This is a genomic window from Actibacterium sp. MT2.3-13A (assembly GCF_018139985.1).
GTDB lineage: Bacteria > Pseudomonadota > Alphaproteobacteria > Rhodobacterales > Rhodobacteraceae > JAGSOU01.
The window spans coordinates 1-54,450 of sequence record NZ_JAGSOU010000017.1; the positions used below are offsets into that span (position 1 = coordinate 1).

57 protein-coding genes (1 of these 57 only partly in view) are annotated in these 54,450 nt (G+C 68.8%); 42 read left to right on the plus strand and 15 right to left on the minus strand.

Annotated features, from left to right (window positions below; translation table 11 throughout):
* Positions 1-91: 91 nt before the first annotated feature.
* Entirely contained in the window at positions 92-346 is a 255-nt protein-coding gene (locus KCI33_RS14225) for a cupin domain-containing protein (RefSeq protein ID WP_212525465.1), read from the minus strand.
* Positions 347-457: 111 nt separating this feature from the next.
* Here KCI33_RS14225 and KCI33_RS17930 point away from each other — a divergent pair, with 111 nt between their 5' ends.
* The 5 genes from KCI33_RS17930 (at position 458) to KCI33_RS14240 (ending at position 4,646) form a co-directional block, all read left to right on the plus strand.
* Positions 458-667, plus strand: coding sequence for a LysR family transcriptional regulator (locus tag KCI33_RS17930; RefSeq protein WP_249139075.1), 210 nt, complete (start codon positions 458-460; stop codon positions 665-667).
* A gap of 6 nt (positions 668-673) precedes the next feature.
* Positions 674-1,132 carry a LysR substrate-binding domain-containing protein gene (locus tag KCI33_RS17935; RefSeq protein WP_249139076.1) on the plus strand — a complete coding sequence of 153 codons (459 nt, stop codon included), beginning with the start codon at positions 674-676 and terminating at the stop codon, positions 1,130-1,132.
* Between the two features lie 10 nt (positions 1,133-1,142).
* Positions 1,143-1,391: a hypothetical protein gene (locus tag KCI33_RS17940; RefSeq protein WP_249139077.1), complete on the plus strand. Its 249-nt coding sequence runs from the start codon at positions 1,143-1,145 to the stop codon at positions 1,389-1,391.
* Positions 1,392-1,948: 557 nt separating this feature from the next.
* The gene (locus tag KCI33_RS14235; protein WP_212525466.1) at positions 1,949-2,989 is read left to right on the plus strand and encodes a glycosyltransferase family 2 protein; all 1,041 of its coding nucleotides are present in this window, start codon (positions 1,949-1,951) and stop codon (positions 2,987-2,989) included.
* Positions 2,976-4,646, plus strand: a complete 1,671-nt coding sequence (locus tag KCI33_RS14240) for a glycosyltransferase family 39 protein (RefSeq protein WP_212525467.1) — start codon at positions 2,976-2,978, stop codon at positions 4,644-4,646. Before KCI33_RS14235 ends, KCI33_RS14240 begins: the two co-directional genes overlap by 14 nt.
* Here KCI33_RS14240 and KCI33_RS14245 read toward each other — a convergent pair.
* From KCI33_RS14245 to KCI33_RS14255, 3 genes are all read right to left on the minus strand, one after another.
* Complete coding sequence (locus KCI33_RS14245; protein ID WP_212525468.1) at positions 4,571-4,897, minus strand: lipid-A-disaccharide synthase N-terminal domain-containing protein; 327 nt, start codon at positions 4,895-4,897, stop codon at positions 4,571-4,573. The two genes, KCI33_RS14240 and KCI33_RS14245, sit on opposite strands and share 76 nt — an antisense overlap.
* 118 nt (positions 4,898-5,015) lie before the next feature.
* Positions 5,016-6,347: an ATP-binding protein gene (locus KCI33_RS14250; RefSeq protein ID WP_212525469.1), complete on the minus strand. Its 1,332-nt coding sequence runs from the start codon at positions 6,345-6,347 to the stop codon at positions 5,016-5,018.
* Positions 6,344-7,003, minus strand: a complete 660-nt coding sequence (locus KCI33_RS14255; protein ID WP_212525470.1) for a response regulator transcription factor — start codon at positions 7,001-7,003, stop codon at positions 6,344-6,346. Before KCI33_RS14255 ends, KCI33_RS14250 begins: the two co-directional genes overlap by 4 nt.
* Before the next feature lie 139 nt (positions 7,004-7,142).
* Between KCI33_RS14255 and KCI33_RS14260 the strand changes: the two genes are divergently transcribed.
* The 23 genes from KCI33_RS14260 to KCI33_RS14370 all read left to right on the plus strand — a co-directional run bounded on the left by KCI33_RS14260 (position 7,143) and on the right by KCI33_RS14370 (position 29,607).
* Positions 7,143-7,499: a PepSY domain-containing protein gene (locus tag KCI33_RS14260; protein WP_212525471.1), complete on the plus strand. Its 357-nt coding sequence runs from the start codon at positions 7,143-7,145 to the stop codon at positions 7,497-7,499.
* Positions 7,500-7,502: 3 nt separating this feature from the next.
* On the plus strand, positions 7,503-8,132 hold the full coding sequence (locus tag KCI33_RS14265) for a cytochrome b/b6 domain-containing protein (protein ID WP_212525472.1): 630 nt from the start codon (positions 7,503-7,505) through the stop codon (positions 8,130-8,132).
* 176 nt (positions 8,133-8,308) lie between these two features.
* On the plus strand, positions 8,309-8,686 hold the full coding sequence (locus KCI33_RS14270; protein ID WP_212525473.1) for a hypothetical protein: 378 nt from the start codon (positions 8,309-8,311) through the stop codon (positions 8,684-8,686).
* A gap of 175 nt (positions 8,687-8,861) precedes the next feature.
* Complete coding sequence (locus tag KCI33_RS14275) at positions 8,862-9,332, plus strand: DUF2271 domain-containing protein (RefSeq protein WP_212525474.1); 471 nt, start codon at positions 8,862-8,864, stop codon at positions 9,330-9,332.
* 15 nt (positions 9,333-9,347) lie between these two features.
* A complete protein-coding gene (locus tag KCI33_RS14280) occupies positions 9,348-11,558 on the plus strand; it encodes a PepSY domain-containing protein (protein WP_212525475.1) in 2,211 nt (736 codons plus the stop codon).
* Positions 11,539-12,492, plus strand: coding sequence for an FAD:protein FMN transferase (locus KCI33_RS14285; RefSeq protein WP_212525476.1), 954 nt, complete (start codon positions 11,539-11,541; stop codon positions 12,490-12,492). The genes KCI33_RS14280 and KCI33_RS14285 overlap by 20 nt, the downstream gene beginning before the upstream one ends.
* 118 nt (positions 12,493-12,610) lie before the next feature.
* Entirely contained in the window at positions 12,611-13,519 is a 909-nt protein-coding gene (locus KCI33_RS14290; protein WP_212525477.1) for a LysR family transcriptional regulator, read from the plus strand.
* Positions 13,520-13,656: 137 nt separating this feature from the next.
* Positions 13,657-14,817, plus strand: a complete 1,161-nt coding sequence (locus KCI33_RS14295; protein ID WP_212525478.1) for an ABC transporter substrate-binding protein — start codon at positions 13,657-13,659, stop codon at positions 14,815-14,817.
* A 57-nt stretch (positions 14,818-14,874) separates the two neighbouring features.
* Entirely contained in the window at positions 14,875-15,861 is a 987-nt protein-coding gene (locus KCI33_RS14300; protein ID WP_212525479.1) for an ABC transporter ATP-binding protein, read from the plus strand.
* Positions 15,858-16,802 carry an ABC transporter permease gene (locus tag KCI33_RS14305; protein WP_212525480.1) on the plus strand — a complete coding sequence of 315 codons (945 nt, stop codon included), beginning with the start codon at positions 15,858-15,860 and terminating at the stop codon, positions 16,800-16,802. The genes KCI33_RS14300 and KCI33_RS14305 overlap by 4 nt, the downstream gene beginning before the upstream one ends.
* On the plus strand, positions 16,792-17,598 hold the full coding sequence (locus KCI33_RS14310; RefSeq protein WP_212525481.1) for an ABC transporter permease: 807 nt from the start codon (positions 16,792-16,794) through the stop codon (positions 17,596-17,598). The genes KCI33_RS14305 and KCI33_RS14310 overlap by 11 nt, the downstream gene beginning before the upstream one ends.
* A gap of 17 nt (positions 17,599-17,615) precedes the next feature.
* Positions 17,616-19,040, plus strand: coding sequence for a gamma-aminobutyraldehyde dehydrogenase (locus KCI33_RS14315; RefSeq protein WP_212525482.1), 1,425 nt, complete (start codon positions 17,616-17,618; stop codon positions 19,038-19,040).
* Positions 19,041-19,280: 240 nt separating this feature from the next.
* Positions 19,281-20,477 (plus strand): kynureninase, encoded by a 1,197-nt coding sequence (gene kynU, locus KCI33_RS14320; RefSeq protein WP_212525483.1) that lies wholly within the window; start codon positions 19,281-19,283, stop codon positions 20,475-20,477.
* A 26-nt stretch (positions 20,478-20,503) separates the two neighbouring features.
* Positions 20,504-20,740 (plus strand): Lrp/AsnC ligand binding domain-containing protein, encoded by a 237-nt coding sequence (locus KCI33_RS14325; protein ID WP_212525484.1) that lies wholly within the window; start codon positions 20,504-20,506, stop codon positions 20,738-20,740.
* 116 nt (positions 20,741-20,856) lie between these two features.
* Entirely contained in the window at positions 20,857-22,005 is a 1,149-nt protein-coding gene (locus tag KCI33_RS14330; protein WP_212525485.1) for an ABC transporter substrate-binding protein, read from the plus strand.
* Positions 22,006-22,058: 53 nt separating this feature from the next.
* On the plus strand, positions 22,059-22,976 hold the full coding sequence (locus KCI33_RS14335) for a branched-chain amino acid ABC transporter permease (RefSeq protein WP_212525486.1): 918 nt from the start codon (positions 22,059-22,061) through the stop codon (positions 22,974-22,976).
* Entirely contained in the window at positions 22,977-23,957 is a 981-nt protein-coding gene (locus tag KCI33_RS14340) for a branched-chain amino acid ABC transporter permease (RefSeq protein WP_212525487.1), read from the plus strand.
* The gene (locus KCI33_RS14345; RefSeq protein ID WP_212525488.1) at positions 23,950-24,702 is read left to right on the plus strand and encodes an ABC transporter ATP-binding protein; all 753 of its coding nucleotides are present in this window, start codon (positions 23,950-23,952) and stop codon (positions 24,700-24,702) included. Before KCI33_RS14340 ends, KCI33_RS14345 begins: the two co-directional genes overlap by 8 nt.
* Positions 24,699-25,388 (plus strand): ABC transporter ATP-binding protein, encoded by a 690-nt coding sequence (locus KCI33_RS14350; RefSeq protein ID WP_212525489.1) that lies wholly within the window; start codon positions 24,699-24,701, stop codon positions 25,386-25,388. Before KCI33_RS14345 ends, KCI33_RS14350 begins: the two co-directional genes overlap by 4 nt.
* A 270-nt stretch (positions 25,389-25,658) precedes the next feature.
* Positions 25,659-26,717: an extracellular solute-binding protein gene (locus KCI33_RS14355; protein ID WP_212525541.1), complete on the plus strand. Its 1,059-nt coding sequence runs from the start codon at positions 25,659-25,661 to the stop codon at positions 26,715-26,717.
* Between the two features lie 71 nt (positions 26,718-26,788).
* Positions 26,789-27,889, plus strand: coding sequence for an ABC transporter ATP-binding protein (locus tag KCI33_RS14360; protein ID WP_212525490.1), 1,101 nt, complete (start codon positions 26,789-26,791; stop codon positions 27,887-27,889).
* 1 nt (position 27,890) lies between these two features.
* Positions 27,891-28,748 (plus strand): ABC transporter permease, encoded by an 858-nt coding sequence (locus KCI33_RS14365; RefSeq protein WP_212525491.1) that lies wholly within the window; start codon positions 27,891-27,893, stop codon positions 28,746-28,748.
* 7 nt (positions 28,749-28,755) lie between these two features.
* Positions 28,756-29,607 (plus strand): ABC transporter permease, encoded by an 852-nt coding sequence (locus KCI33_RS14370; RefSeq protein WP_212525492.1) that lies wholly within the window; start codon positions 28,756-28,758, stop codon positions 29,605-29,607.
* A 73-nt stretch (positions 29,608-29,680) separates the two neighbouring features.
* Here KCI33_RS14370 and fdhF read toward each other — a convergent pair whose 3' ends face one another.
* Both fdhF and KCI33_RS14380 read right to left on the minus strand, forming a co-directional pair.
* Complete coding sequence (gene fdhF, locus KCI33_RS14375; protein ID WP_212525493.1) at positions 29,681-32,437, minus strand: formate dehydrogenase subunit alpha; 2,757 nt, start codon at positions 32,435-32,437, stop codon at positions 29,681-29,683.
* A gap of 3 nt (positions 32,438-32,440) precedes the next feature.
* Entirely contained in the window at positions 32,441-34,132 is a 1,692-nt protein-coding gene (locus tag KCI33_RS14380) for an NAD(P)H-dependent oxidoreductase subunit E (protein ID WP_212525494.1), read from the minus strand.
* A 157-nt stretch (positions 34,133-34,289) separates the two neighbouring features.
* Here KCI33_RS14380 and KCI33_RS14385 point away from each other — a divergent pair, with 157 nt between their 5' ends.
* On the plus strand, positions 34,290-34,517 hold the full coding sequence (locus KCI33_RS14385) for a sulfurtransferase TusA family protein (protein ID WP_212525495.1): 228 nt from the start codon (positions 34,290-34,292) through the stop codon (positions 34,515-34,517).
* A 4-nt stretch (positions 34,518-34,521) separates the two neighbouring features.
* Here KCI33_RS14385 and glp read toward each other — a convergent pair whose 3' ends face one another.
* From glp to KCI33_RS14405, 4 genes are read right to left on the minus strand one after another with little or no spacing between them, the layout of a single operon-like run.
* Entirely contained in the window at positions 34,522-36,663 is a 2,142-nt protein-coding gene (glp, locus tag KCI33_RS14390; protein WP_212525496.1) for a gephyrin-like molybdotransferase Glp, read from the minus strand.
* Complete coding sequence (mobB, locus tag KCI33_RS14395; protein WP_212525497.1) at positions 36,660-37,154, minus strand: molybdopterin-guanine dinucleotide biosynthesis protein B; 495 nt, start codon at positions 37,152-37,154, stop codon at positions 36,660-36,662. Before mobB ends, glp begins: the two co-directional genes overlap by 4 nt.
* Positions 37,151-37,762, minus strand: coding sequence for a molybdenum cofactor guanylyltransferase MobA (mobA, locus tag KCI33_RS14400; RefSeq protein WP_212525498.1), 612 nt, complete (start codon positions 37,760-37,762; stop codon positions 37,151-37,153). The genes mobB and mobA overlap by 4 nt, the downstream gene beginning before the upstream one ends.
* Complete coding sequence (locus KCI33_RS14405; protein ID WP_349252213.1) at positions 37,759-38,631, minus strand: formate dehydrogenase accessory sulfurtransferase FdhD; 873 nt, start codon at positions 38,629-38,631, stop codon at positions 37,759-37,761. The genes mobA and KCI33_RS14405 overlap by 4 nt, the downstream gene beginning before the upstream one ends.
* An 86-nt stretch (positions 38,632-38,717) precedes the next feature.
* On the opposite strand from KCI33_RS14405, the gene KCI33_RS14410 reads away from it, so the two are divergent.
* From KCI33_RS14410 to KCI33_RS14425, 4 genes are all read left to right on the plus strand, one after another.
* A complete protein-coding gene (locus tag KCI33_RS14410; protein ID WP_212525500.1) occupies positions 38,718-39,230 on the plus strand; it encodes a DUF2478 domain-containing protein in 513 nt (170 codons plus the stop codon).
* Between the two features lie 116 nt (positions 39,231-39,346).
* Entirely contained in the window at positions 39,347-40,051 is a 705-nt protein-coding gene (locus tag KCI33_RS14415) for an ABC transporter permease (RefSeq protein ID WP_212525501.1), read from the plus strand.
* A complete protein-coding gene (locus KCI33_RS14420) occupies positions 40,045-40,755 on the plus strand; it encodes an ATP-binding cassette domain-containing protein (RefSeq protein WP_212525502.1) in 711 nt (236 codons plus the stop codon). The genes KCI33_RS14415 and KCI33_RS14420 overlap by 7 nt, the downstream gene beginning before the upstream one ends.
* A gap of 47 nt (positions 40,756-40,802) precedes the next feature.
* A complete protein-coding gene (locus tag KCI33_RS14425) occupies positions 40,803-41,555 on the plus strand; it encodes a substrate-binding domain-containing protein (protein WP_212525542.1) in 753 nt (250 codons plus the stop codon).
* Positions 41,556-41,610: 55 nt separating this feature from the next.
* On the opposite strand, the gene KCI33_RS14430 is transcribed toward KCI33_RS14425, so the two are convergent.
* From KCI33_RS14430 to KCI33_RS14445, 4 genes are read right to left on the minus strand one after another with little or no spacing between them, the layout of a single operon-like run.
* Positions 41,611-42,090: a DUF6505 family protein gene (locus KCI33_RS14430; protein ID WP_212525503.1), complete on the minus strand. Its 480-nt coding sequence runs from the start codon at positions 42,088-42,090 to the stop codon at positions 41,611-41,613.
* Between the two features lie 4 nt (positions 42,091-42,094).
* Positions 42,095-42,829 carry a biotin/lipoate--protein ligase family protein gene (locus KCI33_RS14435; RefSeq protein WP_212525504.1) on the minus strand — a complete coding sequence of 245 codons (735 nt, stop codon included), beginning with the start codon at positions 42,827-42,829 and terminating at the stop codon, positions 42,095-42,097.
* On the minus strand, positions 42,826-43,893 hold the full coding sequence (locus KCI33_RS14440; RefSeq protein ID WP_212525505.1) for an Mrp/NBP35 family ATP-binding protein: 1,068 nt from the start codon (positions 43,891-43,893) through the stop codon (positions 42,826-42,828). Before KCI33_RS14440 ends, KCI33_RS14435 begins: the two co-directional genes overlap by 4 nt.
* The gene (locus KCI33_RS14445) at positions 43,890-44,090 is read right to left on the minus strand and encodes a DUF6494 family protein (protein WP_212525506.1); all 201 of its coding nucleotides are present in this window, start codon (positions 44,088-44,090) and stop codon (positions 43,890-43,892) included. The genes KCI33_RS14440 and KCI33_RS14445 overlap by 4 nt, the downstream gene beginning before the upstream one ends.
* Positions 44,091-44,154: 64 nt before the next feature.
* Here KCI33_RS14445 and KCI33_RS14450 point away from each other — a divergent pair, with 64 nt between their 5' ends.
* Positions 44,155-44,910, plus strand: a complete 756-nt coding sequence (locus tag KCI33_RS14450; RefSeq protein ID WP_212525507.1) for a cytochrome c — start codon at positions 44,155-44,157, stop codon at positions 44,908-44,910.
* Here KCI33_RS14450 and KCI33_RS14455 read toward each other — a convergent pair.
* Positions 44,904-46,862, minus strand: a complete 1,959-nt coding sequence (locus tag KCI33_RS14455) for a 4Fe-4S binding protein (RefSeq protein ID WP_212525508.1) — start codon at positions 46,860-46,862, stop codon at positions 44,904-44,906. The two genes, KCI33_RS14450 and KCI33_RS14455, sit on opposite strands and share 7 nt — an antisense overlap.
* A gap of 368 nt (positions 46,863-47,230) precedes the next feature.
* Between KCI33_RS14455 and KCI33_RS14460 the strand changes: the two genes are divergently transcribed.
* The 8 genes from KCI33_RS14460 to KCI33_RS14495 form a co-directional block, all read left to right on the plus strand.
* Positions 47,231-47,773, plus strand: coding sequence for a DUF3305 domain-containing protein (locus KCI33_RS14460; protein ID WP_212525543.1), 543 nt, complete (start codon positions 47,231-47,233; stop codon positions 47,771-47,773).
* Positions 47,773-48,408 (plus strand): DUF3306 domain-containing protein, encoded by a 636-nt coding sequence (locus tag KCI33_RS14465; protein ID WP_212525509.1) that lies wholly within the window; start codon positions 47,773-47,775, stop codon positions 48,406-48,408. The genes KCI33_RS14460 and KCI33_RS14465 overlap by 1 nt, the downstream gene beginning before the upstream one ends.
* A 21-nt stretch (positions 48,409-48,429) precedes the next feature.
* Positions 48,430-49,041, plus strand: coding sequence for a molecular chaperone TorD family protein (locus tag KCI33_RS14470; RefSeq protein ID WP_212525510.1), 612 nt, complete (start codon positions 48,430-48,432; stop codon positions 49,039-49,041).
* 80 nt (positions 49,042-49,121) lie between these two features.
* A complete protein-coding gene (locus tag KCI33_RS14475; protein ID WP_212525511.1) occupies positions 49,122-49,319 on the plus strand; it encodes a ubiquinol-cytochrome c reductase iron-sulfur subunit N-terminal domain-containing protein in 198 nt (65 codons plus the stop codon).
* An 85-nt stretch (positions 49,320-49,404) separates the two neighbouring features.
* Positions 49,405-52,299, plus strand: coding sequence for a formate dehydrogenase subunit alpha (locus tag KCI33_RS14480; RefSeq protein WP_212525512.1), 2,895 nt, complete (start codon positions 49,405-49,407; stop codon positions 52,297-52,299).
* Between the two features lie 12 nt (positions 52,300-52,311).
* The gene (gene fdh3B / locus KCI33_RS14485) at positions 52,312-52,905 is read left to right on the plus strand and encodes a formate dehydrogenase FDH3 subunit beta (RefSeq protein ID WP_212525513.1); all 594 of its coding nucleotides are present in this window, start codon (positions 52,312-52,314) and stop codon (positions 52,903-52,905) included.
* 110 nt (positions 52,906-53,015) lie between these two features.
* A complete protein-coding gene (locus tag KCI33_RS14490; protein WP_212525514.1) occupies positions 53,016-54,242 on the plus strand; it encodes a formate dehydrogenase subunit gamma in 1,227 nt (408 codons plus the stop codon).
* Between the two features lie 187 nt (positions 54,243-54,429).
* On the plus strand, positions 54,430-54,450 hold the 5' portion of the coding sequence (locus KCI33_RS14495) for a sigma-54 dependent transcriptional regulator (RefSeq protein WP_212525515.1). Its footprint extends 1,353 nt past the window's final position; the window shows 21 of its 1,374 coding nt (coding positions 1-21); its start codon is at positions 54,430-54,432; its stop codon lies beyond the right edge, outside the window.

Genomic DNA, 54,450 nt, shown 5'->3' on the forward strand with positions numbered 1-54,450 from the left:
GAAACGTTCCGCCGCTCGCCCATTGCCCCCTCGGCGCAACAGCGCCAAACTCAACCGCGGACCCCGGCATCAGCTGGATCAATGTCGGGGGTCACAGCAGGATGAAGACGCTTTCACCAGGGGCGGCCAGCAATTCCTCGCCCTCGATCCAGACCTTGCAGGTTCCGGTGATCATGACGAAGGTTTCGTCTTCGCGTTCATGAAAATGGCGCGGCGGGCCGCTTCCGGCCGGTGACCAGCTGTCAACGATGGACATGGCACCCGCAGTCTGTTCGGGGGTGAGGATCGTCTTGTATTTGACGCCCAGACATTCGACAGCACCGGTCTCTTCGGTCAGGTCTTTCATCGCTTCACTCCTCGCAGTTGGACTGAAACGAAAGCGCTTTCGTTGACACGAGCCTACCCTGTCGCCACGGTATCGGCCAAACCGTATTCCCTGATACTGGCTATCGGGCAGATGAATTTCGCGACCTTCGATCTGAACCTTCTGCGCGTGCTGGATGCGGTGTTTCGCGAAGGGTCGACCGTGAAGGCCGCAGAAAAGCTGGCCCTGTCGCAATCTGCGGTATCGGGTGCCTTATCCCGTCTGCGTCATGCCCTGGGCGACCCACTGTTTGTCAGACAAGGGAACCGTCTGGTGGCGACTGACTATGCCGCCGGTCTCTGAGAGCCATTGCGCGACGAACTCGAGCGACTCGAAGCCTTGCTCGCCCCGCCCGCCGCGTTCGACCCGGAAAAGGCCACCGGCACCTTCAGAATTGCCGCCAGCGAATTCTTCGCCGAGCTTCTGATGCCGCCGCTTGGCGACCTTCTCCATCAAACGGCACCCGGCGTCCGCGCCCAGCTCGTCGATCTCGTGCTGCACGACTATGTTGCAAGTCTCGAGCGTCGCAACGCGGACATCGCGCTCATTCCTGACACCGATCTGCCGGATTGGGTTAACCGGGAACCGCTTTTCCATTCACCGTTCCACGTCATCGCCCGGTCGGGAAACCCCGGGACCATGGGGTTGGAGCCCGGTCAGACGATCCCGATGGATACTTTTTTGCGCGCTTCACCACGTGCTCTTCTCGCCCGTGGGCAATCTTGCGGCCATGGGCGACGCGGCGCTGACCCGTGTTGGCAAGCGTAGGCAGGTGGCCATGACGGTACCGGTCTTTTCAGGGGTCTGCCGGGCGGTCAGTGAAGGCGATCTGATCGCGCTGGTGCCGGCGCAGTTGGCCGCCAAGGTTGCGGAGACCTTCAGCCTCCACGTGTTCGAGCCGCCGATGCAGATCGATCCCCCCCTCATCATCGGTATCTGGCACAAACGATCAGACAACACGCCATTGGCAAGCTGGATGCGGGAGCGAGTTTTTCACCTCATGAGAGCGCTGGACGCGCAATCCTGATCGCCGGTCCCGAAATCGTCAATTGGGATCGTTTGAGACGTGGTTTGCCTTCTCCGTGCAGACGCCATCCGCGGCCTAAGGCCTTCCTGCGCTGCGCATGAAAGGTCGCTTTGGCCGAACTGCGCCGCAGCAGAAAATCGGGCTGTGAATGGCAGGTAAGGGCCGTGAGTGACTAGGCCTGCTCCCAGTATCTATGCTTCACAATGTCCAGTCATCTGCTACAGTTCTGTAGCACCCGGGGGCTGGCACCGGCGTAACCCCCTGGAAAACAATGCGGCGGATAGAGTGGAACATTCTCCCTTCGTCTCCGCCATACCCCCATTGTGAACGGGTGCTCCCTGTGAACGGGTGCTGCCCTGTGGAACGCGACCGATTGCCGGCTTTGCGCCCGCTCGGGCGGCGGTCTGGGGGCCGGATTTTCACTCGAACCGCGCCAGGGTCCGTCGCAGACGCGGGACCGGGCATCGATCCTTCGAGGTGAAAATTGTTTCGGCCTGCAACCTGCGCTACACAGGGGCAGGTCGACAGGACCAGGTCTGGAGCGCTGAACCCTGAGCATGAGCGGCGTTGGCAAAATCGAGGAACGCGAAACGCCGACGCCGCAGGCGGTTGAGGGGGTGTCTGTCGTGGTTCCGATCTTCAATGAGATCGGCAATATCGCCCGGCTGCACGAGGAACTGACCGCCGCGCTGGAGGCGATCGGCAAGCCCCACGAGATCATCCTGGTCGACGACGGATCGACCGATGGCAGCGGCGAGGCGCTGGTCGATCTGGCCGCCCGCGACCCTCGGGTACGGCTGGTCCAGTTCCGGCGCAACTACGGCCAGACGGCGGCGATGAAGGCGGGCATCGACCATGCCGGGATGGACGCAATCGTCACGCTCGACGGCGACCTGCAGAACGACCCGGCCGATATCGGCCCGATGATCGCCAAGCTGGAGGAGGGCTACGACCTGGTGCATGGCTGGCGCCGGCACCGCAGGGACGCCTTGATCAGCCGCAAGCTCCCCTCCCGGATCGCCAACCGCCTGATCTCGTGGAGCACCGGCTTTCCGATCCACGATCTGGGCTGCACGCTCAAGGCGATGCGGCGCGAGGTGCTGTCGGAGATCGAGCTATACGGCGACATGCACCGCTTCATCCCGATCCTCCTGTTCCAGCGCGGCGCGCGCTGTTTCGAGATGGAAACCCACCATCGCCCGCGCCTGTCCGGCAAGACGAAATACGGCATCGGGCGGACGCTGGTGGTGATCCTCGACCTGATGACGGTGAAATTCCTTCTCAACAGCTCGTCCCACCCGATGCTGGTCTTCGGGGGGCTGGGGCTGGCCAGCCTGGCGCTGGCGTTGCTGTCGGGGCTGGCGACGGTGGCGATGAAGCTCGCCATGGGCACCGACATGACCGGCAACCCGCTGCTGCTGCTGTCGGTGATGTCGGGGCTGGCCGGGCTCCAGCTGCTGAGCCTCGGTATTTTGGGCGAGGTGCTGGCGCGGGTCTATTACGGCCAGGGCAGGCGCGTGCCCTATGCGGTGCGGCGGCTGGTGAATTTCGAAGAGCCGGCGCTGACCGGCCACGGGGGCGCGGATGGCAAGGGTTGAGGAACCGGCGGCCGACACGCAGCCGTGGTTGCGCGCGCTGCTCGGGGGCGCGGGGCCGCGGCCGCGCGATCTGGCCGCGCTGGTCGCGATCCTGGCGGTGGCGGCGGCGCTGCGGTTCTGGGATATCACCCAGCCGCTGGTCGATGTCTTCAGCTGGCGCGAGGCCAGCACCGCCATGATGGCCGACAATTTCCGAACCGGCGGCTGGAACATCTTCTTCCCGGAGGTCAACTGGACCGGCCCCGGGCCGAGCTATCAGGGGCGCGAGTTCCAGCTTCTCAGCTATATCGTGGCGATCCTGCACGCCATTTTTGGCTGGCACGACTGGTTCGGCCGGCTGGTGGCGGCGCTGTTCGGCATGGTCACGGTGTTCGCGCTGCATCGGCTGACCGCGCTGATCTGGGATGAGCGCCACGCCCATGCCGCGGCGTTGAGCTACGCGCTGATGCCCGGCGCGATCATCATCGACCGATCCTTCCTGCCCGATCCCGCGATGCTGGCGCTGGTCACCCTGGGGCTGTGGCTGTTCCTGCGCCACTGGGTCGAGGGCGGCGGGCGGATGCTGGTCTTGGGGACGGCGGCCTTCACGCTCGGCGCGCTGGCCAAGCTGCCGGGGCTCGGCGCCGGTCTGGTGGTGCTCTGGCTGGTCGGGGTCTGGCTGGCGCGGGGGCAGCTGCGGCGCGCGGGGCTGACCGTTCTGGCCACGGCCGCGGGGCTCGTGGCGATCGCCGGCTACTACGCCTGGGCGGTATACCTGGGCAACAGCTACCCGCCTTACCACGTCGCCGGCAGCGGTTATGTCTGGGACTACGGGCTCGACACATTCATCGCCAATGGCTTCTACCTGGAGGACCTGTGGTTCACCGCGGTCTGGTGGTTCCACGGATACCCGATCCTGCTGCTGATCGCGGTCGGGCTGTGGATGGCGCCGGGCTGGGCCGCGATCGGCCGCGACCGGGCGCTGGCGGTGGTGCCGCATGTCTGGCTGCTGGGCGCGCTGATCGTCTATTTCGCCGCCGCGCGCGAGATCACCAACAACCCCTGGAACCTGCATATCCTGCATGTCCCGCTGGCGATCTTCTGCGGGCGCGGGCTGATCGTGCTGGTCGACATGGGCCGCGCGGCGACGCCGGCCGCCGCAAGCGGGGTTTTGCGGACCGGCCTTGTCGTTCTGGCGGTGCTGCTGCTGTCCACCCTGCCGCTGAGCCAGCGGCTCAAGGACGCGCAGGGCGAGGAGGCGCGGCTGATGGGCCGCAGGCTGGACGCGCTGGCCGGTCCGGACGACCTGGTGATCGCGGTCAGCCCCGTGGTCGGCGATCCGATCGGGGTCTATTACAGCCGCAGGCGCGGCTGGGTGTTTCCGCCCGGCGGCGGCGACGGCGACTGGTCCGCCTTCGAGGAGGACGATGCCGCCGCCATCGCGCAGCTTGAGGCGCTTCGCGCGCAGGGTGCGCGCTGGTTCGCGGTGACCCGCAATGCCAAGGACAGCCGCGCCCGGCTGTTCTTCGAGCATCACGCGGGGGTTCTGGACTATCTCGAGGCCAACGCCACGCGCGCCGCGGACAGCAGCAACTATGTGATCTACCGGCTCGACGGCGGCAGCGGCGCCTCGCCGTCGTCGCCGGAGCGGGATATGAGCCAGAGATTCCTGAAATAGACGGCCAGGCCCATCGCCTGGCCGAGCATGAACACCGGGTCCCAGCGGTAGACCGCGTAGGACAGCATCATCACCCCGCCCAGGACCGAGAAATGCCAGAAGGCCACCGGGACCACCGATTTGCCGGCGCGTTCCGAGGACAGCCACTGGACGATGAAGCGCAGCCCGAACATCGCCTGCGCGGCGAAGCCGAGCATCACCCAGAGCAACTCTGAGGCGGTGTCCACGTTGAACAGGGCGAGTAGGTCCATCCCGTTCTCCCTCGGGGCCGGCGCGGCCGGGGCCGCAGGTGGCCGGCCGGCGCAACGGGTCCAGCATCATCCATCCGGCGCGTGCGCGCAACAGGGTCGTGGCGCGCCGGGGCGGGGTTCAGCCGGCCGGCGGCAGCGTGACCACGGCCTCGAACCCGGTTTCGCGGCCCGCAGGAGGCGAGCGCAGCGTGAGCGTTCCTTCCGCGCGCTCGGCGATGGTGCGGGCAATGGCAAGGCCCAGCCCGGTGCCATCCCCCGCGTCCGCGCCCCGCTCGAAGCGCAGCAGCAGGCGATCCAGTGTTTCGGGCGGCACGACCGGTCCCTCGTTAGCGACCGAGAGGGTGCCGTCGCCCGACAGCCGGATCGCGACGGGCCTGTCCGGCGCGCCGTGCTTCAGCGCGTTTTCGATCAGATTGCGGCACAGGATCCCGAAGGCGTCGGGGTCGATGTCGGACAGCACCGGCGCGTCGGGCATGGCCAGCGCCAGCCGGCCGGCCGGGTCGGAGCGCTCGAAATCGGCCGCGACGATCCGCAGCACCGGCCGCAGGTCGGCGGGGTTGCCCGTGCGCAGCCGGCTGCCCTCGGCACGGGCGAGCTGCATCAGCTTTTCCGACAGCCGGGTCAGCCGCTTCAGGCTGGTCTCGATGTCGGCGGCACGCTGGGCGGCCTGCGGGTCGGCCACCTCGGCGCGCAGGCGCTGCGCCTGGGCGATGGCGCCGGCGATGGGGGTGCGCAACTCGTGCGCGGCGTTGGCGGCGAAGCTGCGCTCGGCCTCGAAGGCCGCGTCGAGGCGCTCGAACAGCTGGTTCAGCGCGCCCACCACCGGCGCGACCTCGGTGGGCAGGCCGTCGCCGGGCACCGGCGACAGGTCGCGCGCATGTCGCGCGCCGAGGTCGTCGCGCAGCCGCCGCAGCGGGCGGAAGCTCAGCCGCACCGCGGCCAGGATCCCGATCAGGCTGAGCGGGATCACCACCAGCAGCGGCAGCCCGAGGCCGAGCCGCATCTCGCCGGCGACGGCGGCGCGGTGGCTCAGCGGCTCGGCCACGGCGATGGTGAGGCTCTCGCGCAGGGCGGCGTCGTAATAGAGCCGGTGGGTCGCGGTCTGGCGGAAGCCCGTCCCCGCATAGGGCGGGAAGATGGTCTCGTCGGCGGCATGGGAATGCAGCAGGACCCGGCCCTGCGCGTCGCGGACGATATAGGTGAACAGCTCCTCGTGCTCGCGCAGCGTGGCGATGCGCTGCGCGACGGCCGCCTCGTCGCGCCCGAGAATGTCGAGCACGGCGAGGGGGAGGATCCGCTGCGCCGTCTCCTGCAGCGCCGAATCGAACACCTCGTCCATCTCGTGACGCAGCAGCGCCGAGGTGACCGTGGCCGCCGCGATCCACAGCAGCGTGACCACCAGCCCGATGCCCAGCGCGAGCCGCAGTTGCAGGGAACGCGGCGCGGTCATGCCGTGCCCAGCCGGTAGCCGAGGCCGCGCTCGGTCTCGATGATGGAACGGCCCAGTTTCTTGCGCAGGCGGCTGACATGGACCTCGATCGTGTTGCTCTCGATCTCGGTGTCGAAGGAATAGAGATGCTCTTCGAGTTGTGCCTTGGACAGCAGCTGGCCGGGGCGCTGGACGAAGGCCTCGAACAGCACCCATTCGCGCGCGGTCAGCGGCACCGGGCGGCCGTCCCTGCGGACGCTGCGGGCGCCGAGGTCGATCTCCAGCGCGCCGATCGTGACGATGGGGTTGGGGTTGCCGGCGTAGCGCCGCGCGACCGATCCGATGCGGGCCGACAGCTCCGCCAGGTCGAAGGGCTTGACCATGTAGTCGTCGGCGCCGGCGTTCAGCCCCTCGATGCGGTCCGACACCTGGTCGAGCGCGGTCAGGATGATGACCGGGGTCACGTCGCCCTTCGCCCGGAGCGCGCGCAGGAACGGGATGCCGCGCCCGTCGGGCAGCATCAGGTCGAGAAGCACCAGGTCGTAGCTGGCCGCCGCCATCGCGTCGCCCGCCGCGTCCAGCCGGGTGACCCAATCCGCGGAATGGCCGTCCGCGGCGAGCTGGTCGCGCACGGCGGCGCCCAGAACGGTGTCGTCCTCGATCAGCAGAATACGCATCGTCGCGGTCCCCTTTCCGCTCCAGCCTATCCCCTGCGCGCCTGACGGGAACCTGACATTTTGGTTGCCCGTGCTTCAGGTCTGCGTCAGCTTGAAGGCGCAGGACAGGCGCAAGTTATCTCGGACGGGAGTTTGGACGATGCGGAAGTCCCTGACAATTCTGTCGTTTCTGGCGACCTCCTGCGTGGCCGGCGCGGCCCTTGCCGACGACGATTGCCACGTCCCCATGTCCGAATGGCAGCCGCGCGAGGCGGTGCAGCGCATGGCCGAGGAGCGGGGCTGGACGGTGCGGCGCATCAAGATCGACGATGGTTGCTACGAGATCGACCTGCGCGACGCCGACGGGCGCGCGCTGGAGGTCACGGTCGATCCCGGCACGCTCGGGATCATCGAAATGGAATACGAGGACGAGGGCGCCGCCGACCTGCGCGACGCGCCGTCGCGGGCAGAACCGGGAGCCGTGCCGGGCACGGCCCCCGAAATCAAGGAGAACTGAGAGATGATTCGTGTCTGGGATCCGCTGGTGCGGGTGTTTCACTGGAGCCTCGTGGCCGCCTTCGCGGTGGCGTGGCTCTCGGCCGAAGAGGTGCAGCCGCTGCACGAATGGGCAGGCTATGTCGTCGCCGCGCTGATCGCGGTGCGGGTGGTCTGGGGGGTCGTCGGCTCCCGCTATGCCCGCTTCAGCCAGTTCGTGTGCGGCCCGGGCAAGGTCGTGGACTATCTCCGCGCCATGCTGGGTGGGCACGAGCCGCGCTACATCGGCCACAACCCGGCCGGCGCGGCGATGATCCTTGCCATCCTGATCACGCTTTCCGGCACGGCCTTCACCGGCTGGCTGATGGAGGAAGACGCCGAGCGTCAGGCGGTCATTTCGGCGCTGCCGCAGATCGTGGCCCCTGCCTATGCCGACGAGGAACGGTCGGGCGAGCGCGGCGAGCGTGGCGAAAACGGCGAAGGCCCCGATGGCCCGCTCAAGGAGGTGCACGAGGTTTTCGCCAACCTGATGCTCCTGCTGGTCGGGCTCCATGTCGGCGGTGTCGTGCTGGCCTCGATGCGCCATCGCGAGAACCTCGCGCGGGCCATGATCACCGGCGAGAAACGCGCGCCTGAGCCCGGCGACATTTCCTGATCCCCGTTCCCGAGGGCCTTCCTCTCCCCAAGGCCCGCCCCTGCGCCCCGCCATCCCTCCCCGGCGGGGCGTTTCTTTCCTGACGGCAGGCTGACGGAGAAACCCGGCCGCCGTCAGGAAGCGATCAGGCTGAGGCGGGATGCTCCGGCATCGAACCAGCCACGGGAGATCCCACAATGAAATTCACCCTTGCCCTGCTTGCCGCCTCGACCGCGATCGGCGCGGCCCTCGCCATTCCGGCATCGGGCGCGATCGGCGCGTCCGGGCCCGGCGCCTCGGCGGACCTGCCGGCGGGCCAGGTCCTGGTGCTTGCCAGCGACGATCGCCACGACAAGGAGCATCGCCTGTTCTGGCTGCGGCTTGGCCATGACGACGATGACGATCATCACGGCGATGACGATGACGATGACGATGAAGATGATGAGTGCGACGACGACGACGGCGATGGGCGCGGCTGCCGCGCGGGCGTGAACCCCGCCCCGGCCGGCACGGTCGCGCCGCCCGCCAACGGCCTGTTCGGCCCCGGCGCCACCCCCAAGGCGCAGGTGAACTGATCCGCCCCACGCCCCGCCGGCCGTCGCGCGTCGGCGGGGCGGCGCAAGCGGGGGCGTCGGGCCGCCTCCGCCCGGATGCTGACGACAGGCTGAAGCAGAATCGCCCGCCGCGTCAGCGCCGGATCAGCGTGAGGCCCGACGCTCCGCCCATGAACGCAATCCCTGGAGATACACGATGAAATCCGCTCTTGCCCTGCTTGCCGTCACCACGGCCCTCACGCTGCCGGGCGTGGCCCTGGCCCGTCCGGTCACGCTGACCACGACCCTGAACAATTACGGCGGAGATGGCGCCTATCTCGCCTTCTATGTCACCGACGCGCAGGGGGCCTATGTCGGCAGCCTGTGGATGGCGGGCGGGAAGTCGAAATATTACGAGCATCTCAACGACTGGCATCGCGCCACCGGCGGCAACACCGCCGAGATCAACGGCATCACCGGCGCCAGTGTCGGCGCCGGGCGGGAATTGTCGATCACCCTCGACCTGACGGACGCGCTGTTCGACGCGGGTTACACGCTGCATGTCGATGCGGCGGTCGAGGACATGCGCGATTCCCCCTCCGAGGTGGTGGTGCCGCTGACCGCCGAGGGGGCGGGGCAGGCCCACCGGGGCCGGCGCTACATCGCCGCCGTCAGCTACGACATGTGACCGGGGGAGGCTGCCATGATCCGCTCCCTGCACAGATGGCCCGGCCTGCTGGCGGCGGCGCTGCTGGTGGTGCTCGCGCTCAGCGGCGCGGCCCTGTCCGTCCTGCCCGCGGTCGAGGCGGCGCGCGCGCCCGCCGCGGCCGGACCCGGGCTGAGCGTGGCCGAGCTGACCGGGCGGATCATGGCGGCCTATCCCGGCGTCGAGCAGATCCGCCGCGCGCCCTCGGGCCGCATCACCGCCTACTGGTTCGAGGGCGGCCGCCCCGGCGCGGCGGTGATCGACCCGCGATCGGGGCAGGGCGTGGCATCGGCCGACACGCCGGCGTTCGAGCACTGGCTGACGAAGCTGCACCGCTCGCTCTTCCTCGGCGACGGCGGCCGGATCGCGGTCGCCGCGGGGGCCGCGGCGATGCTGGCGCTGGCGCTGTCGGGCCTCGCGCTGGTCGCGCGCCGCGCGGGCGGGTGGCGGCGGATCTTCGCACCGCTCAAGGGGCCGTTGCCGGGGCGGCTGCATGTCGAGATCGCCCGGCTCTGCGTGTTCGGGCTCACGCTGTCCTCTGCGACCGCGCTGTGGATGAGCGCCTCGACCTTCGGCCTCCTGCCCGAGGGGGCGGGCGCGCCGGGGTTCCCGTCCGCGGTGAGCGGCCAGACCGGCCGCGCCCCCGCCAGCATCGGGGTGCTGCGCGACACGCCGGTTTCGGCGCTGCGGGAGCTGACCTTTCCCTATCCGGGCGACGCGACCGACGCCTTCACGCTGAAGACCGGCGCCGGCGCCGGCTATATCGACCAGGGCACCGGCGCGCTGCTGGCGTGGCGCGACCTTGGCGCGTGGGAGCGGGCGACGGAAACCGTCTACAGGCTGCACACCGGCGAGGGCGCGGCGCTGCTCGGTCTGATCCTCGGGCTGATGGCGTTGGGCGTGCCGGTCATGGCGGGCACGGGCGCGGTGATCTGGGTCGCCGGGCGCCGCGGGCGGCCGCGCCTGCGGTCGAACGCCGCGCCCGGGCAGGCCGACACCATCGTTCTGGTGGGCAGCGAGGGCGGCAGCAGCTGGGGCTTCGCCGCGACGCTGCACGCGGCGCTGACCGCGGCGGGGCAGAGGGTGCACATGGCGCCGATGTCGGGGTTCGCCCCGGCGCGCTACGCCCGGGCGGCGCGCATCGTGGTTCTGGCCGCGACCTATGGCGAGGGGGCGGCGCCGGCCTCGGCGCGGGGCTTCCTCGACCGGCTCGCCGCGCTGCCCGAGGCGCCGCGCGCGCCGCTGGCCGTTCTGGGCTTCGGCGACCGCAGCTTCCCGGCGTTCTGCGCCTTCGCCGACGAGATCCGCCGCGCGGCCGAGGCGAAGGGCTGGGCGCAGCTGCTGCTGATCGACAGGGTGGACCGCCAGTCGCCTCAGGATTTCGCCCGCTGGGGCCGGGCGCTGGGTGCGGCGATGGGAATGCCGCTTGAGCTGAACCACCAGCCGCAGGTGCCGAAAACCGAGGGTCTGACCCTGGTCTCGCGCCGCGATTACGGCGCCGAGGTGCAGGCGCCCACCGCGATCCTGCGCTTCGCCCTGCCGCGGCGGACGCTGTGGCAACGGATCACCGGGCGCGGGCTTGGCCGCTTCGCCGCAGGCGACCTGCTGGGCATCCTGCCCGAGGGCTCCGCCGTGCCGCGGTTCTATTCGCTCGCCTCCGCCAGCTGCGATGGCTTTGCCGAGATCTGCGTGCGCAAGCATCCCGGCGGCCTGTGCTCGGGCCAGCTGATGGAGCTGCGGCCGGGGCAGGGCGTCCGCGCCTTCCTGCGCCGCAATCCCGGCTTCCGCCCCGCGCGCGGGGCCGCGCCGGTGATCCTCGTGGGGGCGGGGACGGGCATCGGTCCGCTGGCCGGCTTCGCCCGGGCGAACCGCCGCGGCCGCCCCCTGCATCTCTATTTCGGCGCGCGCCACCCCGACAGCGACCTGCTCTATGGCCGGGAACTGGCGGAGTGGCAGGCCGGGGGGCGGCTTGCCTCGGTCACCGCCGCCTTTTCGCGCGCGGCCGAGCGCGCCCATGTGCAGGACGCGCTGCGGCGCGACGGGGCGCGGGTGGCGCGGCTGATCGCCGGGGGGGCGCAGGTCATGGTTTGCGGCGGGCGCGAGATGGCCGCCGGGGTCGCGGAGGCGCTGGCCGACATCCTGGCCCCCGCCGGCCTGACCCCCGCCATGCTGAAAGCCGAGGGACGCTATGCCGAAGACGTTTACTGAGCTGACCCGCCACGCGCTGAACGGCCCGACGATGGGCACGCGCTGGTCGGCGCTGTTCCACATGCCGCCCGGGTTCGACGTCGCGCCCGTGCGTGCCGCGATGGCCGCCGCCGTGGCCGAGGTGGACGCGCAGATGTCCACCTGGCGGGCCGAAAGCGACCTGATGCGCCTGAACGCGGCCGCGCCCGGCGCATGGGTCGCCGTGCCGGAGCGCCTGGCGGAGGTGCTGGCCTGCGGTCTGCGCGTCGGGCGCGAGTCCGGCGGCGCCTTCGACATCGGCATGGGCGACGCGGTGGCGGCCTGGGGCTTCGGCCCCGCCGCGGCGGCGCCGGAGCGGATCCGCCAGGCCCTCGCCGCGCCGCGCCGGCCCGCCCATGAATTGCTGGAGCTGGACGCGGCGAAGCTGCGCGCGCGCAAGCACGGGGCGCTGTCGCTCGATCTTTGCGGGATCGCCAAGGGTTATGGCGTGGACCGCCTGGCCGAGACCGCGCGGGCCTTCGGCATCGACGCCGCCCTTCTGGGCATCGACGGCGAATTGCGCGCGCTGGGCCTCCAGCCCGACGGCGCGCCCTGGGCGGTCGCGGTCGAGCGCCCCGATGCCGCCGCCCGCGCGCCGCTGTCGATCCTCGCGCTCTCGGATGGGGCGGTGGCCACCTCGGGCGATTACCGCCACTGGGTCGAGGTCGGCGGGCGGCGGCTGTCGCACACGATGGACCCGCGCCGGGGCGGGCCGCTGCCGCGCTCTCCGGCCTCGGTGACGGTGGTGGCCGGGACCTGCATGGTGGCCGATGCCTGGGCCACGGCACTGATGGTCATGGGCAGCGGCGAGGGCGCGGATTTCGCGCGGCGCCGGGGGCTTGACGCGCTGTTTCTCGATCGGGACGCGGGGGGCGGCTTGCGTCAGACGCCGGTGGGTCCCCTGTTCGCGGCGTGACGCCGCGGCCCCGCGGGCGGCGGGGCATGCAACGCTTGTGATCCGATCGGCAATTGCCGTATGCCGGTCCGGGGGAGCGACGCGATGCTCGTTGCATCCGCAAGTCGGGGTCAGGGCGTTGGCATTCACAATCCGGCAGCTTCAGTATTTCGTGGCGGTGGCCGAGCACGGCTCGGTCAGCCGGGCGGCGCATGCGCTGGCGATTTCGCAATCCGCCGTGACCGAGGCGGTCAAGTTCCTCGAAGAGGATCTGGGCGTGAAGCTGTTCGAGCGCCATTCGCGCGGCCTCAACGTCACGCACAAGGGGCACCAGTTCCTGCGCCACGCCACCTCGATCCTGTCGGAGGTCTCCGGCGCCCGCCGCGCCCTGGCCGAGGAGACCGAGGCGATCAGGGGGCATCTGCATCTCGGCGTGACCTCGCTGATGGCGGGCTATGTGATGTCCGACCTTCTGGCCAAATACCGCCGCGCCAACCCCCAGGTCGAGGTTTCGGCGATCGAGGACAACGGCGAGTATCTCGAACATCTTCTGATCGGGGGTGAGCTGGACGTCGCCGTGATGGTGATCTCCAACCTGCACGACAAGCTGGCCCTCCAGGTCGAGATCCTGGACGTGTCGCCCTATCGGCTGTGGCTACCCATCGGCCATCCCCTGACCCGGCAGGACAGCGTCAATGTCGGCGATCTGGCCGGCGAACAGCTGATCATGCTGGACATCGACGAGATGGGCGAGGCGGCGATGAAGCTGCTGTCGGCGCTGGGCACGCGGCCCAAGATCGCCTTCCGCACCCGCTCGGTCGAGGCGGTGCGCAGCCTCGTCGCGACCGGCGCCGGGATCGCCCTGCTGCCCGATCTGGTCTACCGGCCCTGGTCGCTCGAAGGCGACCGGATCGAATCGCGCGACGTTTCGGGCACGCTGCCGGTGGTGCAGGTCGGCATGGTCTGGCGCAAGGGGTCGCCGCTGTCGGCGGCGGCAAAGGATTTCATCTCCATCGCCAAGGGGCAGCAGACGGCGCGGGAGCGCTGAGCCTGATATCGGAAATGCCGATATCATGTTTCTGGTTAATGAATTTGTGAATTCATGCCGCTCCCCCCATGCTCTTCGCAAACAATAAGGGGCGCGGGACTGCGCCCTCTCCAACTGTCCACATGAGGGAGTCTTCCATGAACATGTTTCTGAAATCCTGCACCGTGCTGGCCGTGGCCGGCACCCTGGCCGGTCAGGCGGCGGCCGCCGAGATGCTGACCGAGGTCGGCCCCGGCGAAGGCCAGGTCAACATCGTGGCCTGGCCCGGCTATATCGAACGCGGCGAGACCGACGCGGCCTTCGACTGGGTGACCAAGTTCGAGGCGGCCACCGGCTGCCAGGTCAACGTCAAGACCGCCAACACCAGCGACGAGATGGTCGCGCTGATGAACGAGGGCGGCTTCGATCTGGTGACGGCCTCGGGCGATGCCTCGCTGCGGATGATCGCGGGCAAACGCGTGCAGCCGATCAACATCGACCTGATCCCCAGCTGGGGCAGCGTGGACGACCGTCTGAAGGAGGCGCCTTGGCACTATGTCGATGGCCAGCATTATGGCACGCCCTACATGTGGGGCCCGAACGTGCTGATGTATTCGACCGAGGCGTTCGACCAGGCGCCCGAAAGCTGGTCGGTGGTGTTCGAGGAGATGACCCTGGCCGACGGCAAGTCCAACAAGGGCCGGGTGCAGGCCTATGACGGCCCGATCCATATCGCGGATGCCGCCAACTATCTGATGTATCACCGCCCCGAGCTGGGCATCACCTCGCCCTACGAGCTGAACCAGGAGCAATACGACGCAGCCCTCGACCTGCTGCGCGGCCAGCGCGAGCTGGTGGCGCGCTACTGGCATGACGCCTTCATCCAGATCGACGACTTCAAGAACGAGGGCATGGTCGCCTCGGGCTCCTGGCCGTTCCAAGTGAACCTGCTGCAGGCCGACGGCGTCAAGGTCGCCTCGGTGATCCCGCAGGAGGGCGCCACCGGCTGGGCCGACACCACCATGCTGCACGCCGAGGCCGAGAACCCGAACTGCGCCTACATGTGGATGGAGCACACGCTGTCCTCGAACCTGCAATCGGACCTGTCGGTCTGGTTCGGCGCGGTGCCGTCGGTTCCGGCCGCCTGCACCGACGGGCGCGGCATGCAGAATGCCGAAGGCTGCTCGGCCAACGGCCTGGACGATTTCGACCGGATCAAGTTCTGGCAGACCCCGGTTTCCAAATGCGAGAGCCAGGGCAGCTGCGTGCCCTACTACCGCTGGGTCTCCGACTATATCGGGGTGATCGGCGGCCGCTGATCCGACCCACCAACGCCCGCCGCCCCCGGGGCGGCGGGCCAGCACGACAGGAATTCCATGACAACCGCTGTACGTTTCACCGGCGTTTCTCGCCATTTCGGGTCTGTCCGGGCCGTGGACGGGGTCGATATCGAGATCGCCGAAGGGGAGTTCTTCGCCATGCTCGGGCCGTCGGGCTCGGGTAAGACGACCTGCCTGCGCCTGATCGCGGGATTCGAGCAGCCCACCGCCGGTGAGATCGCCATTTTCGGCGAGCCCGCGCAGGGCGTGCCGCCCTACAAGCGCCATGTGAACACCGTGTTCCAGGATTATGCGCTGTTCCCGCATCTCAGCGTAATCGACAACGTGGCCTATGGCCTGATGATCGCGGGCCAGCCGAAGGCGCAGCGCCGCCGCGCCGCCGAGGAGGCGCTGGAGATGGTCGCGCTGCCCGGCTACGGCACGCGCAAGCCCTCCGAGCTGTCGGGCGGCCAGCGCCAGCGGGTCGCCCTGGCCCGGGCGCTGGTCAACCGCCCCAAGGTGCTGCTGTTGGACGAGCCGCTGGGCGCGCTGGACCTGAAGCTGCGCGAGCAGATGCAGGAAGAGCTGAAGGCGCTTCAGCGCAAGCTGGGCATCACCTTCGTCTTCGTCACGCACGACCAGGGCGAGGCGCTGTCCATGGCCGACCGGGTCGCGGTGTTCAACGAGGGCAGGATCGTCCAGGTCGGCCAGCCGCAGGACATCTATTACCGCCCCGAGGTGCCCTTCGTGGCGGATTTCGTGGGCTCATCCAACGTCTTCCCGCCGGATCTGACCGAGCGGCTGACGGGCAAACGCGCCCATGCCGCCCTGCGCCCCGAGGCCGTGCGCCTCGGCGCCGAGGGCCACGGGGCGACGGTGCGCGGCAGCAGCTTCATCGGCACGGCCACCAAGGTCGCGCTGGACATGGATGGCATCCCGATGATCGCGCTGCTGCCCAAGGGCGCCCCCGTGCCCGAGGCGGGCGCGCAGGTGCGTGTGAGCTGGGCCGACGAGGACCTGCATGTGATGGACCCGAACGCATGAGCGATGCAGCGATCGAAACCCCGCGCAGGGCAGGCTGGCTGACGTCGGTGTCGGACAGCCTCTGGCGCAACCCGCGGCTGCTGATCTTCCTGCTGCTGACGCCGCCGGCGCTGTGGCTGGGGATCATCTATCTCGGCTCGCTCTTCGCGCTGCTGGCGCAGAGCTTCTTCTCGATCGACGAGTTCTCGGGGGTGATCGTCTACGAATTCACCCTCAAGACCTACCGGGAGCTGTTCACGCCGGCGAATTTCGACATCATCATCCGCACCGTGGTGATGGCCGCGGCGGTGACGCTGGCCGCGGTGATCGTGAGCTTTCCCATCGCCTATTACGCAGCGCGCTACGCGCGCGGCAAATGGAAGGCGGTCTTCTACCTCGGCGTCATGCTGCCGCTGTGGTCGAGCTACCTGGTCAAGGTCTATTCGTGGAAGCTGATCCTGGCCAAGGAGGGCATCCTGAACTGGCTGTTCGAGGCGCTGCACCTGACCTGGCTGCTGAACGCCTATCTGTCGATTCCGGTGATCGGCGGCAATTCCCTCTCGGTCAGCTGGACCGGAACCTTCCTGGTGTTCCTCTATGTCTGGTTGCCCTTCATGGTGCTGCCGATCCAGGCCTCGCTGGAGCGCATCCCGGCCTCGATGCTGGAGGCGTCGGGCGACCTGGGCGCGACGCCCGCCCAGAGCTTCCGCCATGTGCTGCTGCCGCTGTCGCTGCCGGGGGTCATCGCCGGGTCGATCTTCACCTTCTCGCTGACGCTGGGCGATTACATCATCCCGCAGATCGTCGGCTCGTCGCGCCGGTTCATCGGCCAGGCGGTCTATGCCTATCAGGGCACCGCCGGGAACATCCCGCTGGCCGCCGCCTTCGCCGTCGTGCCGATCGTGATCATGGGCGTCTATCTGTGGATCGCCAAACGGAACGGAGCCTTCGATGCACTCTGACCGCGCGCCAATGGGGCTCAAGATCGCCGCCGGGGCAGGGCTGGCCTTCATGCATCTGCCGCTGATCCTGATCTTCGTCTACGCCTTCACCACCGAGGAGAAATCCTATCAGTGGCCGCCCCCGGGCCTGACCCTGAAATGGTTCGCTGTCACCTGGGGCCGCGCCGATGTCTGGGAGGCGCTGTCGCTGTCGCTGCGCGTCGCCGCGATCTCCACCGCGATCGCGCTGGTGCTGGGCACGCTCTGCGCCGCCGCCGTGAGCCGGTCGAAATTCTTCGGCCGCGAGGCGATCTCGCTGATGGTGATCCTGCCGATCGCGCTGCCCGGCATCATCACCGGCATCTCGCTGCGCGCGGCCTTCAACCTGGCGGATATCCCGTTCAGTTTCTGGACCATCGTCCTGGGTCACGCGACCTTCTGCGTGGTGGTGGTCTACAACAACGCGGTGGCACGGTTCCGCCGGATCTCCGGCTCGCTGATCGAGGCGTCTCTGGATCTTGGCGCGGACAGTTTCCAGACCTTCCGCCATGTGATCCTGCCCAATATCGCGACCGCCCTTCTGGCGGGCGGGATGCTGGCCTTCGCGCTGAGCTTCGACGAGGTGATCGTGACCACCTTCACCGCCGGCCAGCAGCAGACCCTGCCGATCTGGATGCTGGAAGAGCTGGTCCGCCCGCGCCAGCGGCCCGTGACCAACGTGGTCGCGATGGTCGTGGTGCTGGTCACCTTCCTGCCGATCCTCGGCGCCTACTACCTCACCCGCGGCACGGAAAGCGTCGCCGGCCAGGGCAAATGACAAAAGGGAGAGCCCAAATGGAAACCAAGATGCTGATCGGATCGTCCTTCGAGGCCGGCACCGAGACCGAAGAGACCGTCCTCAACCCGCGCACCGGAGAGACCATCCTCAAGATGCCCGAGGCCAATGCCGGCCAGATCGACCGCGCCGTGGCCGCCGCTCGGCAGGCTTTCGCCAGCTGGTCTCGCACCACGCCGGGCGAGCGCTCGGCCAAGCTTCTGGCCATCGCCGACGCGATCGAGGGCAACCTCGAGGAACTGGCGCGGCTGGAGGCGCTGAACTGCGGCAAGCCGATCAACGAGGTCCGCACCGCCGAGGTGCCTGCGGTGGCCGACTGCTTCCGCTATTTCGCGGGGGCGGTGCGCAACATGCACGCCCCGGCGGCGGGCGAATACATGGAGGGGCACACCTCGATGATCCGGCGCGACCCGATCGGCGTCGTCGCCTCGATCGCGCCCTGGAACTACCCGATGATGATGATGGCGTGGAAGCTGGCGCCGGCGCTGGCGGGCGGCAACACCGTGGTGCTGAAGCCCTCCGAGCAGACGCCGCTGACGGCGCTGAAGCTGGCCAAGATCATGGCCGACATCCTGCCCGAGGGCGTGGTCAACGTGATCGTGGGGCAGGGCGCCAGCGTCGGCAACACGCTGATCAACCATCCCGGCGTTGACATGGTGTCGATCACCGGCGACATCGCCACCGGCAAGAAGGTGCTGCAGGCCGCCGCCAACAGCGTCAAGCGCACGCATCTGGAGCTGGGCGGCAAGGCGCCGGTCATCATCTATGACGACGCCGATCTCGTCCGCGTCGTCGAGGGGCTGAAGGCCTTCGGCTACTACAACGCCGGGCAGGACTGCACCGCCGCCTGCCGCATTTACGCCGGCGCGAAGATCTACGAGAAGCTGGTGGCGGAGCTGTCGCAGGCCGCCGCCTCGATCGTCTACGACAACGCGGACGACACGCTGAACGAGATCCCGCCGCTGATCAGCCAGCGACAGTGCGACCGCGTGGCGAGCTTCGTCCAGCGCGCCGCCGAGCAGCCGCATATCGAGGTCACCACCGGCGGCGCGGTGCATCAGGGGGCGGGATTCTACTATCAGCCGACCGTGATCGCGGGCGCCCTGCAGCACGACGAGATCGTCCAGCGCGAGGTGTTCGGCCCCGTGGTCTCTGTCACCCGCTTCACCGGGGACGACGACGTCATCGCCTGGGCCAACGACAGCCAGTATGGCCTCGCCTCCTCGGTCTGGACCTCGGATATCGGGCGGGCGATGGACGCCTCCTCGCGGCTGCAATACGGCTGCACCTGGGTGAACACGCATTTCATGCTGGTTAACGAGATGCCGCATGGCGGGTTGAAGCAATCCGGCTACGGCAAGGACATGTCGATGTATGCCCTGGAGGATTACACCGCCGTCCGCCATGTCATGATCGCGCATTGATCCCCCTGAGCTGCCGCGGCGCCCGCCGCGGCAGCGCCAGCCCGAAACCGGCGGCCGGGCAAGCGCGGCCCCGGTGGTTTTCCCTCCTCGGATCTGCCAATCATCGCCCCGGGCGATGGAAAGCCGCGGCCGCGCCGCCCTTGCGCACGCGCACGCGTCCCGGGCGGTCATCTTCGGTCTGGGCGGGCGGGGCCTTTGCGGCTAGGGTCCGGGGAACCGGGATCTGGCATGGGATGAGAGATGAGCGGCAGAGAGCTTCCGCGCAAAGACCTTTTCGATCTCCCCGAGGGGGTGATCTATCTCGACGGCAATTCGCTGGGCCCGCTGCCCAAGGGCGCGGCGGAGCGCGCGCTGACCGTGCTGCGCGACGAATGGGGCGGTGAACTGATCAAGGCGTGGAACAGCGCCGACTGGATCTCGCTGCCGCGGCGCGTGGGCGACCGGATCGCCCCGCTGATCGGCGCGCCCGAGGGCTCGGTCGCTACCGGCGACACGCTGTCGATCAAGGTCTACCAGGCGCTGGCCGCCGCGCTGAGGCTGCGGCCCGACCGCCGCGTGATCCTGTCGGACAGCGGCAATTTTCCCACCGATCTCTACATGGCGCAGGGGCTGATCGACACCATCGGCAAGGGCCATGCGCTGCGCACCCCCGCGCCCGGGGACGTGGCCGAGGCGATCACCGACGAGGTGGCCGCGGTGATGCTGACCCATGTCGATTACCGCTCGGGTCGGATGCATGACATGGCGGCGATCACCAGGCGCGCTCATGCGGCCGGCGCGGTGATGATCTGGGACCTCGCGCATAGCGCGGGCGCGGTGCCGGTGAACCTGACGGCGTGCAATGCCGAGTTCGCGGTCGGCTGCACCTACAAATACCTCAACGGCGGCCCCGGCGCGCCGGCCTTCATCTATGCCCGCCCGGATATCGTGGACGAGGTGCAGCCCGCGCTGGCGGGATGGATGGGCCATGATGCGCCCTTCGCGATGGAACTGGGCTATCGCCCCGCCATGTCGACCGAGCGGCTGCGCGTGGGCACGCCCCCGATCGTCCAGCTGTCGATCCTGCAACAGGCGCTGGGCGTCTGGGACGGGGTGGAGATGGCCGATATCCGCGCCGCCTCCATCGCCCTGTCCGAGCGTTTCATAACCGAGGTCGAGGCGCGCTGCCCGCAGCTGGTGCTGGCCTCGCCGCGCGACGCGCAGGCGCGCGGCTCGCAGGTGTCCTTCGCCTTCGAACATGGCTACGCCGCCATGCAGGCGCTGATCGAGCGCGGCGTGATCGGCGATTTCCGCGCCCCCAACATCATGCGCTTCGGCTTCGCGCCGCTCTATCTCGACGCGGCGGATATTGTCAGGGCTGCCGAAACCATCGAGGATGTCATATCAAACGAGCTGTGGCGGGACGCGAAATACCACAGCGTTTCGCGCGTGACCTGACCGCAAGCCACCAAGAGAGGACTGCAATGACCTGCCTGTTCATCCAGATCCAATGTCGCCCCGGCACCACCTACAGGGTGGCCGATGCGATCGCCCTGCGCGAGATCCATTCGGAACTCTACTCCGTCAGTGGCCAATACGACCTGCTGATGAAGATGTATGTGCCCGAGGGCGAGGATGTCGGGAAATACATCAACGAGAACCTGCTGGACATCGACGGGATCGAGCGCACCTACACCACCCTGACCTTCAAGGCGTTCTGAGGCCGCAGGGCAGGCGCGCCGCCCATTTCCGAACAGACACAGCCCGTTTCGCAAGGCATGGGCAAGACATTCGGCCCCGGTCAGCGGGGCCACATCTTCACCAACAGGAGAGACCAATGAGTATTGCAAGAACCATCTCGACCGCCGCGATCGCGGCCGCGATCGCGCTGGGCGCGGCATCGGCCCGGGCCGAGGGCGTCAAGGTCGGCATGATCACCACCCTGTCGGGCGGCGGCGCCGGCCTCGGTATCGACGCCCGCGACGGCTTCATGCTGGCGGTCAAGCAGGCCGGCGACGCCGGCATCGAGGTCATCATCGAGGATGACCAGCGCAAGCCCGATGTCGCGGTGCAGCTGGCCGACAAGATGATCCAGTCTGACAAGGTGGACGTTCTGACCGGCATCATCTGGTCGAACCTCGCGATGGCGGTGGTTCCCGCGGCCGTCGCGCAGGGCAAGTTCTACCTCTCGGTCAACGCCGCGCCCTCGGCGCTGGCGGGCAAGGGCTGCAACCCGAACTATTTCTCGGTCGCCTATCAGAACGACAACCTGCACGAGGCGGCCGGCGCCTATATCGCCAATGCCGGCTACAAGAAGCCGTTCATCCTCGCCCCCAACTACCCGGCGGGCAAGGACAGCCTGACCGGCTTCAAGCGGTTCTACACCGGCGAGCTGGCGGGCGAGGTCTACACCAAGCTCGGCCAGACCGACTATGCCGCCGAGATCGCCCAGATCCGGGCCTCCGGCGCGGACAGCGTGTTCTTCTTCCTGCCCGGCGGCATGGGGATTTCCTTCATGAAGCAATACGCCGACAGCGGCGTCGGCCTGCCGGTCGTGGGCCCGGCCTTCAGCTTCGACCAGGGCATCCTGGGCGCCGTGGGCGAGGCCGCGCTGGGGGTGAAGAACACCTCGCAGTGGAGCAAGGACATCGACAACGCCGCCAACAAGGCCTTCGTCGAAAGCTTCCAGGCCGAATACGGCCGCCTGCCGTCGCTTTACGCGGCGCAGGGCTTCGACACCGCGAACCTGCTGATCTCGGCCCTGGCCAAGGCGGATATCTCGGATGCCGATGCCTTCCGCGCGGCGCTGGAGGCGGCGGATTTCGCCTCCGTGCGCGGTGATTTCGCCTTCGCGCCGAACAACCACCCGATCCAGGACATCTATGTCCGCGAGGTGATCAAGGAAGGCGAGGTGATCACCAACAAGATCGTCGGCGTCGCGATCGAGGACCGCTCGAACGCCTATGTGGACGAGTGCAAGATGTAAGACCCCGGCGCCGGGCGGCCGCGTGCCGCCCGGCGCCCTGACGGGATAGGCGGATGTCCACTCTCCTTCTGATCGAACAGGTGCTGAACGGCCTGCAACTCGGCGTCATGCTGTTTCTGATGGCCGCCGGGCTGACCCTGATCTTCGGGGTCATGGGGCTGATCAACCTCGCGCATGGCTCGCTTTACATGGTTGGCGCCTTCGCGGCGGCGGCGGTGGCGGCGGCCACGGGGTCGTTCCTGCTGGCGCTGGCGGCGAGCCTGGCGGCGGCGGCCGCCGCCGGCGCGGTGATCGAGCTGGGCGTGATCCGGAGGCTTTACGACCGCGACCACCTCGATCAGGTGCTGGCCACCTTCGCGCTGATCCTGGTCTTTTCCGAAGGCACGCGGTGGATCTTCGGCTCCTTCCCGCTGTTTCTCGAGGTGCCGGATTACCTGTCAGGGCCGGTCACGCTGTTCGGCGGCATCCAGTATCCGCTTTACCGGCTGGTGATCATCCTGGCGGGGCTGGGGATCGCGGCCGGGCTGTTCCTGCTGATCGGGCGCACCCGGATCGGCATCCAGATCCGCGCCGGCGAGGCCGACCGCGAGATGATCGCGGCGCTGGGGATCGACATCACCCGGCTCTACACGCTGGTCTTCGCGCTGGGCGCGGCGCTGGCGGGGCTGGCGGGTGCGCTGGTGGGCGCGATCCAGTCGGTGCAGGTGGGCATGGGCGAGCCGGTCTTGATCCTGGCCTTCGTGGTGATCGTCATCGGCGGCATCGGCTCGGTCAAGGGGGCGCTGGTGGGCGCGCTTCTGGTGGGGCTGACCGATACGCTGGGGCGCAGCTTCCTGCCCGGGCTGTTCGGCCTGATCATGGAGCCGGCGGCGGCCACCACGGTGGGCTCGGCGCTGGCCTCGATGGCGATCTACATCCTGATGGCGGGCGTGCTGCTGTTCCGCCCCCGCGGCCTGTTCGGGGTGGCATAGATGCGGGAACGGCATATCAACGCAATTCTGCTGGGCGGGCTGCTGGCGACCGCGCTGGCGGCCTGGGGGCTGGACCAGCCCTTCACCATCACGCTGGCGACCAAGGTCGCGATCCTCGCGCTGGCGGGCGTCGGGCTGAACATCACGCTGGGCCTCGGCGGCATGATCAGCCTCGGCCATGCGGCGTTCTTCGGGATCGGTGGCTATGCCATGGGCATCCTCGCCAGCCACGCCCAGAATTACACGCCGCTGATGGAGGCGCCCCTGCTGATCGAGGGCACCAACTCCATGCCGGTGATCTGGCTGGTGGCGATCGCCGCCAGCGCCCTTGCCGCGCTGGTGATCGGCGCGCTGTCGCTGCGCACGACGGGGGCCTATTTCATCATGGTCACGCTGGCCTTCGGCCAGATGCTTTACTACTTCGCCATCTCCTGGCCCGCCTATGGCGGCGAGGATGGGCTTTCGATCTATGTGCGCAACGGGTTTCCGGGGCTGAACACGCTGGACCCGATCCAGTTCTTCGGCCTGTGCTTCGTCCTTCTCTGCCTTGTGCTGCTGTTCGTCGCACGCCTTGGCCGCGCGCCCTTCGGGCTGGCGCTGACCGCGGCACGGCAGGTGCCCGCGCGGGTCGAGGCGGTGGGTCTGTCTCCCTACCGGCTGCAACTGGTGGCCTTCGTGCTGTCGGGGGCGATCACCGGGCTGGCGGGCGCGCTCTTCGCCGATCTCAACCGCTTCGTCAGCCCGGCCATGTTCAGCTGGCAGACCAGCGGAGAGATCATGGTCTTCGTGATCCTTGGCGGCGTGGCGCGGCTGTGCGGGCCGGTCGCCGGCGCCGCGCTGTTCATTTTGCTGGAGCACTGGCTGGGCGCGCTGTCGGAGTTCTGGCACATCTACCTTGGCGCGCTGCTGCTGATCGTGGTGCTGTTCGCGCGGGGTGGGCTGATCGGCCAGATCGCGGGGCGGGAGGCGGCGCATGACTGAGCCCGTCCTTTCCGTCCGTAACCTCGAAAAATCTTTCGGCGCGCTGAAGGCCACCGACGGCGTGTCGCTGGACCTGCGGCCGGGCGAGATCCACGCGCTGATCGGCCCGAATGGGGCAGGGAAGTCCACGCTGATCGGCCAGATCGCCGGGAATATCCGGCCCGACCGCGGCGAGGTCCGCTTTGCCGGGCGCGACGTGACCGGGCTGCCGACCGGCGCGCGGGCGCGGATGGGGCTGGGGCGGACCTTCCAGATCTCGGCGCTGGCGATGGAGCACACGGTGCTGCAGAACGTCGTGCTGGGTGCGCTGGCCGCGCGGGGCGGGGCGATGCGGTTCTGGAGGCCGGTGCTGCAGGACGGCGCATTACTGGAGCAGGCCGAGGCGGCGCTGGGGCGCGTGGGCCTGTCCGAGCACACCGCCGCGCGCACCGCCGAGCTGAGCCACGGCCAGCGCCGCCAACTGGAGGTCGCGGTCGCGCTGGCGCTGAGGCCGCGCGCCTTCCTGATGGACGAGCCGATGGCGGGGCTGGGCGCCGAGGGCTCGAAACAGCTGACAGGGTTCCTCGACGGGTTGCGGGCGGAGGCGCCGATCCTGCTGGTGGAGCATGACATGGATGCCGTCTTTGCGCTGGCCGACCGGATCAGTGTGCTGGTCTACGGCCGGGTCATCGCCACCGGCACCGCAGAGGAGATCCGCGCCAGCCGCGAGGTCCGCGAAGCCTATCTGGGGGAGGAGGACGCATGAGCCTGCTGGAGCTGGAAGGTGTCGAAGCGGTCTACGGCACGACGCAGGCGCTGTTCGGCGTGGACCTCGCGCTGGGCGAGGGCGAGGTGCTGGCGCTGATGGGCCGCAACGGCATGGGCAAATCGACCACGGTCAAGGTGATCTGCCGTCTGCTGCCACAAAGCGCGGGGCTGGTGCGTTTCGACGGTCGGCTTCTGGCCGGGATGCCGGCGCATCGGGTGGCGCGGCTGGGTGTCGGGCTGGTGCCCGAGGGGCGGCGCTGTTTCGCCAATCTCACGGTGCGCGAGAACCTGATCGCCGCGGCGCGGCCGGGCGACTGGACGCTCGCGCGGGTGCATGACCTTTTTCCGCGGCTGGCCGAGCGGGCGGGGCAGCGCGCGGCGCTGCTCTCGGGCGGCGAGCAGCAGATGCTGGCCATCGGGCGGGCGCTGATGACCAACCCCAAGCTGCTGATCCTCGACGAGGCGACCGAGGGGCTGGCCCCGATCCTGCGCCAGGCGATCTGGGACGTGATTGCCCGGATCAAGCGCGAGACCGGCCTGTCGATCCTGGTGATCGACAAGTCGCTGCGCGAGCTGTCGCAGGTCGCCGACAAGGCGGTGATTCTCGAACGCGGCCGTTCGGTCTGGAGCGGGGCGTTTTCCGACCTGGATGCCGGGGTGGCCGGGCAATATCTCGGCGTTTGACGCGGGCGGGGCGCGGCGCTGACGTCAGGTCATCCCGTCCGCGCTGTCGCCCCCAAGGCCATTGACAGGCGATCTGCCGCCGCGCTTATATTTTGACCAATAACTAAAAAATCGGTGACCCGAGCCTCCTCATCCCGTCTGTGGGGGATGGGCGCGAGGGCGAAATCCTTGCCGGACTGTCGCATTACTGTCGTCAACTCATGGCAGGTGGCGTGCGTGACCGGAAAGCTCAATTGATAGGGAGCGATTATGAAACTCTTCACACTCAAGATGCCGCTTGTGCTGTCGGCGGCCATCGCGACGGCGGCGGGGCTGGCGGACGCGGCCAGCGCCGAGACCCTGCGCCTGCTGACCTGGGGCGGCTATGCGCCCGAGAACGTCGTCGCGATGTTCGAGAAGGAAACCGGCATCACCGTCGAGGTCACCAAGTCGAACAACGAGGAAATGATCGCCAAGCTGCGCGCCACCGGCGGCGGCGGCTTCGACCTCGCCCAGCCCAGCCAGGACCGCATCGCCGGCCCGCAGGAAGAGTTCGGCATCTACAAGCCCATCGACCTGTCCAAGATCGACGCCTCGCTCTTCATCCCCTCGATGCTGGAGGCCACCAAGGCCAACACCACCGTCGGCGGCGAGGTCTACGGCGTGCCCCATGTCTGGGGCACCAGCGGCCTGGTGGTCGATACCGCGAAGGCGGGCATGGTCAGGGATTACACCGACCTGTGCGGCGACGCGGTGGCCGGCAAGGTCTCCTACCGGCTGAAGCGCCCGACGCTGATCGGCTTCGCCTTCGCCATGGGGCTCGACCCCTTCGCGGCCTATGGCGACGAGGCCGCCTACAAGCAGGTCATCGACCAGGTCGAGGCCAAGCTGATCGCGTGCAAGCCCGGCGTGAAGACCTATTGGGGCGGCGGCGACGAGCTGATGGGGCTGATGCGTTCCGGCGAGGTCGTGGCCTCGATGGCCTGGGATACCGGCGGCTGGAAGCTGAACGCCGACAACCCCGACATCACCTTCGTCGCGCCCGCCTCGGGTGCGCTGGGCTGGATCGACACCTTCGCCCTGCCGAAAAAGACCAAGGCCGAGGATGCCGCCTATCAGTGGATCAACTTCGTGATGCGCCCCGATATCGCGGCGATGATCACCGAGGCCGCCGGCAACTTCACCGCCTCCAAGGGCGCCGACGAATTCGTCTCGGCCGAGCTGAAGGCGCGCTACCAGGCCAGCTTCCCGCCCGAAGCAGTGGACAACATCAAGTGGTATCCGCCGGTGCCCGCGGGCCTGGAAGTGATCGAGGGCGCGGCCCTCGACCGGGTCAAGGCGGCCAACTGACCCCGCCCGACACATGGCGGCACCCGCGCAGGCGGGTGCCGTTTCCTTTTCCCGGAAAAGCCCAGTCTGCCATGCTCCCCGATCTCGAATGCGCGAACCTGACCAAGACATTTGACGCCACCGCCGCGGTGCGGGACGTGTCTTTCGCGGTGCCGCCCGGCGCCTTCTTCTCGATCCTCGGACCCTCGGGCTGCGGCAAGACCACGATCATGCGGATGATCGCGGGGTTCCTGGAGCCCAGCGGCGGCGACATCCTGATCAGGGGGAAATCGGTGCTGAACGTGCCGCCGAACAGGCGCCCGGTGAACATGGTGTTCCAGCACCTCGCGCTGTTCCCGATGATGACCATCGCCGAGAATATCGGCTACGGGCTGCGCCGCGCCGGGATGCCGAAACCCGAGATCGAGCGCAAGGTCGGCGAGGCGCTGGAGCGGATCGGCCTGCCGGGCATCGGCAACCGCAAGGTCGATGAGCTGTCGGGCGGCCAGAAGCAGCGGGTCGCCATCGCGCGCTGCATGGTGCTGGAGCCCGACGTGCTGCTGCTGGACGAGCCGCTGGGCGCGCTGGACCTGAAGCTGCGCGAGCACATGAAGATCGAGCTGAAGAAGCTGCAGAGCGCCTTCAACACCACCTTCGTCTACATCACCCACGACCAGTCCGAGGCGCTGGTGATGTCCGACCAGATCGCGGTGATGAACCACGGCCGGTTCGAACAGCTGGGCACCGCGCGCGAACTCTACTACCGCCCCGAGACCGCCTTCGTCGCGGGCTTCGTGGGCGAGGCCAACCGCTGGCGCGGCAAGGTGGAACGCGTGAACGGCGACGCGCTGGAGCTGCGGACCGAGACCGGGATCGTGATGAAGGGGGCGCGGCACGGACGCGCGCTCAACCCCGGCGACAGCGCCGAGATCTTCGTCCGCCCCGAGGCGATCCGCGTCGCCCGTGACGAAAGAGAGGTGGCGCATTTCGAGAACCGGATCTGCGGTACCGTCACCAGCCTTCTGTTCAACGGCGCGGCCAGCCGCATCCTGGTGCGCGACGACGGCAACGGCGCCGAAATCGAGGTCGCCATTCCGCAATCGGGCGACTACGCCACGCTGAGCAGGGGGGCGTCGATCCATATCGGCTGGTCCGGCGATCAGGCCAATTGCTTCCCCGCGGGCAGCGCCTGAGATGCGCGCGCAATCGAGACTGGGGCTGTTCCTGCTGCTGACGCCGCTGCTGCTGTGGCTCACGCTGCTGATCGTCATCCCGCATATCGACATGCTGCTGGTGTCGCTGCGCGAGCGGGTGGGGGTGGGCGAATACCGGACCAGCCTCGCCAACTACCTGACGTTTCTGACCGAGCCGCTCTATCTCTGGACCTTCCTGCGCACGGCGCTGATGTCGGTTCTTGCGACGGCGCTGACGCTGCTCATCGCCTTCCCGGTCTCCTACTACATCGCCAAGATCGCCAAGGGGCGGGTTCAGTCGGCGCTGTTCCTGCTCTGCCTCGTGCCGTTCTGGGTGTCCGAGCTGGTGCGCACCTTCGGCTGGATGATCCTGCTGCGCGAGACCGGCGTCTTCAGCGGCCTGCTGCAGTGGGCGGGCCTCGTCGATGGGCCGGTCGAGATGCTTTATAACGACGTCGCCATGATGGTGGGGCTGGTCTACACCTCGATGCTGTTCATGGTGGTGCCGCTGGTGACCACGCTGGAAAGCCTCGACGACAGCGTGATCGAGGCGGGCTACGACCTTGGCGGCAGCGGGCCGAGCATCCTGCGAGAGATCGTCATCCCCCACGCCATGCCCGGCATCGTGTCGGGCTGCATCGTCGTGTTCATGCTGTCGCTGGGCAACTACCTGACGCCGACCATGCTGGGCGGCAAGGAAAGCCTGTGGTTCACCGAGCTGATCTATTCGCAGTTCATCGTGCGCTTCAACTGGGAGCTGGGGGCGGCCTTCGGCTTCATGCTGCTGTTGCTGTCCTCGGTCATCGTCTGGGCCGTGCTGCGCCTGACCGGCCAGACGCTTGAGAAAACGATGGGGTAGCCGCGCCATGATCCCGAGCATCCGACAGCCCCGCGCCGTCCGCCTTGCCTACAACGCCTATGTCGCGCTGTTCTTCGTCTATCTCGCGCTGCCGCTGGCAGTGGTGTCGGTCTTTGCCTTCAACGACAGCCAGTTCCCGTCCCTGCCCTGGGAGGGGTTCACCTGGGCCTGGTTCTTCGGCGACGCGCGGCCGGTGATCGGCGTGTTCCACGAGCGCCCGATCCTGCGTGCGATCGGCACCTCGGCCTTCGTCGGCCTCTGCGTCTCGCTGCTGTCGGTGGCGGTGGGCACCTGCAACGCCTTCCTGTTCAACCGCCACCGATTCCGGCTGCGCGGGCTGCTCTATGTGCTGATGCTGTTGCCGCTGGTCATCCCCGGCATCGTGCTGGGCATCTCGATCCTCGTCTTTTCCAGCACCCTGGCCAACGGCGTCGAGGACGGGATGGGTTGGGACATCGAGGCGCTGCGTCCGGGGCTGGTGCTGGTCGTCCTCGGCCAGTTCTCCTTCATCACCACAATCGCGACGCTGGTGATCTCGGCCCGGCTGCGCAAGTTCGACGAGAGCCTCGAAGAGGCCGCGCTGAATCTCGGCGCGGGGCGCCTGACCGCGGTGCGCACAGTGACCCTGCCGTTCCTCGCGCCCGCGATGATCGGGGCCTTTGTCGTGGCCTTCCTCATGAGCTTCGAGAATTTCAACACCACGCTGATGCTGGTCGGCTCGGACGCGCCGCTGACCATCACCATGTTCGACCGGCTGAAGGAGGGCTCGACGCCGGTGCTGAACGCCGTGTCGCTGCTGTTGATGATCGGCTCGTCCCTGCTGGCGCTGGGGATGATCGCCTTCCAGAAAAAGAGTTGAGAAAGGCAGCGGCCGGCCCCGCCGGGGGCCGGCCGAGCCTCTTCGTTTCGGCCGGCCCGGCGCGCCGGGCCGCTCAGGCCGCGCTGACCCTTACGGCGGCGAATTTGAACTCGGGGATTTTGCCGTAGGGGTCGAGCGCGGGGTTGGTCAGGATGTTCGCCGCCGCCTCGACATAGGCGAAGGGGACGAAGACCATGTCGGGCGCTACCGCCCGGTCGGCGCGGGCCATCATCGTGATTTCGCCGCGGCGGGTCTCCAGCCGCACCTGGCCGCCGGGCTCCACCCCAAGCCGCCGCAGCGTCGCGGGGTGGAGCGAGCAGTTGGCCTGCGGTTCCACCGCGTCCAGCACCTTCGAGCGCCGGGACATGGAGCCGGTGTGCCAATGCTCCAGCTGCCGCCCCGTGGTCAGGACCATCGGGTAGTCCGCGTCGGGCTGCTCGTCGGGCGGGATGACGCTGGCGGGGGCGAAGCGCGCGCGGCCGCCTTCGCGGGGGAAGCCATCGCCGAACATGATCGCCTGCCCCGGATCGTCGGGGGCGAGGGAGGGGTAGGTGACGGCGTTCTCGGCCTCAAGCCGCTCCCAGGTGATGTTCGACAGCGACTTCATCCCCTGCTTCATCTCGGCAAAGACCTGCGCCGGGTGGGTGTAGTCCCAGGGCAGGCCCAGCCGCCGCGCCAGCGCCACGGTGATCGCCCAGTCCTCGCGCGCGGCGCCCGGCGGCGTGACCGCGGCGCGGCCCATCTGCACCTGCCGGTTGGTGTTGGTCACGGTCCCGGTCTTTTCATAGAAGGCGGCGGCGGGCAGGATCACGTCGGCGTAATTGGCGGTCTCGGTGAGGAAGATGTCCTGCACCACGAGATGATCGAGCGCGGCCAGCGCCGCGCGCGCATGGGTCACGTCGGGGTCGGACATGGCCGGGTTCTCGCCCAGTATATACATGCCCCGGATCCGGCCCGCGTGCACCGCATCGAGGATCTCGGTCACGGTCAGCCCATTTTCCGCGCCGAAATCGCCGGACTGCCAGAGCTCGGCAAAGGCGCCGCGCACCGCGTCGTCGGCGACGCTCTGGTAATCGGGCAGGAACATCGGGATCAGCCCGGCGTCCGAGGCGCCCTGGACGTTGTTCTGCCCGCGCAAGGGATGCAGCCCCGCACCGGGCTTTCCCACATTGCCGGTCATCAGCGCCAGGCTGATCAGGCAGCGCGAATTGTCGGTGCCGTGGACATGCTGGGACACGCCCATCCCCCAGAAGATCATGCCCGCCTCGGCCTTGGCGAAGTCGCGGGCGACCTGCCGGATGGTCTCGGCGGGGATGCCGGTAATGCCCTCCATCCGCTCGGGCGCGAAGCCGGCGAGGTGCTCTTTCTCGGCCTCCCAGTTCTCGGTGAAGCGGTCGATATAGGTCTGGTCGTAAAGCCCTTCCTCGACGATCACCGACATGATGGCATTGAGCAGCGCAACATCCGCGCCGGGGCGGAATTGCAGCATTTGCGTGGCGTGGCGCTGCAGCGCCGTGCCGCGCGGGTCCATCACGATCAGCTTGCCGCCGCGCCGCGCGAATTGCTTGAAATAGGTGGCGGCGACGGGGTGGTTCTCGGACGGGTTGGCGCCGATGACGATGGCGGCCTCGGCGTGTTCGATCTCGTTGAAGGTGGCGGTGACCGCGCCCGAACCCACGTTCTCCATCAGCGCGGCGACCGAGGAGGCATGGCAGAGCCGCGTGCAGTGGTCCACGTTGTTGTGGCCGAAGCCCTGGCGGATCAGCTTCTGAAACAGGTAGGCCTCTTCGTTGGTGCATTTGGCGCTGCCGAAGCCCGCCACCGCCGCGCCGCCCCGTTCGGCCTTCAGTTTCGCCAGCCCCTGCGCGGCGAAATCCAGCGCCTCGTCCCAGCTCGCCTCGCGGAAATGGGTGAAGGGGTTGGCGGGGTCCACGTTCAGGCCCTTTGGCGCGCCCTCCAGCCGGATCAGCGGCTTGGTCAGGCGGTGCGGGTGGTGGATGTAGTCGTAGCCGAACCGCCCCTTGACGCAGAGCCGCCCCTCGTTCGCCGGGCCGTTGATCCCCTCGACATATTTCACCCGCCCGTCCTTGACCTTGAGCGAGACCTGGCAGCCGACGCCGCAGAACGGGCAGACCGACTGCACCTCGCGGTCGTAATCGGTGCTGTCGCCGTGCTGGGCCGGGTCCAGCGCGCTGGCGGGCATCAGCGCGCCGGTGGGGCAGGCCTGCACGCATTCGCCGCAGGCGACGCAGGTGCTGTCGCCCATCGGGTCGGCGAAATCGAACGTCGGGTAGGCATCGTGACCGCGCCCCGCCATGCCGATCACATCATTGACCTGCACCTCGCGGCAGGCGCGCACGCAGAGCCCGCACTGGATGCAGGCGTCGAGGTTCACGCGCATGGCGACATGCGAGTCGTCGAGCAGCGGAATGCGCCCCTCCTCCAGCTTCGGGAAGCGGCTGTCGCTGACGCCGTTTGCCTTGGCCATGTCCCACAGGTGCGACCCGGCGTCATGGGCCTTTTCGCGGTGGGGCTGGTCGGCCAGCAGCAGCTCCATCACCAGCTTGCGCGCGCTCTCCGCCCGGGCGGAGGCGGTGTTCACCACCATCCCGTCGCTCGGCGCCCGGCAGCAGGAGGCGGCGAGCACGCGCTCCCCCTCGATCTCCACCATGCAGGCGCGGCAGTTGCCATCGGGGCGATAGCCGCTCTGGTCCTTGTGGCACAGATGCGGGATCGTGGTGCCCTGCCGCTTGGCCACCTGCCAGATGGTCTCGTCCGGGGCGGCGGTGACGTTCTGGCCGTCGAGGGTGAAGGTGATGTTCCCGCTCATGGCTCAGACCTCATCCGCGAAATGCTTCATCACCAGCCTGATCGGGTTGGGCGCGGCCTGTCCCAGCCCGCAGATCGAGGCGTCGGCCATCACCGTGCCCAGATCCTCCAGCAGCGCGCGGTCCCAGCGTTTGGCCTGCATCAGCGTCACCGCCTTTTCACAGCCGACCCGGCAGGGGGTGCATTGCCCGCAGCTCTCGGCCTCGAAAAACCGCAGCATGTTCAGCGCAGCGTCCCGCACGCTGTCGCGGTCCGACAGAACCACCACCGCCGCCGAGCCGATGAAGGTGCCATGCGGTTGCAGCGTGTCGAAATCCAGCGGCACGTCGTCCAGATGCGCGGGCAGCAGGCCGGAGGACGGCCCGCCCGGCTGATAAGCCTTGAGCCGATGCCCCTCGGCCATGCCCCCCGCCGCGGCGATCACGTCGCGGATGGTCGAGCCCGCGGGCAGCAGGTAGACCCCCGGCCGCGCCACCCGGCCCGAGACCGAATAGCTGCGCAGCCCCTTGCGCCCGTTCCTCTCGGTCGCGGACAGGACCTCAGGCCCCTCGCGGCAGATGCGGGCGATCCAGTGCAGGGTCTCCACGTTGTGCACCAGGGTCGGCCGGCCGAAGAGGCCCAGCTGCGCCACATAGGGCGGGCGCTGGCGGGGCAGGCCGCGCTTGCCCTCGATCGACTCCAGCATCGCGGATTCCTCGCCGCAGATATAGGCGCCCGCGCCGCGGCGCAGGTCGATATGGCCCACGGGCACGATCCCGGCCTCCTCCAGTGCCGCGATCTCGGCGCGCAGGATGTGCAGAACGGCGGGGTATTCGTCGCGCATGTAGACAAAACATTTCTCGGCCTCGACCGCCCAGGCGGCGATCAGCATCCCCTCCAGCATCAGGTGCGGGTTGCGTTCGAGGTAATGGCGGTCCTTGAAGGTGCCGGGCTCCCCTTCGTCGCCGTTCACGGCGAGGTAGCGCGGGCCGGGATTGGCGCGCACGAAGCCCCATTTGCGGCCCGATGGGAAGCCCGCGCCGCCCAGCCCGCGCAGCCCGGCGGAAAGGAGATCCTCCTGCACCGCCTGCCAGTCGCCGGTCGCACGCAGCGTCAGCAGCTTTTCATAGCCGCCCCCGGCGCGATAGGCGGCAAGATTTTCGTATTCGGGGATCTCGGGGTGGACATCGCCCGCGTCGAGCACCGCCTGCACCCTTTCCGGCGTGGCGCGGTCGACATGGCGGTGGCCGATCTCCACCGCCGGGGCGGTGTCGCAGCGGCCCATGCAGGGCGCGCGCTGCACGCGGATGCGCGCCGGGTCGCGGCCCTGCGAAAGCGCCTCGAACAACGCCTCCGATCCGGCCATCTCGCAGGAGAGCGAGTCGCAGACGCGGATGGTCAGCTCCGGCGGCGGCGCCTCGCCCTCGCGCACCGGGTCGAAATGGGCGTAAAACGTCGCCACCTCCCAGACCTCGGCCATGGACAGGCGCATCTCCTCGGCCAGCGCCCGCAGATGCGCGGCCGGGAGGTGGCCGCAGGCGTCCTGGATCAGGTGCAGGAATTCGATCAGCAGGTCGCGCCGGCGCGGCCGGTCGTCCAGCAGGGCGCGGACCTCCTCCCAGGCCCTGTCGTCGAGCTGCCGGCCCTTGGGCGTGGCCCGTCCGCGCCCGCCGCCGCGGCCCGATTTCCAGATGCCCTTCTGCTGGTCCAATGCCATGCCCGCCTCCCCCCGCGCGCCGTTGAGTGTTCCCGGTTGTGCGTCGCGCGCCGGGCGGGCGTCAATTTCGCTGAACCGTTGCCCGATAGAAGATTTCTATCGGCGGCAGCCGCCTGACGGATGGACAGGCCCGCGTGCGCGGAATATCTCTGGGCGCATGACGTGGGATCAGGAACTCGATGCCAGCGGCCTGCTGTGCCCGCTGCCGGTGCTCAAGGCGCGCAAGCGGCTGAAGGATATGGCGCAGGGTCAGGTCCTGCGCCTGATCGCCACCGACCCGGCGGCGGTGGTGGACGTGCCGCATTACTGCAACGAATCCGGCAACCTGCTGCTCGACAGCGCGCAGGAGGGCGAGGCGCAGATCTACCTGATCGAGCGCCGCTAGCCCCTCAGACCAGACCGAAGGCGGCGTAGGGGAAGAAGCGCACCGGCGTGCCCGGCGTGACCTCGAGCGCGCCGTCGGGCAGTTCGACCAGCCCGGTGGCCCAGCTCAGCCCGCTGATCCGGCCGGAGCCTTCGGATTTGAACACCTCCGCCGCGCCCTCGGCATTCAGACGGGCGCGCAGGAATTCGCGCCGGCCCGGCTTCTTGTTTTTCGAAAACGCGGCGGGCACCGTGAAGCCCTGCGCCTGCTGCCAGCCGCCGCCGGCCATCAGCGACAGCGCCGGGCGGGCGAAGACCAGCGCGCAGACCAGCGCCGCCACCGGGTTGCCGGGCAGGCCGAAGACCGGCGTGCCCTCCCACAGCGCCAGCGCCAGCGGGCGGCCGGGCTTGACCGCGATGCGCCAGCTCGACAGCGTGCCGCGCGCGCGCAGCAGGGCCGAGACATGGTCCTCGTCCCCGGCCGAGGCGCCGCCCGATGTCAGGATCACGTCGGCCTTCGCCGCGCCCTCGCTCAGGCGTTTGCCGATCCTCGCGGCATCGTCGCGCACATGGCCGAGATCGACCGCCTCGCAGCCCCAGCCGCGGGCCAGCGCCAGCAGCATGGGGCGGTTGGCGTCCCAGATCTGGTGCGGCGCGGCCGGCGTCGCGGGGCTGGGGATGATTTCGTCCCCGGTCGACAGGACGCCTACCCGCAGTGGGCGGTAGACATCGACCTCGGCGATGCCGAGCGCCGACAGAAGCGCGAGGTCGGGCGCGCGCAGCCGGTGGCCGGCGGGCAGCGCCAAAGCGCCCTCGGCCACGTCCTCGCCCGCGTTACGGGTGTTGGCGCCCGGCTTCACCGGCCCGTCGAAAAGGACCGCCGCGCCGTCCAGCGCGGTGTCCTCCTCCAGCACCACGGTATCCACGCCCCCGGGCAGGATCGCGCCGGTCAGGATGCGGATCGCGGCGCCCTGCGGCACCGCGCCGGCATAGGGCTGACCGGCGGCGGCGCGGCCCGCGACCAGCGGCAGGCGCTGGGGGCCGGCGCCGGTGGCGGCATGGGCGAAGCCATAGCCGTCCACGGCTGCGTTCGGCCGCGGCGGGTTCGACCGGCGCGCGGTGCAGTCTGTGGCCAGGATGCGCCCCGCCGCCTGCGCGGTGGGCAGGGTCTGGAGGGCGGTGACCGGGTGCAGCGCGGCGCGCAGCCGGTCGAGCGCCTCGTCCACCGGCACCCAGTCCACGCCCTGCGGCATGGCGAAACAGTCGTTGCGCAGCCGCGGCGGGGTGCGGGTGGCGGGCAGGGCGGCGCGCAGCGCCATCTGCTGACCCGCGCCCAGCGTCCAGCCCTCCTCGGCCAGCAGGGCGGGGGGCTGATCGGGGGCGAAGAGCGGGGCCAGGGCGTCCTGCCGCGACAGCGCCATCAGCGCCTGCGCCAGCAGCCGCACCTGCGCCTCGTCGGTCACCATCGCCGGGTTCTCGTGGCAGAGCGCGCGGACCTCGGCGGACAGCATGGAGAGGTAGACCTCGGCCAGCACCACCGGCGCATCGGGCGCCTCGAACGGCCAGACCGAGACGGCCCCGCCGAACCGCGTGCGCAGGCGCTGCAACACCGGCAGGCCGGTCAGGTTCTGCGCGCCCACGGCACCCGCGCCGGCCAGCTGCCAGACCGGCGAAGGGGTCACGCCGGGCGCGCGGCAGGCGTGGTCGGTTTCGCGAAACTCGGACAGGTTGGCGGGCAGGGCGGGCTTGCGCCGGGGCAGGCCGGGCACCTCGGCCCGGGCGGCGTTGCCCCAGAACGGGCCCTCGCCCGGGAAGGTCGCGTTGGCCAGCGCCGCGAGGGCGCGGTGGTTGTTGGCGTTGTCGGCCCCGTCCTCGAGCCGCGCCGCGAGCCAGGCCCAGACCGAGAGCGCCTCCGCCGCGCCGGTCAGGGCGGGGGCGAAGCCGCGCGGGAAGCCGAAGCTGAGATCGGCGCCGATCAGCAGCCGCTCTCCGGCGGCCAGTGCCTCGGCGACCAGCGCGTTCAGCCGCGCCTCGGCGGTGGCGCGGGTGGGCAGGTTTTCCGCCGTCACGCCCTGCGGGCCGGCGAGGCCCAGCCAGATCGAATCCTTGCCGCGCCTGGGCCGGCCGGCCGCCGACCAGTCGAGAATGGCGATGTGGTCGAACCTCACAGCCCCACCTCCCGCAGGATGAAATCGGCAATGGCCGCGGTGTCGTCGAGGTCGAAGACAGGCAGGGCGCAGCCCGGCTGCGGGCCGTCGGCGGCGACCGCGCGGATGGTGGCGTTTTGCAGCGCCAGCAGCGGCTTGCCGGTCTCGGCGCGATGCGCCTCGATCTTGGGATGGTCTGCGCGCTTGAACCCCTCGATCAGCACCAGATCGACGGGCGAGAGCCGCGCCAACAGCGCCTCCAGCGGCGGCTCGTCGGCCCCGCGCAGCTCATGCATCAGCGCCCAGCGGTGGGGCGAGGCCAGCATCACCTCGCGCGCGCCGGCCGCGCGGTGGCGGTGGCTGTCGCGCCCGGGCTGATCGACATCGGTGCTGTGATGGGCGTGCTTGACGGTGGAGACGCTGAAGCCGCGCGACGTGATTTCGCAGACCAGCCGCTCCATCAGCCCGGTCTTGCCCGCGTTCTTCCAGCCGGTGACGCCGTAGACCCTCACAGCGCCTCCAAGAGGCGCTCGGCCTCGGCGATGTCTTCGGGGGTGTTGACGTTGAAGAACGGGTCGAAGGGTCGGGCGGAAAACTCTGCCAGACCGGCCTGATGCGCGTCGGTCCACAGCACGATCTTGCGAAGGCCCCCCTGCAGCGCGTCGCGCAGGTCGTCGCGCAGGGCGACGGGCCAGAGGCCGAAGGTCGGGTGGCGCCAGAGCTTGCCGTTTTCGTCGCGCGAGCCGGCCAGTGCCAGCCCCTCGGGGCCCGCGGCCTCACGTAGCCGCGCGACCAGATCGCGCGGGAAAAAGGGCGTGTCGGCGGCGGCGGTGACGATGGCCTCGAACCCCGCATCGGCGGCCCAGTCCAGCCCGGCCAGCACACCCGCCAGCGGCCCGGGGTGATCGGGCAGGCTGTCGGGCAGCACCGGCAGGGCGAATTCGGCAAAGCGGTCGGGCGCGCCATTGGCGTTGATCGCCAGGGCCGCGCATTGCGGGGCAAGGCGGGCGATGACGTGATCGAGCAGGCGCTTGCCGCCTACCGCGCGCAGCCCCTTGTCGCCGCCGCCCATGCGGGTGGCCTTGCCGCCGGCCAGGATGACGCCCGGAATGCCGCTCATGCCTCGGCCCCCTTGCGCCGGTGTTTCGCGGGTTCCTCGGGCACCTGTCCCGGGTCGATGTCGCGTAGCAGGCGCTCCTCGCCCGCCAGGCAGACGAAGCGCTGTCCGCGCATCCGCCCGATCAGGGTGAGGCCGACCTGGCGCGCGATCTCCACCCCCCAGGCGGTGAAGCCCGAGCGCGAGGCGAGCACCGGGATGCCCATCAGCGCGGTCTTGATCACCATCTCCGAGGTCAGCCGCCCGGTGGTGTAAAGGATCTTGTCCCCGGCGCTCACCCCATGGCGGAACATGAATCCCGCGATCTTGTCCACCGCGTTGTGGCGCCCGACATCCTCCATATAGACCAGCGGCCTGTCCTGCTGGCACAGCACCGTGCCGTGAATCGCGCCGGCCTCCAGATAGAGCGAGGGCGTGGTGTTGATCTCTTTCGCCAGGGCATAGAGCCAGCTGGTGCGGACCTCGGCGGGCGGCAGCACCAGCCCCTCCAGCCCCTCCATCATGTCGCCGAAGACGGTGCCGACCGCGCAGCCGCTGGTGCGGGTCTTTTTCTGCACCTTTTCCTCGTAGGAGGTCTGCCGCGTGGTGCGGACCACCACGGTCTCGGTCTCGTCGTCGTAATCGACGCCGGTCACCTCGTCGTCCGGCAGCAGCATGCCTTGATTTCGCAGGAAACCCAGCGCCAGGTATTCGGGATAATCCCCGATCGTCATGGCGGTGACGATCTCCTGCCGGTTGAGGTAGATCGTCAGCGGCCGCTCCTCGACCACCGAGATCTCGGCCGGGGCGCCGGTCTGGTCGGTGCCGGTGATCCGGCGGGTCAGCCGCGGCGCGGAGGGATCAGGCAGAAGGGGAAGATCGGGAAGCGTCACGCGGCGGGTCCTTTTGGGATCGGGGTCTCTTTCCTGCACGGCGGGCATCTTGTATGCCGGTCTGACGACATGCAAGGGGGGATGCGATGCTGGGTTATGTGGTTGCCGACGGGCGCGGCGCGGCGGATCTGCTGATCCGCGAGGTGGCCGAGCGGATGATGGCCGAGGGCGTGCCGCTGGCCGGCGCCGTGCAGGTCAACCTTGACACCGACCCGGCGCGCAAATGCGACATGGACCTGCATATCCTGTCGCGCGACCGGGTGGTGCGGATCAGCCAGAACCTCGGCGCGCTCGCGCGCGGCTGCCGGCTGGACCCGGACGGGCTGGAAAGCGCGGTGGGGCTGGTCGCCGCCGCGCTGGCCGAGCATCCCGATCTGCTGATCGTCAACAAATACGGCAAGCAGGAGATCGACGGCCGCGGCTTCCGCCCGCTGGTCGGCGAGGCGCTGGCCGCGGGCATCCCGGTGCTGACGGCGGTGAACCGAGACAATGTGGAAAGATTCCTCGAATTCGCCGAGGATCTGGCCGAGCCCCTGCCCAATGACGCGCAGGCGATCTACGCGTGGTGCATGGCGCAGCGGGCGCTGGCGGCCGGCTGAGCCCCGTGGCGGGTCAAAATGTCCCCTCCGTCGGCCTGAATTCCCCAAATTGTCCATTCCGGCGGTCGTGACGCTGTGTCATCTCTGCCCCTCAAGCAAAGACGGAACATTCTGAAATGAATGACATTCTTCAAGGTATGGCGCGTGCGGCCCGGCTGGTGGTCACGCTCGATGCCGACCTTGTCGAGATCACGGCACTGTCGCTGCAGGTCAGCCTCGGCGCGGCGGTCATCGCCTCGGCCATCGGGCTGCCTCTGGGCGCGTGGCTGGCGATCAACCGCTTTCCGGCGCGCCGGGTGGTGATCGCGGTGCTGAACGCGCTGATGGGTCTCCCGCCGGTGGTGGTGGGTCTGATCGTCTATGTGCTGTTCTCGCGCTCGGGGCCGCTGGGGGCGCTGGGGCTGCTGTTCACGCCCACGGTGATGGTGATCGCGCAGGTCATCATCATCACGCCGATCGTCGCCTCGGTCTCGCATCAGGCGATCCGCGAGCTCTGGGCCGATTACCACGACCTGCTGATCTCACTGAAGGCCAACCGCCTGCAGCGCATCGTGACGCTGCTGTGGGACGGGCGGCGGGCGCTGATGACGGCCTCGCTGGCGGGCTTCGGCCGGGGCGTCGGCGAGGTGGGCGCGATCATGATCGTGGGCGGCAACATCGACCATGCCACCCGCGTTCTGACCACCGCCATCGCGCTGGAGACCGGCAAGGGCGCGTTCGACATGGCGCTGGCGCTGGGCTTCGTGCTGATCGGGCTGGCGATCTCGGTCAACCTGGCGCTGCATTTCCTGTCGCGCACCGAGAGGGGGTCGCGATGGTGAGCGGGATGATCGTTCTGGAGGGCGTCGAGCTGCGCCGCGGCGGGCGCGTCATCGTCGGGCCGGTGTCGCTGACCCTCGGGGCCGAAGGGATCACAATGGTCATGGGGCCGAACGGCGCGGGCAAGACGACGCTTCTGCGCGCCCTGCACGGGCTGGAACGGCTTTCGTCCGGGCAGATCCGCTGGGCGGGCAACGGCAACGCGCTGCGCGAGAGGCAGGCCTTCGTCTTCCAGACGCCGGTGCTGATGCGCCGCTCGGCGCTCGACAGCATCGCCTACCCGCTGCGGCTGCGGGGCGTGAAGCGCGCCGAGGCGCGCGAGCGCGCGGCGGCCTGCGCCGAACAGGTCGGCCTCAGGGTCAACCTGAAGAAGGAGGTGAGCGACCTGTCCGGGGGCGAAAAGCAGAAGATGGCCATGGCCCGGGCGCTGATCCTGGAGCCGGCGCTGCTGTTCCTGGATGAGCCTTCGGCCAATCTCGACGGCCGCTCGACCCGTGAGATCGAGGAGATCCTCAACCGGATCCGCGCCGGCGGCACGCGGATCGTGATGTCGACCCACGATATCGGGCAGGCCAGGCGCCTGGCCGATGACGTGGTGTTTCTGCACGACGGGAAACTCGCCGAACAAGGCCCGAGCGCGGCCTTCTTCGACGCGCCGCAAAGCAGCCAGGCACAAGCGTATCTGAAGGGAGACATCGTATTGTGAAGTTCAGGACAATCATCGCCGCCGCGGCGACCGCGGTCTTCGCCACCATGGCGCAGGCCGAGGAAATGAAGATGTCGGTGACGACCTCTTTCGCCAACTCCGGGCTGGCCGAGGTGCTGCTGCCCGAGATCGAAAAGGACACCGGCATCACCGTTCAGCTGCTGGTGGTGGGCACCGGCCAGGCCCTGAAGCTGGGCGCCGAGGGCGACGTGGACGCGGTGCTCGTGCATGCCAAGGCGGCCGAGGAGAAATGGCTGGCCGAGGGCAACGGCACCCATCGCCGCGAGATCATGTATAACGACTTCATCTTCGTCGGCCCGTCGGACGATCCGGCCGGCGCGGCCAAGGCCGACAAGGCCACCGGCGCGCTGCAGGCGATCGCGGCGGCCCAGGCGCCCTTCGTCAGCCGCGGCGACGACAGCGGCACGCACAAGATGGAGCTGAGCCTGTGGAAGGCCGCGGGCATCGAGCCGCAGGGCGACTGGTATCGCGCCGTGGGCCAAGGCATGGGTGCTGCGCTGAACACCGCCTCGGGCATGAACGCCTACATCATGTCGGACCGGGCGAGCTGGCTGAAATTCGCCAACAAGGGCGATCTGAAGCTGGTCTTCGAAGGCGACCCGGTGCTGTTCAACCAGTATGCCTTCCTGCCGGTGAACCCCGCGAAGCACCCGCATGTGAAGAACGACCTGGCCAACAAGCTGGAGGCCTGGCTGGTCAGTGACCGCGCCAAGGCGCTGATCGACGGCTACATGCTGAACGGCGAAAAGCTGTTCACCTTCAACGCCAAGGCCGAATAGGCCGCGGCCGAAGCGACGTGAAGAGGCGCCCGCCGGTCTCCGGCGGGCGCCTTTTCTATTCGTCGGGCATGGCGTGGATGGCGAATTGCTCCAGCCCGGCCTCGGAGGCCTCGATGAAGCGGTATTCCTCGCGCACGCCGGCCTCGGTCAGTTCGCGCCGCACGGTCAGCACCGTGTTGGGCGCGTGATCGGCGCACAGCTCGGCCATGTGGCGCAACTCCTCGGTGGCGACGGGCAGGGCGGCCTCGATCGAGGGCGCGCCGTAGACCTCCATGAAATGCCGGGCGAGGGCCTCGGCCAGCGCGTCGAACTCGGCCTGTTCGATGCGGGTCACGGCGACGAAGGTCGCCCGCCCGAAGGTCTCGATCCCCAGCCAGCCATTGGCGAAGGCCTGGCGCGCCTTGCCCACCAGGTCGGCCTCGGACCAGTTGGAGAATTCGAAGCCGCCGCTGATCGCCCATTCGCCGGTGCGCGCGGGCGAATGGAACACGTTGCGGTCGCTTTCGTCGAAATGGATGGCGCGCGCCAGAAGCATGGGCTCAGACCTCTTCCAGAAGGGTTGTCAGCGGGATCAGGCGGGTGGCGCCGGTGGTGGGCTTGAGCACCATGCCGAAATCCTCGTCCACGCCGAGGAAGGTGCCCTCGGCGCGTTCGCCCGTCAGCGGCACGGATATGTCCTCGCCCAGTTTCCAGACCAGCCCGCGCCATTCGCGGTAGAGATTGGCGCGGCCGCTGCCGCTGTCCAGCTCGTGCAGCCAGACCAGGCTGTGGCGGGCCCAGCCCTCCAGCAGGGCCAGCGGATCGATATCCCCGCAGCCCTCCTGAGCCAGCGCCGTCCAGTCGGGGGTCTGGCCCGGCTCCAGCAGCTCGGCATCGGGCAGGGAGAGGGTCAGCTCCAGCCCGATCACGATCCAGTCGGGCGTGGCGCCGGGGGCGCGGGTGCTGGCCGCGACATGCAGCCCGCCGCAATGCCCGCCGTTCAGCCGGATGCCGCCGGTCCATTCCAGGTGCACGGCGGTCTCGGGCGGGGCCAGGACGCCGAGCGCGTTCTGCAGGCCCACGCCGCAGGCGCAGAACGCGGCCATGGCGCTGTGCAGCGGCTCCTCGGGGGCCAGCACCAGCGCCGCGCGCAGCCGCTCGTCGGTCAGCGACCAGGGCAGCAACCCTGCATCGGTGCCGCGCGCGGCCTCGGTGCAGGCGATGGTGAAGGGGTTGGCCGGCCCTGCGGCCAGCCCCTTCATCAGCGGTGGGAACTGGGGCGTCAGGATGGTCATGCCCGCCCCTCGGCCACCAGCCTGCGGGCGAGATCGCGGAACGCCTGCGCCTGCGGCGCGTTCGGCTGCGACACCACGATCGGCGCGCCGCCGTCGGCGGCGGTGCGGATGTCGATATGCAGCGGGATCTCGGCCAGCAGCGGCACGCCCAGCTTCTCGGCCTCGGCGGCCACGCCGCCGTGGCCGAAGATGTGCTCGGCGTGGCCGCAGTTGGAGCACACATGCACGCTCATGTTCTCGATCAGCCCGATGATCGGGGTCTTGAGCTTGTTGAACATGTCGATGCCCTTGCGCGCGTCCAGCAGCGCCACGTCCTGCGGGGTGGAGACCACGATCGCGCCGTCGAGATGGGTCTTTTGCGCCAGCGTCATCTGCACGTCGCCGGTGCCCGGCGGCAGGTCGACGATCAGCACGTCGAGCGCCCCCCACTGCACCTGGAACAGCATCTGCTGCAGCGCGCCCATCAGCATCGGGCCGCGCCAGACGACGGCCTCGTCCTCCTGCGTCATCAGGCCCAGCGACATCAGCGTCACGCCGTGGTTGCGCAGCGGCAGGATGGTCTTGCCGTCGGGCGAGGCCGGCCGGCCCGACACCCCCAGCATGCGCGGCTGCGAGGGGCCGTAGACATCTGCGTCCAACAGCCCCACCTTGCGGCCCTCGGCGGCCAGCGCGCAGGCCAGGTTGGCCGAGACGGTGGATTTGCCCACGCCGCCCTTGCCCGATGCGATCGCGATGATCCGGTCGACGCCGGGCACCTTTTCCGGGCCCGAGGGCTTGGCGTGGCCACCCAGCTTCAGTTCGGGCGGCTTGGGGGCGGCGGCGTGGGCGGTCATCACCACCGAGACCGTCGCCACGCCGGGCAGGGCCGTGACCCGCGCCTCGGCCTCGGCGCGGGCGGGTTCCATCCTGGCGGCGCGCGCCGGATCGATCTCGAGGACGAAGCGCACGGCCTCGCCCTCGACGGTCAGGGCGCGGACCATGCCGGCGGTGACGATATCCTTGCCGCCGACCGGGTCGATGACCTCGCGCAGGGCGGCCAGAACGGTTTCGCGGGTTGCGCTCATGCTGCCGGGCCCTTGATCTCGCCTTCGACCACATGCTGCATGTCCAGATCCTCGATGGTCAGGACCATGCGGACCTTGTGGCCCTTGCCGGCGGCGCCGGCCCCGGCCTTGCGCATCGCCTCTTCGATCGCCTGCTGCGAGGTGACGCCGACCTGCTTCAGGAACTTGCGCAGCGACATGTTGAATTCGTCATCCATGGGAGACTCCTGTGATTGCTGTTGGTGATTGACCGCCGTGCAGCGGCGCCCCTAGCATGGCACGATGCACAGGGTAATCGCAAAACTTGCCGGGCTGACATTGCTGATGCTGTCCGCCCTTCCCAGCCGCGCCGAAGAGGCGCGGCAGTTCCGTCTGAGCGTGCCGGCGGAGGTCGCCGAGAGCGGGCTGATGGATTATCTCCTGCCGCGCTTCGCGCTCAAGACCAGCCGCCGGGCCGAACTGGTCGGCGGCGGCGCCGCCGACGCGGTGATCAGCGCCGATCCGCAGGCCGGAACGGCGGTGATGGCGCGGGCAGGCACCGTCTACGCGCTGCGCCTGACCGGCGAGAACGCCGCCGCGCGCCGCTTCGCCGACTGGCTGAGCTCCGATGTGGGGCAGCGTACCATCGCGGCCTTCGAGCCGGAGCAGGGCGCGCCCTTTGCCGCCGCGCGGCAGCAGCAGGCCGGGCCGGCCCCGGCCCTCGACGGCGACCCGGCGCTGGGCCGCGAGGTCGCGCTGCGGCACTGCGCGCGCTGCCACCGAACCCACGACGACGACCGCAGCAGCGGCATCGGCTCGACCCCGTCCTTTCCGGCGCTGCGGGCGCTGCCCGACTGGGCCGACCGCTTCACCGCGTTCTACGTTCTGAACCCCCATCCCGCCTTCCTGCGGGTCGAGGGCATCAGCCCGCCCTTCGATCCGACGCGGCCGCCGGCGATCATCCCCGTCGAGCTGACGCTCGAGGAGGCCGAGGCGCTGATGGCCTATGCCGCGTCGGTCGCGCCAGCGGATCTGGGGGCCGAGATCGTGCATCAGTGATCGCGGCGCCGGCTGAGGTAATCCTCGGTCGTGCGCACGCGGGGACGCTCGCCGCCCGAGAACGGGTTGTTCTCGCCGTGATACTGCGCCTTGATGCGGCAGTCGTCGCACATCTGGATCAGCCGCCCCGCGCCGTTGCCGGTGAACATCGCGTGCTTGCCCTCCAGCTTCTCCAGGATGCGCTCGACCGTCGATTTCACGCCGAAGGGCGCGCCGCATTCGATGCAGCAGAACGGCTCTTCCTCGTTCAGGACCTTCTGCGACATCACCGCGTCGCTGGGGTCGAAGCGCGGCTCCAGCGCGATCGCGGTTTCCGGGCAGACGGTGGCGCAGATGCCGCATTGCAGGCAGGCATCCTCCTGAAAGCGCAGCTGTGGCTTGTCCGGGTTGTCGAGCAGCGCGCCCGACGGGCAGAGCGAGACGCAGGACAGGCACAGCGTGCATTTGTCGGTGTCGACCAGCACCGCGCCATAGGGGGCGCCCTGCGGCAGCGGCACGGGCGCGTCGCGCCCCGGCATCAGCGCCTTGGCGGCCAGCCGCGCCACCTGCCTCCGGCCGCCCATCAGCAGGACGGGGGAGACGTCGGTCGGGCGGGCGGTGCCGGAATGGAGCGCGGCGCTCATCGCGTCGGGCGTGTCCACGTCCAGGAGGGCGAGGCGGTCCTCGCCGCCCATGGCCGCGGCCAGCGCGATCTCGGCCGCGATCGGGTCGCGCTCGGTGCGGGGGCTGGGCAGCACGGTCACGCCGGCAAAACCCGAGGCGAGCGCGGCCAGCATCTCGGCGTGGCCGAAGCCGGCCAGCGCCGGCACCGCGAGCGGGATCACGTCGGCCGGCAGGCCCCGGCCGAAGCGGGCCGAAAGGCCGATCATCTCGGCGCCGTGGGTCTCGTCATGCACCAGCAGGCGCGGCGCCGCGCCGCCGGCGGCCAGATAGGCCTCGGCCAGGGTGCGGATGCGGGTCATGAGGTGGGACACGGGCGGCGCGTCATACTTGATCGCGCCCGAAGGGCAGAGCGAGGAGCAGGCGCCGCAGCCCGCGCAGATCATCGGATCGACCTCGACATGGTCGCCATCGGGGAAGATCGCGCCGGTCGGGCAGATGTCGAGGCAGCGCGTGCAGCCGACCTGCCCGGCCCGCGAATGGGCGCACAGGTGCTGTTCCAGGGACAGGTGCAGGGTCTTCTCAAACGTGCCCACCATCTGCGCCGCCTCGAACACAGCCTGCGCCACCGCGCCGGCGCTGCCGGGATCGGCGCGCAGGTAGCCGTCGCGCTTGTGCGGGGCGGGGAAGAGCGGCGTGGCGCCGGCGAGGTCCAGGATCACGTCGCAGCGGGTCTCAGCCCCGTCGCGCGGGGATGTCAGGGCAAAGCCGCCGCGCCCGCCGGGATCGAGCATCCGCAGCGCGTCGAGGCGCAGGGTGAAGTTGCCGAGGCTGCCCTGCGCGCGCTTCAGGCGGCCCGCGATCACCTCGTAGCGGCGCGTCAGCGGCAGGTCGTCGTCGCCCTCCGGCAGCAGCACGGTCACGGCCAGCGTGTCGGCCAGGCGCTCGGCTGCGGGCAGGGCCACGTCGGCGCGGCCGATGATCAGGCAGGTGCCCTCGGAGGCGACGTCGATGGTCTTTTCGGGCGGGGCGGGCAGTTGCGCCTCGGCGATCAGGGCAGCCATTTTGGCCGTGGCATCACCGCCGCCGCCCCAGCCGGCGCGATCGCGGATGTCGACGCAGAGCGGCGCGTCCATCCCCAGGTCCTCGGCCAGCTCCTCGAAGCGCGGGGCCTCCTGGGCGCAGGCGATCACCGCCTCGCCGCCCGCAATGGCCTTCGCCGCGCTCTCGATTTCGCGGGTGCACAGCGCGTTGTGCACGCGCGAGCAGGGCAATCCCGTCGCGGCGCTCAGGGCCTCGGCATCGAGGGCCTGAGTCCCAAGACAGTTGCATAAAATCAATTGCTTAGCCATTGATCCCCTCCCCGGACGCGGTGACTTGCCTGTAACGCATGGCGCTGATGCGGCGCGATGCTAGGCACGAAACGAGTCGAGCCGTAAAGCAGAAATGGGATGATTCGCCCAATTTCCCAGCGAAAAATAACCGACGAAAATAGGTGGTTGCTCGGCATTTGGACAATTCGTCCTTGCGGCAAATTGCTGCAAATCCCGAAGTGGACATTTTGTCCAGTCCTTGGGCGTTCAGACGAAAAATCCGGCGATTCGAAAAAAATCCTGTTGGCGGCCGGCTCGGGATGACGGCAGGCTCATCTGAACAGCGCGCGAACGTGCAGGCACGACGGGGGAGGTCACCAAGACGAATGGCGGTAATCTGCGAATCCATGCCTCTGGGCATCGTCGTCCGGAAGACTCCGGGCGTGACCCGTTGGCAGAAATGGTCGTGGAAGGTCGTCGCCGTTCTGCCCGGTGCCGGCCCCGCCGACTGGCGCGAATTGCGGCGCGAGGGCGAAGCGGTGGAATACCACGCCGCGACGCTGACCCTGCATCTCTATTCCTCGGATACCGACGCCTATCTGGTGGCGCTCTCGGCCAAGACGCCGGGCCTCTACGTCATCATGAGCGAGGACACCGATCCCGACGCGGACATGCCCTGGCGTCCCGACCTGGTGACAGCCTCGGCCTATGAGGGCCAGGGCTACGCCGAAAGCGGCGGGCGGCTGGTGGAGCTGGTGCCGATGCCCCTCGGCCTGATCGGCTGGGTGCGCGATTTCGTGGCCGAGCACCATGTCGAGACCCCCTTCATCAAGCGCAAGCGCGACCGCAAGCGTGTGGACCTGGTCGAGGATGGCAAGGGCGATCCGCGGATCCGCCAGGCCAGCGACGTCTACCGCGCCCCGGGCGGCCTGTCGCGGGGAGACGCGTGATGGCGCAACTGCGGGAGGCGGGGGATTTCTGGTCGCGCCGGCGCGCGGCCGTCCGTGCCGAGGAGGAGGCCGAGGCCGAAACGCTGCGCGCCGCCGAGCAGGCGCTGGCCGAGGAAGAGCGCGCCCGCGCCGAGGCCGAGAAGACCGATGCCGAGCTGCTGGAAGAGCTCGGCCTGCCCGATCCCGACACGCTGCGGCCCGGCGACGATTTCGCCGCTTTCATGCAGCGCGCCGTGCCGGAGCGGCTGCGCCGCCGCGCGCTGCGCAAGCTGTGGACCTCGAACCCGGTGCTGGCCAATCTCGACGGGCTGGTCGATCACGGCGAGGATTTCACCGACGCCGCCACCGTGACGCCCGACCTGCGCACCGCCTACGAGGTGGGCCGGGGCATGTATGAGCATGTCCGCAGCCTTGCCGCGCAGGCGCTGGAGGGCGCGCAGGAAGAAGCTGCCGCCGCCCCGGATGAGGCCGCCCCCGAGGCGCCCGAAGCCGAGACCGTGGAGGCCGCGGCAGAGCCCGCCGCGCCCCGCCTGCGCGAAGTCGCCGAATACGAGACCGCGGTCGAGGACATGAGCGAGGCGGCCGAGCCCGCCCCGCTGCCCCGCCGCCACATGCGCTTCGCCTTTGATAGCTGACCGAGGAAGGACCGGACTTAGATGACACAGGCCGCCCAAACGGACGTGACGATCCCCGAAGAGGACAAGCTGCGCGCGGATCTCTATGATTTCCTGGCGGCCCTTCTGGCCGGCCCGCCGTCGCGCGGGCTGCTGGGGCAGGCCGCGCGGCTGACCGGCGACGGCTCGCTCCTGGGGCAGGCGATCACCACGCTGGCCAAGCTGGCCGGGGCCACGACGGAGCAGGGCGCAGAGCGCGAGTTCAACGACCTCTTCATCGGCATCGGCCGGGGCGAGCTGGTGCCCTATGCCAGCTATTACATGACCGGTTTCCTGAACGAGAAACCGCTGGCCGCGCTGCGTGCCGACATGGCCGCCCGCGCGATCAAGCGGGCGCCGAATGTCTATGAGCCGGAGGACAACATCGCCAGCCTGATGGAGATGATGGCCGGCCTGATCGAGGGCCGCTTCGGCGCGCCGGCGACGCTGGAGCAGCAGCGCGAGTTCTTCAACCGCCACATCGGCCCCTGGGCCGGGCATTTCTTCAGCGATCTCGAAGGGGCCAAGACCTCGGTCTTCTACACGCCGGTGGGCACCGTCGGCCGGCTCTTCATGGAGATCGAGCGCGAGGCATTCCGGATGGCCGGAAGCTGACAACACGCCTGCGGGCCCCGCGCGGGCCCGGGGCACCGGGGCAGGGAGGGCCTGCCGGACAATGAGGAAGGAAAACGAAGATGGCTGAGACATCCAACAGCGAAAAGACAAACCGCCGCGACTTTCTCAAGTTCGCGGCCACCTCCGCGCCGGCGGCCGTTGCGGCCGTTGCGGTCGGCAGCACCGAGGCCGCAGCCGCGACCGAAGCGCAGACCGGCACCAGCGGCCTGAAGGACACCGCGCAAACCCGCGCCTATTACAACTCGGCCCGGTTCTGAGGCCAGATCTGCTCCCCGGCGGACAGGGGGGCGAGACCAAGCAAGCGCACCGGTGCGGGGCACCGTGCAAGCAAGGGAGAGAATGATGCTCAGGAAGAAGACAAGCGGGGTTGCGCGCAGCGCGCATCGTACGCCGCTGCTATCCACCGTCGCCGAGAAAACCGTTGACCGCCGCGCCTTCCTGCGCGGCTCGGGTCTGGCCATCGGCGGCCTGACCGCGCTGGGCGTGACGGGCGGTACCGTGACCCGCGCCGAGGCGCAGGAGGCCGTGACCCGCGCCGTGGACACGGTGAAGTCGATCTGCACCCACTGCTCGGTGGGCTGCACCGTCATGGCCGAGGTGGATAACGGCGTCTGGATCGGGCAGGAGCCCGGCTATGACAGCCCCTTCAACCTGGGCAGCCACTGCGCCAAGGGCGCCTCGGTGCGCGAGCACGCGCATGGCGAGCGCCGCCTGAAATACCCGATGAAGAAAGAGGGTGGCGAGTGGAAGCGGATCAGCTGGGATCAGGCGATCAACGAGATCGGCGACAAGATGCTGCAGATCCGCGACGAAAGCGGCCCGGACAGCGTCTACTGGCTGGGCTCGGCCAAGCATAGCAACGAACAGGCCTACCTGTTCCGCAAGTTCGCCGCCTACTGGGGCACCAACAACGTGGACCACCAGGCGCGGATCTGCCACTCGACCACCGTGGCGGGCGTGGCGAACACATGGGGCTACGGCGCCATGACCAACAGCTACAACGACATCCACAACTCCAAGGCCATCTTCATCATCGGCGGCAACCCGGCCGAGGCGCACCCGGTCTCGCTGCTGCACGTTCTGAAGGCCAAGGAAGAGAACAACGCGCCGCTGATCGTCTGCGACCCCCGCTTCACCCGCACCGCGGCCCATGCCGACGAATATGTGCGCTTCCGTCCGGGCTCGGACGTCGCCCTGATCTGGGGCATCCTGTGGCACATCTTCGAGAACAGCTGGGAAGACCGGGAGTTCATCCGCACCCGTGTCTGGGGCATGGACCAGATCCGGGACGAGGTGAAGAAGTGGACCCCCGAGGAGACCGAGCGCGTGACCGGCGTGCCGGGCAGCCAGCTTGAGCGCGTGGCGCGCACCCTGGTCAACAACCGTCCCGGCACCGTGATCTGGTGCATGGGCGGCACCCAGCACACCAACGGCAACAACAACACCCGCGCCTACTGCATCCTGCAGCTCGCGCTGGGCAACATGGGCGTGTCGGGCGGCGGCACCAACATCTTCCGCGGCCACGACAACGTGCAGGGCGCGACCGACCTCGGCGTGCTCAGCCACGACCTGCCGGGCTACTACGGCCTGTCCGAAGGGGCCTGGGGCCACTGGTCGCGCGTCTGGGGCGAGGATCTGGATTGGCTCAAGGCCCGGTTCTACACCGAGAAGGATGCGGACGGTAAGGACGTCAACCTGATGAACCGCACCGGCATCCCGGTGTCGCGCTGGATCGACGGCGTTCTCGAGGACAAGGAGAACATCGATCAGCCCGACAACGTCCGTGCGATGGTTCTGTGGGGGCATGCGCCGAACTCGCAGACCCGCATGACCGAGATGAAGACGGCGATGGAAAAGCTGGACATGCTGGTCGTGGTCGATCCCTATCCGACCGTCTCGGCCGTGCTGCATGACCGCACCGATGGCGTCTACCTGCTGCCGGCCGCGACCCAGTTCGAGACCCGCGGTTCGGTCACCGCGTCGAACCGGTCGATCCAGTGGCGCGACCAGATCTTCGAACCGCTGTTCGAATCCAAGCCCGACCATGTGATCATCGCGAAATTCGCCAACAAGTTCGGTTTCGCCGACCGCATTTTCCGCAACATCGAAATGGAAGATGCCGAGACCCCGAATGTCGAGAGCGTCCTGCGCGAGATCAACCGGGGCATGTGGACCATCGGCTATACCGGCCAGTCGCCGGAGCGGCTGAAGCTGCACATGGCCAACCAGCACACCTTCGACAAGACCACGCTGCGCGCGGTGGGCGGCCCGGCCGACGGCGACTACTACGGTCTGCCGTGGCCCTGCTGGGGCACCGCCGAGCTCAACCATCCCGGTTCGCCGAACCTCTACGACATCAACAAGCCGGTCAAGGACGGCGGCCTGCCGTTCCGCGCCCGCTACGGTGTCGAGCGTGACGGCCAGAACCTGCTGGCCGAGGGCGTGTCCAACCCGGGTGCCGAGATTCAGGACGGCTATCCCGAGTTCACCATGCAGATGCTGATGGACCTGGGCTGGGACGGTGACCTGACCGACGAGGAGCGCGCCACCATCGACGCGATCGCCGGGCCCAAGACCAACTGGAAGACCGACCTGTCGGGCGGCATCCAGCGGGTCGCGATCAAGCATGGCTGCGCGCCCTACGGCAACGCCAAGGCCCGCACCGTGGTGTGGACCTTCCCGGACCCGGTGCCGCTGCACCGTGAGCCGCTCTACACCAACCGCCGCGACCTGGTGGCCGACTATCCGACCTACGAGGACCGGAAGTTCTACCGTCTGCCGACGCTTTATGCCTCGATCCAGAAGCAGGACTTCAGCCAGGAATACCCGATCATCCTGACCTCGGGGCGCCTGGTGGAATACGAGGGCGGCGGCGACGAGACCCGCTCGAACCCCTGGCTGGCCGAACTCCAGCAGGACATGTTCGTCGAGATCAACCCGCGCGACGCCAACAATCTGGGTGTCCGCGACGGGGCGCAGGTCTGGGTCGAAGGCCCGGAAGGCGGCAAGGTCAAGGTGATGGCGATGGTCACCGAGCGGGTGGGGGCGGGCGTTGCCTTCATGCCCTTCCACTTCGGCGGGCATTTCCAGGGCAAGGACCTGCGGGACAAGTATCCCGAGGGCGCCGATCCCTATGTCCTGGGTGAATCCACCAACACCGCACAGACCTACGGCTACGACTCGGTCACCCAGATGCAGGAGACCAAGGCCACCCTCTGCAAGATCAGCGCAGCATAAGGAGTCAACAGAATGGCACGAGCTAAATTTCTCTGCGACGCCGAGCGCTGCATCGAGTGCAACGCCTGCGTCACCGCCTGTAAGAACGAGCACGAGGTGCCGTGGGGCATCAACCGCCGACGGGTGATCACCATCAACGACGGCACCCCGGGCGAGCGGTCGATCTCGGTCGCCTGCATGCACTGCTCGGATGCGCCGTGCATGGCGGTCTGCCCGACCGACTGCTTCTACCAGACCGAGGAGGGCATCGTCCTGCACTCCAAGGATCTGTGCATCGGCTGCGGCTATTGCTTCTACGCGTGCCCCTTCGGCGCGCCGCAATACCCGCAGGCGGGCAATTTCGGATCGCGCGGCAAGATGGACAAGTGCACCTTCTGCGCCGGCGGCCCGGAAGAGGACCACTCCAACGCCGAGTTCTCGAAATACGGCCGCAACCGTATCGCCGAGGGCAAGCTGCCGATCTGCGCCGAGATGTGCTCGACCAAGGCGCTTCTGGCGGGCGACGGCGACGTGGTGTCGGCGATCTACCGCGAGCGCGTGGTCGCGCGCGGCTTCGGTTCGGGGGCCTGGGGCTGGGGCACCGCCTACGAGCAAAAGGCGAACTGAGCCCGCTCCTGACCGTGCGGCCGAAGGGAGGCGGCCGCACGGTTCTCCGACAAGCGCCCGCGGCGTCCTGCGCCGCGGGCGGATGTTCTTACTCCACGGGAAAATCGGTTATGGCGATCATCACGCAGAGACTGTTGGCTTTCATCGCGGCGCTGGGCCTCCTGCTGCTGCAGGGCACCGCCGTTCTGGCGCAGGAGGCGGCACCGGCCGATCCGCGCGCCGCGACGGGTGGGGCGCAGACGCTGGAAGACATCCTCGCGCGCCAGCGCGGCGAGAATGTGGACTATACCTTCCGCCGGGAGGCCATTGGCGACCCCGACCGCGCCGCGGCGATGACCGACCAGCTGGGCACGCTGGGCGGCGTTTCCGACCCCGAACTCTGGCGCGCCCTGCGCTATGGCTCGGCAAATGTCCAGGTGACGTCGCGCGGCCCGGCCGCCGAGGTGGTGATCCAGGACAGCGGCATGACCTGGCTGGCGTTCCGCGAGGGGCCGCTGTCCACCTATGGCGGCTACCTGCTGCTGGGGGTGCTGGGCGCACTGCTGCTGTTCTACCTCGTCCGCGGGCGCATCCGCATCGACGGCGAGAAGACCGGACGGACGATCCTGCGCTTCTCCTCGATCGAACGTTTCGCCCACTGGCTGCTGGCCGGTTCCTTCGTGCTGCTGGGGATCACCGGGCTGACGCTGCTGTTCGGGCGCAAGGCGCTGATCCCGCTGATCGGGCAGGCGGCCTATTCGCCCTACGCCAGCGCCGGCAAATGGGTGCACAACAACATCGCCTGGGCCTTCATGCTGGGGCTCGTGCTGGTCACGCTGTTCTGGCTGGTGCACAACATCCCCAACCGGCACGACCTGAAGTGGCTGGCCGTGGGCGGCGGGATCTTCTCCAAGAACGTTCACCCGCCGGCGAAGAAGTTCAACGCCGGGCAAAAGATCATCTTCTGGGGCGTGCTGGTGCTGGGCGTGTCGATCTCGGTCTCGGGGCTGTCGCTGCTGTTTCCGTTCCAGATGCCGCTCTTTGCGCTTACCTTTGAAAAGCTGAACGCGCTGGGCGTGCCGCAGATCCTGGGCATGGCCGATCTGCCGACCACCCTGCTGCCGCATCAGGAGATGCAGCTGGCGCAGCTGTGGCACGCGATCGTTGCCTTCGTCTTCATGGCGATCATCCTCGCCCATATCTATCTGGGCACCATCGGCATGGAGGGCGCCTTCGACGCCATGGGCACCGGCGAGGTTGACGAGCAATGGGCCAAGGAGCATCACGGGCTTTGGTTCGAGGAGGTCACCGGCAAGCCCGCCCATGACCACGACAAGACCAGCCATCCGGCCGAATGACGCTGCCGCCACCCAAGGGAAAGACACCGATGAAAAGCATGTATCTGGCATTCCTGGCCATCGCGGTCATTGCCGTGGCGGCCGACTTCTCGCTTCACCGGGCGGGGTTCTCCATCCAGGAGGTGACATCCGGGCCCGCGGTCCGGCTGGATTGACCTGACCCCGAGCGAGAGGCCACAATACACACATGAACCTCGCGGCGCAGACA

What these genes read in the sequence shown, in the direction of transcription:
- KCI33_RS14225 (WP_212525465.1), bottom strand. Translation starts at nt 346, where the DNA reads ATGAAAGACCTGACCGAAGAGACCGGTGCTGTCGAATGTCTGGGCGTC.
- KCI33_RS17930 (WP_249139075.1), top strand. Translation starts at nt 458, where the DNA reads ATGAATTTCGCGACCTTCGATCTGAACCTTCTGCGCGTGCTGGATGCG.
- KCI33_RS17940 (WP_249139077.1), top strand. Translation starts at nt 1,143, where the DNA reads ATGACGGTACCGGTCTTTTCAGGGGTCTGCCGGGCGGTCAGTGAAGGC.
- KCI33_RS14235 (WP_212525466.1), top strand. Translation starts at nt 1,949, where the DNA reads ATGAGCGGCGTTGGCAAAATCGAGGAACGCGAAACGCCGACGCCGCAG.
- KCI33_RS14240 (WP_212525467.1), top strand. Translation starts at nt 2,976, where the DNA reads ATGGCAAGGGTTGAGGAACCGGCGGCCGACACGCAGCCGTGGTTGCGC.
- KCI33_RS14245 (WP_212525468.1), bottom strand. Translation starts at nt 4,897, where the DNA reads ATGGACCTACTCGCCCTGTTCAACGTGGACACCGCCTCAGAGTTGCTC.
- KCI33_RS14250 (WP_212525469.1), bottom strand. Translation starts at nt 6,347, where the DNA reads ATGACCGCGCCGCGTTCCCTGCAACTGCGGCTCGCGCTGGGCATCGGG.
- KCI33_RS14255 (WP_212525470.1), bottom strand. Translation starts at nt 7,003, where the DNA reads ATGCGTATTCTGCTGATCGAGGACGACACCGTTCTGGGCGCCGCCGTG.
- KCI33_RS14260 (WP_212525471.1), top strand. Translation starts at nt 7,143, where the DNA reads ATGCGGAAGTCCCTGACAATTCTGTCGTTTCTGGCGACCTCCTGCGTG.
- KCI33_RS14265 (WP_212525472.1), top strand. Translation starts at nt 7,503, where the DNA reads ATGATTCGTGTCTGGGATCCGCTGGTGCGGGTGTTTCACTGGAGCCTC.
- KCI33_RS14270 (WP_212525473.1), top strand. Translation starts at nt 8,309, where the DNA reads ATGAAATTCACCCTTGCCCTGCTTGCCGCCTCGACCGCGATCGGCGCG.
- KCI33_RS14275 (WP_212525474.1), top strand. Translation starts at nt 8,862, where the DNA reads ATGAAATCCGCTCTTGCCCTGCTTGCCGTCACCACGGCCCTCACGCTG.
- KCI33_RS14280 (WP_212525475.1), top strand. Translation starts at nt 9,348, where the DNA reads ATGATCCGCTCCCTGCACAGATGGCCCGGCCTGCTGGCGGCGGCGCTG.
- KCI33_RS14285 (WP_212525476.1), top strand. Translation starts at nt 11,539, where the DNA reads ATGCCGAAGACGTTTACTGAGCTGACCCGCCACGCGCTGAACGGCCCG.
- KCI33_RS14295 (WP_212525478.1), top strand. Translation starts at nt 13,657, where the DNA reads ATGAACATGTTTCTGAAATCCTGCACCGTGCTGGCCGTGGCCGGCACC.
- KCI33_RS14300 (WP_212525479.1), top strand. Translation starts at nt 14,875, where the DNA reads ATGACAACCGCTGTACGTTTCACCGGCGTTTCTCGCCATTTCGGGTCT.
- KCI33_RS14305 (WP_212525480.1), top strand. Translation starts at nt 15,858, where the DNA reads ATGAGCGATGCAGCGATCGAAACCCCGCGCAGGGCAGGCTGGCTGACG.
- KCI33_RS14310 (WP_212525481.1), top strand. Translation starts at nt 16,792, where the DNA reads ATGCACTCTGACCGCGCGCCAATGGGGCTCAAGATCGCCGCCGGGGCA.
- KCI33_RS14315 (WP_212525482.1), top strand. Translation starts at nt 17,616, where the DNA reads ATGGAAACCAAGATGCTGATCGGATCGTCCTTCGAGGCCGGCACCGAG.
- kynU (WP_212525483.1), top strand. Translation starts at nt 19,281, where the DNA reads ATGAGCGGCAGAGAGCTTCCGCGCAAAGACCTTTTCGATCTCCCCGAG.
- KCI33_RS14325 (WP_212525484.1), top strand. Translation starts at nt 20,504, where the DNA reads ATGACCTGCCTGTTCATCCAGATCCAATGTCGCCCCGGCACCACCTAC.
- KCI33_RS14330 (WP_212525485.1), top strand. Translation starts at nt 20,857, where the DNA reads ATGAGTATTGCAAGAACCATCTCGACCGCCGCGATCGCGGCCGCGATC.
- KCI33_RS14335 (WP_212525486.1), top strand. Translation starts at nt 22,059, where the DNA reads ATGTCCACTCTCCTTCTGATCGAACAGGTGCTGAACGGCCTGCAACTC.
- KCI33_RS14340 (WP_212525487.1), top strand. Translation starts at nt 22,977, where the DNA reads ATGCGGGAACGGCATATCAACGCAATTCTGCTGGGCGGGCTGCTGGCG.
- KCI33_RS14345 (WP_212525488.1), top strand. Translation starts at nt 23,950, where the DNA reads ATGACTGAGCCCGTCCTTTCCGTCCGTAACCTCGAAAAATCTTTCGGC.
- KCI33_RS14350 (WP_212525489.1), top strand. Translation starts at nt 24,699, where the DNA reads ATGAGCCTGCTGGAGCTGGAAGGTGTCGAAGCGGTCTACGGCACGACG.
- KCI33_RS14355 (WP_212525541.1), top strand. Translation starts at nt 25,659, where the DNA reads ATGCCGCTTGTGCTGTCGGCGGCCATCGCGACGGCGGCGGGGCTGGCG.
- KCI33_RS14360 (WP_212525490.1), top strand. Translation starts at nt 26,789, where the DNA reads ATGCTCCCCGATCTCGAATGCGCGAACCTGACCAAGACATTTGACGCC.
- KCI33_RS14365 (WP_212525491.1), top strand. Translation starts at nt 27,891, where the DNA reads ATGCGCGCGCAATCGAGACTGGGGCTGTTCCTGCTGCTGACGCCGCTG.
- KCI33_RS14370 (WP_212525492.1), top strand. Translation starts at nt 28,756, where the DNA reads ATGATCCCGAGCATCCGACAGCCCCGCGCCGTCCGCCTTGCCTACAAC.
- fdhF (WP_212525493.1), bottom strand. Translation starts at nt 32,437, where the DNA reads ATGAGCGGGAACATCACCTTCACCCTCGACGGCCAGAACGTCACCGCC.
- KCI33_RS14380 (WP_212525494.1), bottom strand. Translation starts at nt 34,132, where the DNA reads ATGGCATTGGACCAGCAGAAGGGCATCTGGAAATCGGGCCGCGGCGGC.
- KCI33_RS14385 (WP_212525495.1), top strand. Translation starts at nt 34,290, where the DNA reads ATGACGTGGGATCAGGAACTCGATGCCAGCGGCCTGCTGTGCCCGCTG.
- mobA (WP_212525498.1), bottom strand. Translation starts at nt 37,762, where the DNA reads ATGAGCGGCATTCCGGGCGTCATCCTGGCCGGCGGCAAGGCCACCCGC.
- KCI33_RS14410 (WP_212525500.1), top strand. Translation starts at nt 38,718, where the DNA reads ATGCTGGGTTATGTGGTTGCCGACGGGCGCGGCGCGGCGGATCTGCTG.
- KCI33_RS14415 (WP_212525501.1), top strand. Translation starts at nt 39,347, where the DNA reads ATGAATGACATTCTTCAAGGTATGGCGCGTGCGGCCCGGCTGGTGGTC.
- KCI33_RS14420 (WP_212525502.1), top strand. Translation starts at nt 40,045, where the DNA reads ATGGTGAGCGGGATGATCGTTCTGGAGGGCGTCGAGCTGCGCCGCGGC.
- KCI33_RS14425 (WP_212525542.1), top strand. Translation starts at nt 40,803, where the DNA reads ATGGCGCAGGCCGAGGAAATGAAGATGTCGGTGACGACCTCTTTCGCC.
- KCI33_RS14430 (WP_212525503.1), bottom strand. Translation starts at nt 42,090, where the DNA reads ATGCTTCTGGCGCGCGCCATCCATTTCGACGAAAGCGACCGCAACGTG.
- KCI33_RS14435 (WP_212525504.1), bottom strand. Translation starts at nt 42,829, where the DNA reads ATGACCATCCTGACGCCCCAGTTCCCACCGCTGATGAAGGGGCTGGCC.
- KCI33_RS14440 (WP_212525505.1), bottom strand. Translation starts at nt 43,893, where the DNA reads ATGAGCGCAACCCGCGAAACCGTTCTGGCCGCCCTGCGCGAGGTCATC.
- KCI33_RS14445 (WP_212525506.1), bottom strand. Translation starts at nt 44,090, where the DNA reads ATGGATGACGAATTCAACATGTCGCTGCGCAAGTTCCTGAAGCAGGTC.
- KCI33_RS14450 (WP_212525507.1), top strand. Translation starts at nt 44,155, where the DNA reads ATGCACAGGGTAATCGCAAAACTTGCCGGGCTGACATTGCTGATGCTG.
- KCI33_RS14455 (WP_212525508.1), bottom strand. Translation starts at nt 46,862, where the DNA reads ATGGCTAAGCAATTGATTTTATGCAACTGTCTTGGGACTCAGGCCCTC.
- KCI33_RS14460 (WP_212525543.1), top strand. Translation starts at nt 47,231, where the DNA reads ATGCCTCTGGGCATCGTCGTCCGGAAGACTCCGGGCGTGACCCGTTGG.
- KCI33_RS14465 (WP_212525509.1), top strand. Translation starts at nt 47,773, where the DNA reads ATGGCGCAACTGCGGGAGGCGGGGGATTTCTGGTCGCGCCGGCGCGCG.
- KCI33_RS14470 (WP_212525510.1), top strand. Translation starts at nt 48,430, where the DNA reads ATGACACAGGCCGCCCAAACGGACGTGACGATCCCCGAAGAGGACAAG.
- KCI33_RS14475 (WP_212525511.1), top strand. Translation starts at nt 49,122, where the DNA reads ATGGCTGAGACATCCAACAGCGAAAAGACAAACCGCCGCGACTTTCTC.
- KCI33_RS14480 (WP_212525512.1), top strand. Translation starts at nt 49,405, where the DNA reads ATGCTCAGGAAGAAGACAAGCGGGGTTGCGCGCAGCGCGCATCGTACG.
- fdh3B (WP_212525513.1), top strand. Translation starts at nt 52,312, where the DNA reads ATGGCACGAGCTAAATTTCTCTGCGACGCCGAGCGCTGCATCGAGTGC.
- KCI33_RS14490 (WP_212525514.1), top strand. Translation starts at nt 53,016, where the DNA reads ATGGCGATCATCACGCAGAGACTGTTGGCTTTCATCGCGGCGCTGGGC.